Raw genomic sequence first — 57,671 nt, 5'->3', positions numbered from 1 at the left:
TGTCGGTGGTGCCGACGATCCAGTGCCGTCCCCACGGGATGACGAACAGGACGCTCTTCTCGGTACGCAGGATCAGCCCGGTGTCCAGGTCGATCTTCTCGCGCGGCACCACCAGGTGGATGCCCTTCGACGCGCGCACGGTGAACGGCGCGGGGATGCCCGCCGCTTCCGCCATGTCGTCGCTCCACACGCCGGTGGCCGCGACGACTGTCTTCGCCCGGACCTCGATCTCCGCTCCGCTCTCGCGGTCGACGACCTTGGCGCCGACGACGCGTTCGCCGTCCCGGATCAGGGACGTCACCCGGGCTCGGGTCAGGACCGAGGCGCCTTGCTCGGCCGCGGTCCTCGCGATGGTCATCGTGTGGCGGGCGTCGTCGACTTGGGCGTCGTAGTACTGGATGGCGCCGATCAGGGCGTCGTCGGCGAGGCCGGGGGCGACCTTGCCCGCGCCGCGCTTGGACAGATGCCGGTGCCGGGGCAGCGCGCGAGCCCCGCCGAGGGTGTCGTAAAGCGTGACACCCGCGCCGATGTACCCGCGCTCCCAGACCCGGTGCTTGAGCGGCACCAGGAACTTCACCGGCCGCACCAGATGCGGCGCGAGGGTCTGCAGCAGCAGGCCGCGTTCCTTCAGCGCCTCGCGCACCAGCTTGAAGTCCAGGTTCTCCAGGTAACGCAGGCCGCCGTGGATCAGCTTCGACGACCGGCTGGACGTCCCGGCGGCGAAATCGCGGGCCTCGACGAGCGCGACGGAGAGCCCGCGCGACGCCGCGTCGAGCGCGACGCCGGCACCGGTCACTCCCCCGCCGACGACCAGCACGTCGATCTCTTCGCGGGCGAGCTTGCGCAGGGTCTCGGCACGGTAGACCGGGGAAAGCGGTACGGGTGTCACTGTGTTCCTCCTGTTCATCGGGCTCACTCGACCTCGACCCAGTCGAGCGTGCGGCCGACGGCCTTCTGCCAGCCCGCGTAGCCCACGGCGCGCTGTTCGTCCGTCCAGGACGGCTCCCAGCGCTTGTCCTCGTTCCAGTTCTGTTCCAGCTCGTCGGTGGACTTCCAGAACCCGACGGCCAGGCCCGCCGCGTAGGCGGCGCCGAGCGCGGTGGTCTCGGCGACGACCGGCTTCGACACCGGTACGCCGAGGATGTCGGCCTGCAGCTGCATGCAGAGTTCGTTCGCGGTCACGCCACCGTCCACCCGCAACACGTCGAGCGTGACGCCCGAGTCGTTCTGCATGGCCTCGACGACGTCGCGGGTCTGGTAGCAGATCGCTTCGAGCGTCGCCCGCGCCAGATGCGCGTTGGTGGTGGCGCGGGTGAGGCCGACGATCGCGCCGCGCGCGTCCGAACGCCAGTACGGCGCGAAAAGCCCGGAGAACGCGGGGACGAAGTAGACGCCGCCGTTGTCCTCGACCTGGCGGGCGAGGCTTTCGCTCTGGGAGGCCCCGCTGATGATGCCGAGCTGGTCGCGCAGCCACTGCACGGCGGAACCGGTGACGGCGATGGAACCTTCCAGCGCGTAGACCGGCTTCTCGTCGCCGAACTGGTAGGCCAGCGTCGTGAGCAGCCCGTGCTTCGAGCGGACGACCTCGTGGCCGGTGTTGAGCAGCAGGAAGTTGCCGGTGCCGTAGGTGTTCTTGGCCTCGCCGGGGCGGAAGCACACCTGGCCGACGGTCGCCGCCTGCTGGTCGCCGAGCACGCCGGTGATGGCGACCTCGCCGCCGAGCGGGCCGTCCGCGCGGGTGACGCCGAAGTGGCCGTTGTTCGACGACGGCCGGATCGACGGCAGCATCTGCTTGGGGACGCCGAAGAACGACAGCAGTTCGTCGTCCCACTCCAGCGTTTCGAGATCCATGAGCATGGTGCGCGACGCGTTGGTCGGATCCGTCACGTGCACGCCGCCGTCGGGGCCGCCGGTGAGGTTCCAGATCAGCCAGGAATCCGTGGTGCCGAAGAGCGCGTCGCCCTTCTCGGCGTCTTCGCGGACGCCGTCGACGTTCTCCAGGATCCATTGCAGCTTGCCGCCGGAGAAGTAGGTGGCGGGCGGCAGACCGGCCTTGCGGCGGATGACGTCGCCCTTGCCCGCGCGTTCCAGCGCCGAGGCGATCCGATCGGTGCGAGTGTCCTGCCACACGATGGCGTTGCAGTACGGCCGCCCGGTCCGGCGGTTCCACACGACGGTGGTCTCACGCTGGTTGGTGATGCCGAGCGACGCGAGGTCCGCGGCGGTCAGCTTCGCCTTGTTGAGCGCGGTGGCGATGACCGAGCGGGTCCGCTCCCAGATCTCGGTCGCGTCGTGTTCGACCCAGCCCGGCTTCGGCAGGATCTGCTCGTGCTCCAGCTGGTGGCGGGCGATCTCGTTGCCGCCGTGGTCGAAGATCATGAACCGCGTGCTGGTGGTGCCCTGGTCGACGGCGCCGATGTAGTCAGGCATGGTTTCTCCTTAGGAAACGCGCTCGATGTCCTTGGCTGGCAAAGCTTCCGGTGCCGGGTCGGTGGGCAGGTAGCGCTCGATGAAGAACTTGTAGATCGCGCCGCCGATGACCGCGCCGACGATCGGGGCCACGATCGGGATCCACCAGTACGGATAGCCGTACTGGTCGGTGAACGCGGTGTCGTAGCCGGTGAGCCAGGACATCAGCCGCGGGCCGAAGTCGCGGGCGGGGTTGATCGCGTAGCCGGCGTTGGTGCCCCAGGCCATGCCGATCGCGACCACGAGGAAGCCGACGACGACCGGGGCGAGGTTCGCGGCGGGCGCGGTGTTGCGGAGGTCGGTGATGGCGAAGATCACCAAGGCGAGGATGGCGGTGCCGATGATCTGGTCGCGGAACGCGCCCCAGTCACCCACCGGAAGGGTTCCGTTACCCGGAAGGGTGGAGAAGACGCCCTGAGTCTTGATCGTCAGGCCGGGGTCGGCCGCGTTGAGCACCTCGGTGTAGTTCCAGCGCACCAGCAGCGCGCCGAGGAACGCGCCGGCGGTCTGCGCCAAGGCGTACGGCGCGACCTTGCGCCACGAGAAGCCCTTGAACACCGCGAGCGCCACGGTGATGGCCGGGTTCAGATGCGCGCCACTGATCCGTGAAGCCACGTAGATCCCCAGCGTGACGCCGATCCCCCACGCCCACGCGATGCTGTCGTGGTCGCCGATGCCCGCCGCGACGACCTGTGCCACCACCCCGCAGCCGAACAGGATGAGGATCATCGTCCCGACGAACTCCGCCGCCAGTTCGCCCGCGAGTCCGCGAGCCTTGAGGTTTCGCACCATTGCTTCCTCCACAAAGGACACCGTTGCCCTGTTGAGGCCGAAGTTAAGTTCGCGGAAACCCGGGGTCAACGGACGCCGGTCGGCATTGTCGAACGCCGGAAGACGATGTTCGACATTGTCGAATCAGGGCCGGTCGGGCTACGGTTGAGCCGTGCCCGGTCCGATCCAGTCCATCGAGCGCGCCGCCGCGATCCTGCGGTTGCTGGCGCGCGGTTCCGGCCGTCTCGGGGTCGGCGAGATCGCCGATTCCCTCGAACTCGCCAAGGGAACGGCGCACGGGATCCTGCGAACCCTGCAAGGGGTCGGCTTTGTCGAACAAGACCGTGACACCGGGAAATACCAACTGGGCGCGGCGCTGCTGCACCTCGGCACGAGCTACCTCGACGTCAACGAACTCCGGTCACGCGCGATCAACTGGGCCGACGCGCTGGCCGCGCGCAGCGGTGAAGCCGTCCGCATCGGAGCACCGCTGGAGGGCCGGGTCCTGGTGGTGCACCACGTTTTCCGGCCCGACGACAGCCTGCAGACGCTCGACGTCGGCACGCTTCTCCCGCTGCACGCGACGGCGCTCGGAAAAGTGCTTCTGGCCTACGACACCGGTCTCGTGGCATCGTTGCGCACCGGCGGGCCGGAGGCCTACACCCGCCGGACCCTGATCACCCAGACCGCGATCAAACGCGCCTGCGGCAAGGTGCGCGAGGCGGGCTGGGCGAGCGAGAACGGCGAAATGATCTCCGGCGAGGCCGGGATAGCGGCGCCGATCCGCGGGCACGGCGGCATCGTGGTCGGCGCGATCGGGGTGTCCGGCGCGGCGGACCGGATCTGTGAAGCCGACGGCAGCCCGATCCCCCGGCTGCTCGGCCACGTGCGCGACGCGGCACGGGCGGTCTCCCGCGATCTCGGCGCGTCCCGATGGTGATGGAGGTGCTCGCGTGGTCCAGCGCTACGTGATGTCGATCGACCAGGGCACCACTTCGACCCGGTGCATCCTGTTCGACGCGCGCGGCAGGCTGGTGTCGGTCGCCCAGCGCGAACACCAGCAGCACTTCCCCCGGCCGGGCTGGGTCGAACACGACGCGACGGAGATCTGGCGCAACGTCGGCCGGATCGTGCCGCAGGCGCTGGCCGACGCGGGAGCCGAACCGGCGCAGGTGGTCGGGCTCGGCATCGCGAACCAGCGCGAGACGACGGTGCTGTGGGACAGGCACACCGGCAACCCGGTCGGGCGCGCGATCGTCTGGCAGGACACTCGCACCGACGCGATGCTCGAACAGCTCGCCCGCGAGCCGGGCGCGGATCGCGTCCGCCGGCTGTGCGGGCTGCCGCTGGCCACGTACTTCTCCGCGCCCCGCATCCGCTGGATGCTCGAAAGGACCCCCGGCCTGCGGGAACGCGCCGAGCGCGGCGACGTCCTGTTCGGGACGGTCGAGAGCTGGCTGATCTGGAACCTGACCGGTGGCCCGGAGGGCGGCGTCCACGTCACCGACGTCACCAACGCCTCGCGCACCATGCTGATGAACCTGCGGACGCTGTCGTGGGACGACGAACTGCTGGAGTTCTTCGACATCCCGCGCGCGATGCTGCCCGAGATCCGGCCCTCGACCGAGGTGTACGGGACCACGTCGCGGGTGGTGCCGGGCATCCGGATCGCGGCGGCGCTCGGCGATCAGCAGGCGGCGTTGTTCGGCCAGACCTGCTTCGCGCCCGGTGAGGCGAAGTGCACGTACGGGACGGGCAGTTTCCTGCTCCTCAACACCGGCCCGACACCGGTGCATTCCACGCACGGCATGCTGACCACCGTCGGGTTCAAGATCGGCGACGAGCCCGCCGTGTACGCGCTCGAAGGGTCGATCGCGGTGACCGGATCGCTCGTACAGTGGTTCCGGGACGGGCTGGAGCTGATCGGCTCCGCGCCCGAGATCGAGACGCTGGCCCGGACCGTCGAGGACAACGGCGGCTGCTACATCGTGCCCGCCTTCTCCGGCTTGTTCGCGCCGCACTGGCACAGCGAGGCCCGCGGCGTGATCGCCGGGCTGACGTCGTACATCACCAAGGGGCACCTGGCCAGGGCCGTACTGGAGGCGACGGGCTGGCAGACTCGCGAGGTCGTCGACGCGATGAACGCCGATTCGGGGCTGGCGCTGTCGACACTCAAGGTGGACGGCGGGATGACCGCGGACAACCTGTTGATGCAGTTCGTCGCCGACGTCCTCGACGTGCCGGTGGTCCGTCCGATGGTCGCCGAGACGGTGTCGCTGGGCGCGGCGTACGCGGCCGGGCTGTCGGTCGGGTACTGGCCGGATCTGGAGGGGCTGCGCCGGAACTGGCACCGGGCCGGGCAGTGGCTGCCGTCGATGGATCCCGCCCGCCGCGACAGCGAGTACGCCCACTGGCGTCAGGCCGTGGAACTGACGTTCGGCTGGATGCGACCGGGACCGGCGGCCGCTCCCCCCGGCTCCGACCTGGTCGAGGTCGTGCTGGCCGATCACCGCCGGATCGAACAGCTCTTCCGGGATCTTCGCAACGACGAGGCCGACCGGCCGGCGCTGGTCGCGGAGCTGTCGGCGTCTCTGGTCGCCCATGTCACCGCGACGGAACGGATCATCCGTCCTGACCCGACGGAGAGCGGTTTCGCCGCCGAGTTGCTCGCGGTACTGGAATCGGACGACTTCGAAAAGGCGTTGGAAGCACTGGAGAATTCGGTGGACACGCATATCCGCGCGGAGGAACGCGGGCTGCTGAACACACTCCGGCGCACACTGTCCACTTCGGACCGAACCGGCCTCGGCCGGGCGTTCGTCGCGGAACGGCAGCGGCAGCTGGACCTCGACTGCGGGTCGGTCGCACACGTCCGGGAGCAAGGCGCGCGGCTGAGGCTTTCGTGACGTGCTAGCCTTTCGCCGTGCGCCGCTTCACTCGACTCGTAGTCAAGCGCGCCGGCTGAACCAGGTCGCCGGCGCGCAATCCGGCGACCCCTCGACACGGGGCATCTCCCGGGACCTGGCCCTCCATGGCCTGTTCGCTTCCCGCCTTTGGAGACCCACGATGTCGCTCACCACTTTCCAGGTTCCCGCCCCTCGCACCTCCATGCTGGTCCGCCGCCGGATCGCCACCTACTTCGTCGGCGGCGTCGACCAGATCCCCGGCCTCGTCGACTCGCTCGGCTGCCTGGTCCACGACCTGTCGCTCGACGTGCGCGACGGGGTCCGCGAAAGCACCATGACCTGCGCCGTCCTGATCGCGGAAGACGAGGTCGAGCCGCTGCTGGACCGGCTGCGCGGCCTGGACGCCGTCATGTCCTCCGAACTGGTGTGACTCGCGCCGGCTCGAGCGGGTGACCAGGCACCGTACTCGCGTGCTCGAACCCGGATCTCGCGTGCTTGGAGACGTGACTCGCGTGATCAGCGGCGGATCTCGCGTGCTCAGACGCCGCACACCGAGATCGCCGTCTGAGCACGCGAGTTCCGCCTTCAATCACGCGAGTTCCGCCTTCAAGCACGCGAGATCCGGGGTTGAGCACGTGAGTCACGCCCGCTTGCACGGTTCCATGCAGGCCGCACCAGCCTCTTGACTTAGTTAGGAAGCCTTCTTAACTTCAATTTTATGGCCGAAACTCCCCGGAACAGCAGGTCCCAAGCCTATCGTCGGCTCAGCTTGGCCGAGAAACACGACAAGTTCGTCAATCAGTACTCGCGGCGGACACTGTTCCGGGTGGGTGCGGTCGGCGGCGCGGCGCTCGCCGCCGGAGGCGTCCTCCTGCCCGGCGTCGCCGCGGCCTCCCCCGGACCGACAGGACCGGCAGTGCCGGCAGGACCGACGGTGCTGCTCAACGCGGACAAGGTCGCGGGTTCGGCGCTGCGGCCGTTCGGGCGGCACATCGCCTACGGGGCCGACCCGTCCCAGCAGGTCGTGGTCTCCTGGCAGGTGCCCGCGGCGGTGACCGCGCCGTTCGTCCGGATCGGCACGGTCCCCGGCGACTTCAGCTCGCCCATCCAGGCCGAGGTCCGGGCCCTGACCAGCCAAATGTCCTGGCAGCACCCGGTCGAGGAGTACCCGCCGAACAGCCCGAAGTCGATCACGCAGTACTACCTCCACGCCCGGATCGACCGCCTCCTGCCCAACACCACCTACTACTACGTCGTCGGCCACCAGGGTTACGACCCCGCCACCAGGCTCGGCGAGATGGCGACCTTCCGCACCGCCCCGGCAGCGGGCGGCGACGGCACGTTCTCGTTCACCGCGTTCGGCGATCAGGGCGTCGGCTACAACGCCGTCGCGACCAGCAGCCTGATCGCGGGCCTCGACCCGGCCTTCCACCTCGCCATGGGCGACCTGAGCTACGCGCTCGAAGGCGAGGGCGGGCACCCGGAGGAAGACCAGTACGACGCCCGGCTGTGGGACTCCTTCTTCGTGCAGAACGAACCGGTCACCGCCGGGATCCCGTGGATGATGGCGCTCGGCAACCACGAGATGGAGGGCTGGTACTCCGAGGACGGTTACGGCGGCGTGCGGGCGCGCTTCACCATGCCGGACAACGCCTGGGACGGCTCCACCTGCATCTACTCCTGGCGCTACCAGAACGTCGGCCTGATCAGCCTGGACGGCAACGACGTCTGTTACAACAGCCCGTCCAATCTGGACTACACCAAGGGCAAGCAGCTCAAGTGGCTCGGCAAGACACTCGCCGCCTTCCGCGCCGACCCCACGATCGACTTCATCGTCGTCTACTGCCACCAATGCACGTACTCCACCTGCCATTCCAACGGCGCCGAACTCGGCGCGCAGAAGGACTGGGCCCCGCTGTTCGACAAGTACCAGGTCGATCTGGTGCTCAACGGGCACAACCACATCTACGAGCGCACCGACCCGATCCGCGCCGGCAAGGCCGTCAAGAAGGTGCCCTCGCGCGGGACCACGAACCCGGTCAAGGACGGGACGACCTACATCACGGCGGGTGGCGGGGGCGGCAGCGTCTCCGAGTTCCCGGCGCCCGACACCTATCTGGGCCATGAGACCAGCAACGACTCGCCGGTCCCGATGAAGTACTCGGAACGGGACGGCCAGGACCGCACCAAGAAGGTCACCTGGTCCCGTGTCCGGTTCCGCGGCTACAGCCTGGTCGCGGTCGACGTCATCGCGGGCACGGGCACCACACCGCCCAAAATGGACGTTCGCGCGATCAGCGCCGACGGCACCCTGGTCGATCAGATCATCGTGCAGCGGTCCTGACCCGGCGGCGGCGCCCGGCACCGCCGAGCACGGGGGCCGCCGCCTTCCCCGCATCCACCGGGAAGTCGGTCCACATCGGCCGATCGGCCGGTATCCGGCCACCATTTCCGGCCCGGTTTCCGAAGCGCCGAAACGGTTTTCGTGCGGTCCACCGCTGTTACATCTTCATGACACGACCGAGACGGGACAACGATGATCGTCTCTGAACATCGACGTCATGTTCGACGACGAACGAACCAGGCCGATAGCCGTTCCCCGAGGGAACCGGCGGCTCCGCCTCCGCGTCACGGTCGTGACGGCTTTCCTGGCGGTCACCGGAATCCTCGGTTACGTGATCTTCCAGGCCGACGCGGCGGGCCGTCCCGCGCGGGACGAGCGGGTCGCCACCGTCGTCTTCGACCGTACGTCGGGCAAGCAGGTGGTCGGCGACCATGGCGGCGAGAGGTTTCGCACCGCGTCGGTGGTGAAATTGTTCATCGCGCTGGACGCCATCACCCATGGCCCTCGAAAGTCCGACGAGGCTCGGATCCACCGGATGCTGTCCCGAAGCGACGACGCGATCGCCAACACCCTGTGGACCCGGAACGGCGCGTCCGCGATCGTCACCAGGACGGCGGCCGCCATCGGCCTGAAGAACACCACTCCGCCAGCCGACGCGGGCCGCTGGGGCGACACGCTGTCCACCGCGGAGGACATCGCCGCGACCTATCGGCACATCCTCACACTGCCGAAAGCCAAGCGGAATCTGATCCTGAAGCCACTGCGCGAGGCGCCCAGGACCGCCGCCGACGGGTTCGACCAGCACTTCGGCATCCCGACGGCCTTCGAGGACCGGCCATGGGCGGTCAAGCAGGGCTGGGCGGCCGGACACGGAGCCGTGGACGCGCACACGACCGGTCTCGTCGGCGAGGGCGATCGCTACATCGTGGTCATCCTGACCAGTCACGCCGACGGCACGGACCTCGCGGTGGCGACCGCGTCGGCTACTTCGGCCGCCGAGTCCCTGTTTCCCCGTCTGGGAAAGTGACTTCGGCCGCGTTTTCCACCGTGGTTCTGAAAGCGCTTACCAGAAGCTCGGCGAAACAGGCCCGCGGAGCGGCCGGGACGCCTCCGGTCTGTGCCTTCAGCGCGGCCAGCTGCTCAGTCGCCAGCGGCGCGGCCCGGTCGAGGAACTGCCCGAGGAACCGCAGCGCGGCCAGGGGCGGGACCCCCGCTCCGGCGAGGTCCGTCACCGCCCGCGAGACGGACGGGCGCACGACCGAGGGCGCTCCCGCGTCGTCCTTGCCGAGTACACCGTGCCGCTCCAGACACCGGGCGACGGCGGGCTGGTCGCGGGCGATGTCGGCCATCGCCGAGTCCAGCCGCTCGGTGGCGTCCACTGTGGTCGTTCCGAGCATCGCGGCGATGGACACCAGGTTGAAGCCCTGTTTCTGCAGCATGGTGATGCGTCGCAAGCGCCGTAGATGTACCGGCCCGTAGTAGGCGGATCTGCCGTGGCGGACCGGCGGGGGCAGCAAACCCCTCGTCTGATGCGCCCGGATATTGCGCGCCGACATACCGACGATCGTCGACAGTTCTTCGATCGTGTATCCGGCCGGGCGCGACGAAAAGGGCTTCACACCGACCAGCTTAACCAATGGTCGGATGAGTGCCCAGTGAAGCCGGGCGTAATGACGCCACCACTGTCACCCGGCTGAATCAACGAGTTGCCATAAGTCCATCGGTTCCCGCCCAGGAACACAAGGTGAACGGGAGGTTTACATGGTTTCGTGCCAGTCGATGCCGGTTTTGGGGCGTTCTCCGCCCGTCGGCTACTCCGGTCAGGCGATCTTGGTGGGCCGGGGACTTCCCTGCCGTTTTAATGCTGCCAAGACATCTGATGTCTCGACTCTGTCGACGCCCGCGGAGCGCCGCTGAACCCGATGGTTGGTCGTCAAAGTTTCAACCTTTTCAGCAGGAGGTTTCACATGTTCTGGAAACGGATCGCGGTCGTCGCCGTGGCCGCGACCGGCTTGGCCGCGGCGCTGGTGGTGTCCCATCAGGACACTCCCGCCGCCGCGATCGAGCCCGTCGCGGCGAAGGTGCCCGCGTTCGACCACATCGTCCTCGTGATGTTCGAGAACAAGGACTACAAGGAGATCAACGGCAGCTCGAAGGCGCCGTACTTCAACAAGCTCGCCTCGCAGGGCGCGAAGTTCACCAAGGCGTACGGGACGACGCACCCGAGCCAGCCGAACTACATCGCCCAGTTCGCGGGTTCGACGCACGGCGTCGACAGCAACAAATGCCAGGATCTGGGGAACAAGGAGAACATCGCCTCCCAGCTGGCGGGGATCGGCAAGAAGTTCGTCGGCTACGCGGAAAGCATGCCGTCCGACGGCTACACGGGCTGCACGAAGGACAAATACGCCCGCAAGCACAACAGCTGGGTCAGCTTCGGCAATGTCCCGGCCTCGGCGAACAAACGGTTCTCCTCGTTCCCGACCGACTTCACCAAGCTGCCGCACGTCGCTTTCGTGACCCCGGACCTGTGCAGCGACATGCACGACTGCCCGGTCGACACGGGCGACAAATGGCTGAAGAAGAACCTCGACGCGTACGCGCAGTGGGCCAAGACGCACAACAGCCTGCTGATCGTCAATTTCGACGAGGACAGCGGGACGTCGGTGAACCAGATCTACACCACCTTCGTCGGCGCCCACGTGAAGCCGGGCAGCTACAGCGAATCCATCAACCACTATTCGATCCTCCGCACGATGGAGGCGGCGTTCGGCCTGCCGGGCATCGCCAACGCGGCGAACAAGTCGCCGATCACGAGCGTGTGGCAGTAAATCGGGTGAACCCGCGGGCGTGTCCACTGTGGACGCGCCCGCGGGCGGGGAAAGGCGGTTCGTCACGTGTACCTGTCCACGATCGGCCGCCGGGAGCATCCCGGCGGTGTGTCCAAGAAATCCTTCGCCCTGCTCGGCGGGAACGCCTTCGCCCGACGGCGTGGTGGACGGCCTCTACACCGGCGCGACCGCACTGTTACGCCTGGTCGGCGGCTATGTCGCGGACCGGATGGGCAAGGGTCAGCGAACCGCGCCCCGCGACGCGCTGATCACCCTGTCGGCGTCCGAGCACATGCTGGCCGCGCCTTCGGGGTTCAACGGGCGATTGACAGCGTCGGCGCGTTCCTGGGCCCGCTCGCTGCTGTCGGAGTGCTGGCCGTCGCCGGTTCGGCGGCCGGGCTCCTGCACTGCACCGGCGTGCGACGGATGCTGGTCGCCGTCGCCGCCACCTTCGTTCTCTTGGCTCCCCGCAGGAAGGCACGACCGTGAACACCCGCACCCGCGTCCTGATCGCCGTCACCGGAGTACTCGCGCTGGCCGCGGCCGCCGTGATCTACGTCGGGGTGGCGGGCGCGCGCAACCAGGACACCGCGTCGGCGGGCACCAGCGGCGCCGTCACGCTCGAAGGCGGACGGCTGCTGTTCCGCAGCACCGCCGACGCCGACCGCGGACACGTGTCCAGCGTCGCGGCGGCAGATCCGGGCGGCGCCCGGGCGGTCTCGACGGTGTCCTGCGCCCGGGTCTACGCGGCGGGCGGCACCGGGATCTGCCTGCGCCCGGAGACCGGCCTGACGACGTATCAGCTGGCCGTGCTCGACAGCAAGCTCGCGGTCACGCAGGAGATCCCGCTGGTCGGGCTGCCCAACCGGGCGCGTGTCTCCCCCGACGGGCGGCGGCTCGCGTGGACGGTGTTCGTCACCGGCGACTCCTACAACGGCGGCCGGTTCTCCACCCGCGCGGGCACTCTCGACCTCACCACCGACAGCGTCGAAGGCACGCTCGAGGACTTCGCCGTGACCGTGGAGGGCAAGCCGTACAAGGCGGCCGACTTCAACTTCTGGGGCGTCACCTTCACCAGGCAGCCGAACCGCTTCTACGCCACCATGTCGACCGGTTCCCACCGGTATCTCGTCGAAGGCGACTCGGCGGCCCGGACCGTGAAAACGCTGCGAGACAACGTCGAATGCCCGTCCCTCTCGCCCGACGAGACCCGCATCGCCTACAAATCCGCCATCGACGGCGATCCCGCCAAGGGGTGGCGGGTCTCGGTGCTCGACCTCGCGAGCGGCACCGTGACGCCGCTGGCCGAAACCCGGAACGTCGACGACCAGCCCGCGTGGCTCGACGATCGCACAGTCGCCTACGCCCTCCCCCGCACCCAAGGACATTCCGACGTCTGGGCCGTTCCCGCCGACGGCACCGGAGCGCCGCGCCTGCTCATCCCGGAGGCCGAGTCACCCGCCGCGCTCCCCTAGCGAGGGGTCGGCGGCACGCCAGGCCGACTTGACCTTCGGCTCGAGTAGGTCGCGTCCTAGGCTTCCGCACATGAGGGCCGCGCTGCTGATCGTCGACATGCAGGAAATGCTCGTTCCCCTGGTCTGGCGCGGCGAGGAACTCGCGGCCCGGATCGCCGCGCTGGCGCGGAAAGCCCGCGAACAGGGCGTTCCGGTGATCGCGCTGCGGCAGGTCGGCGCGCCCGGGACCGACTTCGATCCCGCGGCACCGGGCACCCGGCTCAGCCCACTGCTCGGCCTCGAACCGGTCGACGTGGTTGTCGACAAGACCGCGACGGATTCCTTCCACCGCACCGGTCTGGCGGGGCTGCTCGTCGACCGTGGGGTGGACACGGTGGTGCTCACCGGGCTGGCCACCGACTACTGCGTCGACGCGACCGCGCGGTCCGCGCAGAGCCACGGTCTGGACGTCGTGCTGGTCGCCGACGGCCACGCGCCCTCGTCCGACGGCGATCCCACCGTGGGACTGACCGCCGAACAGGTCATCGCCCGGCACAACCTGATCCTGGCCACCGCGATCCATCCCGGCGGGCGGCTGCGCGTGGTGCCGTCGGCGGAGGTCGAGTTCACCGGCCCGTAGGATCGGCCCGCCATGATCACGAACTTCCTGCTCGATCACTCCGCCCTGGTGCCGGTGGCGATCCTCCCGGTCGCGCTCGTCTGCGCCGTCCTCGGCCTGCTGTGCGCGGGCAGGCGCCGGATCCTGTGGGCCCTCGCCGGGGTGTCCCTGGCCCCGGTCTTCGCGTTGACGCTGGTGCCCACCGGTCGCACGATCGACGAGATCGGGTGCACGGTCCAGTTTTCGCTGCCCACGCTCGGCGCGGTGGAGCTCCTGGCCAACGTCGCGTTGTTCCTGCCGCCGGCCTGTTTCGCCGCGCTGGCGTCCCGGCGCCCGCTGACGACGCTCGCGGCGGGCTCGGTGCTGTCCGCGCTGGTGGAGGCCCTGCAAGCGGTCGTACCCGCGATCGGCCGGGCCTGTGACACCAACGACTGGCTGATGAACACCATCGGCGCCGTCCTCGGCGTACTCCTCGCGGCGGGCACGAGGTGGCTGGTGGACCGCCGCGCTCAGTCCGGCAGTTCGACGGGTGCGATGTCGTCGTAGACGTCGCCCGGCCCGGGGTTGGCCGGATCCGTCTCGCCGCCGAAGTGGTTCAGGACGCCCCACACCGCGTTCAGCGCCGTCTGGACCGCGCCTTCGGCCCAGCCCGCCGTCCACGAAACGTCGTCACCGGCGAGGAAGAGACCACGGTGGCGCTCCTCCAGCCCGTCCTGCTTGAAGTGCGTGAAAAGCCGGTGCTGATAGCGGTAGTGGCCGGGCAGGTTGGCCTTGAACGCGCCCATGAAATGCGGTTCGGCCTCCCAGGACACGGTCACCGGGTCGCCGATGATGTGCCGCCGGACGTCGACGCCCGGATAGATCTCCTTCAGCGACTGGAGCATCACCTCGACCCGCTCGGACACCGAGAGCGGCAGCCACTTCAGCGAATCGTCGGCCCAGGTGTAGGAGAGGCAGATCACCGCGGGCGCGTCCGGATCGTCGCCGAGCAGGTAGGTGCCGCGCGGCATCCGGTCGGTCAGCGTCATGCTCATCGTGTCGCGCCCGGTCTCCGGGTCCTTGTCCAGCCAGAACGGCCGGTCCACCGGGACGAAGACCTTTGAGGACTCCATGTAGTGAGTGCGCTCGATCGCCGTCCAGTGGTCGATCGGGAACAGCGCCTCGTCGCATTCGATCTTCGACAGCAGCATCCAGCTCTGCGCGGTGAACACCGCCGCCGGATAGGTGCGGATGCGTCCTTCGGTGTCGGTCACGGTGATGTTGTTCGGCGCGGTGCGGTGCAGCCGGGCGACGCCGGGGTTCGGGCCGCCGCCGTGCAGTGAGCTCAGGCTCGTTCCGGCGGGCCAGAAAGCGATGTCCTCGGGCGCGTGTTCCCACAGCCGCAACGGAAGCTGCCTGCTGCCGCCGACGATGCTGCGGTGCTCGTCGTCGGCGCCGGTGTAGACGACCCGCAGGATCTCCAGGATGGAGTTCGGGAAGTCGGTGTCCCAGCCGCCGGTGCCGAAGCCGACCTGCCCGAAGATCTCGCGGTCGCGGAAGGAGGCGAACGCCGGTGACTGGCAGAGGAAACCGTAGAAGGTCTGGTCGTCCAGCTTCGGCACCAGGTCGTTCCACAGCCGCTTGATCGTCTTCGTGTCGCGCTCGCGGATGGCCTTCTGCATCTCGGTGAACGCGGCCTGCTCGGACAGTGTGCTGTCCCAGGCGGCCGCGACCTTCCCGAAGACGGCGGGGAGCTCGTCCGCCGAACGCGCGTAGTGGCTCTCCCCCTTGAGGTCGACGACGGTGCTCGGCGTTCCGGGCGCGAGCGGGTTCGGGAACGGCGTGGTCTCCAGGCCGACCTTGTCGATGTAGTGGAAGAGCGCGGTCGACGCGGGCGGGAAGCGCATCGCGCCCATCTCCGCGACGACGTCGTCCGGGCAGCCCGGGAAGTTCACGGTGCGGAGGCGGCCGCCGATCTCGGCGATCTCGTACACGACCGGGCGCAGGCCGAGTTTCATCAGCTCGTACGCGGTGACGATGCCCGAGAGACCGCCGCCGATCACCGCCACCTCGGTGCCGTGCCGGTCGGCGGGGAGCGAGCCCAGACCGGCGGGGTGGGCGAGGAAATCGTCGTAGGCGAACGGGAAATCGGGGCCGAACATGGTGATCGGACGGCCGGCCGGTTCGTCGTGGTGGATCGCGGTCGGAAGAGCGGAGGTCATGCGGAAAGTCCTCGGTACAGATCGGGCCGTCGGTCGGCCAGGTGGGTGTTCTCCAGTCGCGAAGCGGCGAGGGCCTCGCGGGTGACGTCGGCGCTGATCAGCTCCGGACCGGCGCCCGCACGCGCGAGCACTTCACCGGTCGGGGCGACGACGCAGGACCGGCCGCAGTAGGTCAGCTCCTGCTCGGTGTCGCATCGGTTCGCGTAGGCGACGAAGAGCTGGCTTTCGTAGGCGCGGGCGGGTACCAGCGTGTCGGCGACCAGTTCGTACGGGCTCATGAGCGCCGTCGGCACCACGAGCAGCTCGGTCCCCGCGAGCGCGTGCGCCCGCACCAGCTCGGGGAACTCGACGTCGTAACAGATCAGCAGGCCGACGCGGAGACCGCCGAGTTCCGCCTGCACGACCGCTTCGGCCCCCGGCGCGAACCAGTCGCGGTCGATGTCGCCGAACAGATGGGTCTTGCGGTAGTTCGCCAGCCGGCGTCCGTCCGGACCGATCAGCTGGACGCTGTTGTGGACGTGGTCACCGTCGGACTCGGGGTAGCCGTAGGCCAGCGCGGCACCGGTTTCCCTTGCCAGCGCGGACATCCTGGCCGCGGTCGGACCGTCGGCCGGTTCGGCGAGCTCATGGGAGCGGGCACCGATGTGATAGCCGGTGGTGATCATCTCGGCGGCGATCACGAGATCGGCGCCCGACGTCGCGACGGCGGACGGCAGTTCGGCGTACGAGCCCTGATGGACGGCGATCTTCACGCAGACGACGATATCCGCCGTTTCGCATCGCCGAAAAGGGCTGATCGTTGCGCATGGAGTTGGCAGACCATCGAACTAGTGCGGTTCGGCGCAATTCTGCGGCGATTTGTTGTCTGGATCACCCGCCCGGCGGTGGCTCCTGCGTTTGCTCGTCCGCCCAGCCGAGCGCCTCGGTGATCGCCTTGTCCGCGATGGCCGACATGGTCGACATGTAGGTACCGCTGACGTGGTTGTCGTCGAGGTAGACGAGCACGTTGCCGATCACCGGCGGGCAGACCTCGGCCGTGCAGAAGTAGTCGCTGAAATCGAGGAACCGCACGTTCGACGGCAGGTCCGCCAAGGTCTCGTACGGCGGCTCCGCCGCGTAGAGGTCGTAGCGCGGGGTGGCGCACTCGGGCGCCTGCGTGCCGCGACTTTCGACGCAGGCCGACGGCGACTGGTCGAAGCGCGGGTTGTCCCGCACCGCCAGCACCGGGATGCCGGCCTCGTCGACCTTGCGCCACTGGGCGATGTAGCCGCCGGGAACCCGTTCCTCGACACCGGTCCGCACGTCCCTGGTGCCGATCGTCATCACCGCGTCGGGCCGGGCCGTGACGATCTCGTCCACCACGGCGGAGTTCCAGTCGATGCAGGCCTGGTCCCCCGGCACGGCGTCGGAGTCGGTGGAGAACGGGCAGCCGCCGCGGAGGATCGAGGTCACCTCCCAATTCCGCTGCTCGGCGACCGGCAGCAGGGCGCCGAGGAACTGCCCGGCGTGCGAGTCGCCGGTGACCACGATCCGGCGGGTGGGATGCCCGGACGTCTGCGAGGTGCAGAGCTCCAGATCGGCGTTGCGCGGCGACACCCCGCACCGGGCCGGGTCGATCCCCGCCCAGTCTTCGGACACCGCGACGAACGACGGGACGAGGGCGGCATCGGCGGCGCCCCAGTACTTGAAGCCCTCGGTGTGCGCGAGCGCGCCGGGGTGGTCGGGATCGTCGACCGCGATCGAATAGGTGTCCGCCTGGCTCACGCTCACCCATTGCCAGACGCCCGTCGCGGCGAGCACGGCCGCGAGCGTCGCGACGCCGAAGCGGTAGGCGCCCCAGCGGGTCCTGGCTCCGATCGCGGACGCGCGGACCGGTTTTTCGACCAGATGGTGGGTCAGCACGGCGAGGGCGAAGGCCAGCGCGATGATCACCGCGCCGCCGCGCAAGCCGACCTCTTCCCGGTCACGGGCGACGAGGTAGAACACCAGGACCGGCCAGTGCCAGAGATAGAGCGCGTAACTCAAGTCGCCCAGGTACTTCAGGGGGCGGCTGCTGAGGAAACGATCGGCGCCGGCTTTGAACGCGGTGTCACCCGCGAGGATCACCAGCGCGGCCGAAAGCGTCGGCCAGAGCGCGAGGTAGCCGGGGAAGACCGTCCCGACCTGGAGCACCAGCCCGCAGGAAACGAGCCCGGCGACGCCTGCCCAGCCGAACACGACCCGCGCGGACCGGGGCACCTCGACGCGGTCGAGGACCAGGGCGAGCAGGCCGCCGAGCGCGAACTCCCAGGCTCTGGTCAGCGAATCGAAGTACGCCAGCGGCTGGTCGACCGCGGTGAGCCACACCGAGTAGGCCAGCGAGGCCGCGAACACCGTGCCGAGGGTCGTGATCAGCAGCGGCAGGACCTTCCGCCCCGCCTTCTTGGCGATCAGCAGCACCAACCCGACCAGCAGCGGCCAGACCACGTAGAACTGGCCCTGGATCGACAGCGACCAGAAGTGCTGGACGACGCTCGCCGAGTTGTGCTGCGCGAAGTAGTCGGTGGAATCGGCCGCCAGCTGCCAGTTCTCCAGGTAGAGCGCGGAGGCGACGACCTCCTTGATCGTCTGGAACCAGCGGTTCTGCGGCAGCAGCACCGTGCTCGCCGCGATGACCAGCAGCAACACGGTGAGCGCGGCCGGGAACAGTCGTTTGATCATCCGGCCCCACATCGGCCGGAACTCGATCCTGCCGCGCGAGGCCGCGCGGAAGAGCTGGCCGGTGACGAGGAATCCGGAGATCAGGAAGAAGGCGTCGACGCCGCCCGAGATCCGGCCCAGCCACACGTGGTAGACGACCACCAGCACACACGCCAGCGCCCGCAATCCCTGGATCTCCGGGCGAAACCGCCGCTCCGTCTCCCGCACAAACCACCACCATGATCACCCGGTCGCCGACGGGCGGGGACCCTACGGCAGGAAGCTGTGAGCGAGCTTAGTTCGGATGATCGGATGGCTACCGCCTGGTAGGGGCAGCTGTTGCCACGGTCGGCGTCGGACCGGCCCCACAAGCCCCAGCAGTCACGCAGGCCGCGAGTGAAGACCCCCGGAAGGTGGCTTGGCGCCGAGACCGAGTGGGGGCGGGGTGGTCGTGAGTGGTAAGTGACGCTCTAACGACACTCACCACTCACGACCACCGGCACCACGGGTCAGGTCGACTTCTGGCCGTCGATGCTCTCGCGCAGGATGTCGGCGTGGCCGGCGTGCTGCGCGGTCTCGGCGATGACGTGCGACAGCACCCGCCGCACGCTCCGCACCGCGCCCGGCGGGTTCCACGGCGCCTCGGGCAGCGGATGCGTCGCGGACAGGTCGGGGATCGACGAGACGATCTCCTTCGTCCGCGCGGCCACCCGCTCGTACCGTTCGAGGATCGACGCGAGCGTGTCGCCGGGCAGCATCTTGAAGTTGTTCTGGTGGTCGATCGCCCACTGTGGGTACTCACGGGCGGTCCCGGCACCGAGGTCGGCCCAGGTGACGCCGTCGGGCAGGTCGTAGGTCATCGCGGACGGGCCCTCGACCGCGAAGCGCAGCCACATCTCTTCGATCGAGGCGACGTGCTTGATCAGGCCGCCGAGGCTCAGTTCACTGACCGTCGGGTGCTCGCCGAGCTGTTCGTCCGTGAGTCCTTCGACGGTGGTGGTCAGCGCGGCGCGGACGGTGTCGAGGGCTTCGAGCAGGTCGGCGCGTTCGGCGTCGAGGATCGTGGCGGTCATCGGGCCCTCCGTGTTGTCGTTTTCTGGCACGAGACCACTCTCGCAGGGGTAGAGGACAGGGTGTGGCCGCTACTGAAGGCATCATGGAAAACATGCCGAAGACCTCCGCGCGCCTGCTGTCGATGCTTTCGTTGTTGCAAGCGCGCCGCGACTGGCCGGGAGCGCTGCTGGCCGAGCGGCTGGACATCAGCCCGCGCACCGTGCGGCGCGACGTCGACAGGCTTCGCGAGCTCGGCTACCCGATCGCCACCGTCAAAGGTCCCGACGGCGGGTATCGGCTCGACGCCGGGTCCGAACTGCCGCCGTTGTTGTTCGACGACGATCAGGCGGTCGCGCTGGCCGTCGCGCTCCGGATCGCCACCACCAGCGGCGCGGGGATCGAAGAGGCGGCGATGCGGGCGCTGCACACCGTCCGGCAGGTGATGCCCTCGCGGCTGCGGCGCCGGATCGACACCCTCCAGGTGACCGCCGTCGAGTCGCCCGCGAGCCGGTCGGAACCCCGCGTCGACGGCGACGTCCTGCTGGCGCTCGGCGCGGCCGTGCACGCCCGCGAGGTCCTGCGGTTCGACTACGCGGGAACCGATCTCCCCCGGCGGGCGGAACCGCATCATCTGGTCACCTGGCACGGTCGCTGGTACCTCGTCGCCTGGGATCTGGACCGCCGGGACTGGCGCACGTTCCGGGCCGACCGGATCACCCCGCGTACGCCGGCCGGCCCGCGGTTCACCCGGCGCGAGCTGCCCACCTCCGACGTCGCCACCTTCGTCGCGAGCCGGTTCCGGGGCTCGGCCGACACCGGTGACTGGCCCTGCCGGGGCGAAGTGATCCTCGATCTTCCCGCCTCGGCCGTCGCCCACTACGTCCGCGACGGCGTCGTCGAGGAGGTGGGCTCGGATCGGTGCCGTTTGGTGCTGGGTTCGTGGTCGTGGGCCGGGCTCGCGGCGAGCATCGGGCGGTTCGACGCGGACATCGAAGTCGTCGGGCCCGCTGAGCTGAAGGAAGCCTTCGCCGTTCTGGCGCGCCGATACGCGAAAGCCGCGCCCTGCGCCGAGTGATCTTCTCGGCCAGACTGGAGCCATGCGACTGGATCTGAGCGGGAAAACGGCCCTGGTCACCGGATCGACGCAAGGCATCGGTTTCGCCATCGCCGCGGGACTCGCCAGGGCGGGCGCCAGGGTCGCGCTCAACGGCCGGGGTGAATCCGGCGTCGCGTCCGCGATCGACCGCCTGCGCGGCGAGGTACCGGACGCCGACGTCGTCGCGGCGGCCGGTGACGTCTCCACGGACGAGGGCACCGCCCGGGTGCTGGAGGCGGTGCCCGACGCCGACGTCCTGGTCAACAACCTCGGCATCTTCGGCACACAGTCCCCTTTGGACATCACCGACGACGAGTGGCGGCGGTACTTCGAGGTCAACGTCCTCGCCGCGGTGCGGCTGACCCGCGCGTACCTGCCGAGGATGACGAGTCGCGGCTGGGGCCGGATCCAGTACATCGCCAGCGATTCCGCGATCGTGATCCCCGCCGAGATGATCCACTATGGAGTGTCGAAGACCGCGTTGCTCGGCGTTTCCCGCAGCTTCGCCAAGGCCGCGGCGGGGTCGGGCGTCACGGTCAACTCGGTGATCGCGGGCCCGACCCACACCGGCGGTGTCGAGGACTTCGTCTACCAGCTGGTCGACAAGGATCTCCCGTGGGACGAGGCACAGCGCGAGTTCATGCGCCTGCACCGGCCGCAATCGCTGCTGCAGCGGCTCATCGAGCCCGAGGAGATCGCCAACCTGGTGGTGTACCTCGCTTCCCCGCTCGCCTCGGCCACCACCGGGGCCGCGGTCCGCGTCGACGGCGGCTACGTCGACTCGATCGTGCCGTGATCGGTCACGACTTGTGATGCACCTCCTGGAGGCCGAACACCGGCGTCGGCATGCCCTCGTAGCGCGCTTTCAGCTGTAGCGCGAGGTAAAGGGAGTAGTGCCGGGACTGGTGCAGGTTCCCGCCGTGGAACCACAGCCCTTCCTGCTGCGTGGGTTTCCACATGTTGCGCTGCTCCCCTTCCCACGGGCCGGGGTCCTTCGTCGTGTCCGAGCCGAGGCCCCAGCACTTGCCGACGCGGTCCGCGGTCTCCTGCCCGACCAGATCCGCGACCCAGCCGTTCATCGAGCCGTAGCCGGTGGCGTAGACGACGACGTCGGCTTCGAGTTCCGTGCCGTCGGAGAGCACCACCGCGTCCCGGGTCAGGTGGTCGACCTGGCCATGCGCCAGCTTGATCTTCCCGTCGGCCACCAGTTCCGAAGCGCCGACGTCGATGTAGTAGCCGGAACCGCGGCGCAGGTACTTGAGGAACAGGCCGGATCCGTCGTCGCCCCAGTCGTGCCGGAACCCTGCCGCCTCCAGCCGCGCGTAGAAGTCCTTGTCCCGCTCGCGGATAGCGTCGTACACCGGGATCTGGAACTGCGGCATGATCCGGTACGGGATCGACGCGAAGATCATGTCCGCCTTGTCGGTGGTGATCCCCGCCTTCACGGCGCGTTCCGAGTACAGGTCGCCGAGGCCGAGGTCCATCAGGGAATCGGACTTGACGATATGCGTCGAAGACCGCTGCACCATGGTGACGTCGGCGCCGTGTTCCCACAGCGCCGCGCAGATGTCGTGCGCGGAGTTGTTGGAGCCGACCACGACGGCCTTCTTGCCCGCGTAGGCGTCCGGGCCGGGGTGCTGTGACGAGTGGTGCTGGTCGCCGCCGAACTCGTCCATCCCGGGGAACGACGGGAGGTTCGGCTTGCCGGACATACCGGTCGCGAACACGACGTGCCGGGGCGTGAGCACCAGCTCCTCACCCTCGCGGACGACGGTCACCAGCCATTGCCGCTTTTCCTCGTCCCAGGACGCGGAAGTCACCTCGGTGCTGGTCCAGTACGGCACTTCCATGAGCCGCGTGTACATCTCCAGCCAGTCGGCGATCTTGTCCTTGGGCGCGAACACCGGCCAGTTCTCCGGGAACGGCAGATACGGCAGATGGTCGTACCAGACCGGGTCGTGCAGGCACAGGTTCTTGTACCGCTTGCGCCACGAGTCCCCCGGCCGTTCGTTGCGTTCCAGGACGAGCGTCGGCACATCGAGCTGCCGCAGCCGGGCACCGAGCGCGATACCACCCTGGCCACCGCCGATGACCACGACGTACGGCTGCTGGTCGTAGCCGAGCCGCGCCTGCTCTTCCTCGCGCTTCTCGGCCCAGGACTTCCGGCCCCGGACGACGCCGTGCTCGACGCCCTTCGACCGCTGTTCGTTGCGCCGCTCCTCGAAACCCTTCAGCTCACGCAGGCTCGTCAGTAGCGTCCAAGCGCCTTCGTCCTTGAGTCGCAAGTGGCCTTTCGCGCGGCCCGTCGCGGTCTCGAACTCCAGCCACGCTTCGGTCACGCCGTCGGCTTCGGTCGGCGTCTCGGTGGTACGGAATCCGGACGGTTCGATCCGGTCGAGACAGGCGCCGAGCAGGTCGGTGACCCCGTCGCGGCCTTCGACCGTCTTGATCGTCCAGGTGAAGGCGACCAGGTCGCGCCAGTAGCTGTCGACGGCGAAGAGCGCGGCGGCGGCTTCGGCGTCACGGGCGACCAGGGCCGCTTCGAACCGGCTCAGCCAGGCGTCGACCCGAGCCTGCGGCGAGCCCGTCGCCTCGATCCGGTCCACCGTCTGTGTCATGACCACTCCCCAACGTCGGCGTTTCGGCTGTTACCCCGATCACACGCCGGGGGCGCCTGGACCGGCAAGGGTTGCAGCGTGTTGCAGCGCGACTCCTTGGCGCGTCCGCTCCGGCCGACCTATGCTGGTCCGTCGACGCGATGGTGCGGAGGTGACCCGTGAGCGTGTTCAGCTCGGTCCCGCCCGGCGCCGACCTGCCGATGCACGCCCGTGACCTGGTCAGGATGCACGAAGCCGTGATCGGCGGCGGCCGTCCGCGCGTCAGCCCGCGGCCGCTGGTTTCGCGGTCGTGGTCTCGCGCGCTGAGTCTGGGGCTCGCCGCCGACGGCGTGAACACCCGCGGCTCCGTGCCGCTCGACGAGGTCGCCCGCCGTCGTCGCGCCTCGCCGTTGCGGCATGTCGTCGAAGACCTCGGACAGGTGCTCGGGACGACGTCCGACACCGCGAACATGCTGCTGGTGGTGACCGACGCCGAGGGCGTCATCCTCTGGCGGGCGGGCTCGCCCGCGGTCAAACGCCGTGCCGACACCCTGGGCTTCACCGAAGGCGCCGACTGGACCGAGACGCGGGTCGGTACCAACGCGATCGGCACCGCGCTCGCCGAAGCCGCGCCGGTCGAGCTGCTCGCCGGTGAGCATTTCGAACAGGGCCAGCATCCTTGGTACTGCACCGCGTCGCCGGTGCACGATCCACGCACCGGCGAACTGCTCGGGGTGATCGACGTCAGCGGTCCCGCGCTGACCCTGCACCCGGCGATCGGCGCGCTGGTGGAGACCGGACGGCGGCTGGTCGAATCCGAACTCTGGCGGCATCACCAGCAGGGCCTGGACAGGCTGCGCCGAACCGCCGAACCGGTGGTGGCGGGCACCGGCGGCCCGGCGCTGCTGGTGGACGACGACGGCTGGGTGGCCCACTCCGCCGGCATCGCGCCCGGGGCGAGGATCGCCGCTCCCGTGGAAGGCCAGATCCTCGCCGTTCCCGGGCTGGGCGCTTGCCTGCCCGAACGGCTGGCCGAAGGCTGGCTCGTCCGCCCGGCCGACACCGCGCGCCGGGTCCGGCTGGATCTCGAACTGGGGCACGCGCCGATGCTGCGGATGCGGTCGGGGGACGTCGGCTGGGTCCGCACCGTGACCCCCCGGCACGCCGGGATCCTGGTGCACCTCCGCACGGCGGGCCCGGCCGGGCTTTCGGCCGAGGCGCTCAGCCGGGCGCTCTACGGTGACGCCGAACACCTCGTCACCGTCCGTGCCGAGGTCTCCCGGCTCCGGCGGCTGCTTGGCGCCATCGTGGACACCCGGCCGTACCGGCTGGCCGCGGGCGTCGACCTTTCGGTCCACAAAGGACTCGAAGTCGGCCGCTGATTGCGGCCGGTCCGGACCGGGTACCCGGCGCGCATGGAGATACTGCTCGCCGGGGCAGGCGTTCTGGCGCTGTGCGCCGCGGTGCTGCCGAACCTGTTGCACGAACGCGCGCTGTCGATGCCCCTGATCCTGCTGCTGGGCGGGCTGCTCTTCGGACTGCTCCCCTTCGGACATCCCTACGGCGAGGGTGTCCTCGACCCGCGGTCGCATGTGGGCGCCGTCGAAGTGATCACCGAACTCGGCGTCCTGGTGTCACTGGTCGGCGCGGGACTGAAATCCGACCGCCTGATCGGCTGGCGGTCGTGGAGCTCGACCTGGCGGCTGCTGGCGATCACCTTGCCGTTGTCGGTGCTCGCGGTGGCCCTGCTCGGCTGGTGGGCGCTCGCCCTGTCCCCCGCCGCCGCACTGTTGCTGGGGGCCGTGCTGTCGCCGACCGACCCGGTGCTGGCGAGCGATGTCCAGGTGCCCGCGCCGCATACCGACGACGGGCGGGGCGCGGACAACGAGATCAGGTTCACGCTGACCTCGGAGGCCGGACTCAACGACGGCTTGGCGATGCCGTTCGTCCTGCTGGCCCTCGTCCTGGCCGGAACGGCGACGACGTCTCCCGTGCCGTGGCTGCTGACCGAGGTCCTCGCTCCCCTCGCGATCGCCGTCCTGGTCGGCCTCGTCTGCGGGCGCTTGCTGTCCTGGCTCATGTTCCGGGTGCGGCACGAGCGGCTGCGCCTCGGCGAGTACTCGGACGGACTGGTGGTGCTGGCCATCGCGTTCCTGCCCTTCGCGCTGTGCGAATGGCTGGGCGGCATCGGTTTCGTCGCGGTGTTCACGGCCGCCGCGACCATCCGCGCCAGCGAGCGGTCGCACGAGTACCACGGCGTGCTGCACGAATTCGGGGATCAGCTGGAACGGCTCTTCGTGGCGCTGGCCTTGCTCGGCCTCGGTGTCGCGCTGGGCGACGGGCTCCTCGACGGCCTGAAGCTCGTCGAGGTCCTGGTGGCGGTCGCGGCGGTCGTGATCGTGCGCCCGTTGTTCGGCGGGCTGGCGTTGATCGGCGGCGGTACCACCCGACCGGCGGCGACGGCGATCGCGTTCTTCGGCATCCGCGGGATCGGCAGCCTCTACTACCTGTCCTACGCGCTGGGGCACGGCGATTTCCCGATGGCCGACTCGCTCTGGCGCGTGACGGCGCTCACGATCGCGGTGTCGGTCCTCGTGCACGGTCTGCTGTCCGGTCCGGTCATGCGCAAACTCGAGCACCGGGGTTTGCAGAACGCCGACAACGGAACGCATTCAGAGGACTAAACGCAAGGATCGCGGCGCCACTCCCGGCCTTCGAGCCGGTCCTTCACCCGCCCCAGCGTGGTGGCGATGTTGGCGCGGTTGGTGGCGACGCGGTCGGACTCGCCGGTGATCATGATGGCGAACGGGATGAACCACCCCGGCACCCGCAGCCAGTTCGTCACGGTGACGCGGCTGCCGTCGCCGTCGGGGGTGATGTCGTACTCCCAGCGGGAAATCGGCACGAAGAAGGGGGTACGGACCCGGTAGGCGAACCGGCGGCCTGGCTCGGCCTCGGTGATCTCGGCGTGGGTCACCCAGCGCCGGCGGCCGTTGCGATTGCTGCCCGAGAACCAGTTCCCGACACGGGCCTCGGTCGCGCCGCGGATCCAGCGGGCCTTGCACAGTTCCTCGGCGCACTCCGCCATCGCGACGGGATCACTGACCAGCCGGTACACCTCGCCGGGCGCGGCCGAGATCACGATCTCGCCGATCGCGATCGGCTCGCTGTAAGTCAGCTTGTCTCTCGGCTTCGTCACCATCGCGCCCTCCCGGTCGGCCTCGCCAGCGCACCAGCACGAGGGCGGCCCGGTCAAGACCGGCCGGAAAAAGCGCGCACATTCGCATAAATCCCAGCGGGTCAGGTCGTCGGTTCGGCAGTGAAAGTGACCTGGAAGCCCAGCGCCTGCAACAGCCCGGTGAGCATCGCCTTCGTGTTGGCCCTGGCTCGTTCGAGCAGCCCGGAGTGCTGCGCGGCCTCACCGATCCGCTTCTCCGCGGCGAGGTGGAACTGCCGCTGGTCCGGCACCGACACCAGCGCCGAAAGCCTGTCGACCAGACCGCGCTCCTGGCCGAAGACGTAGCTGTGCTCGTTGTCCAAAGCGGGCTTCGCCAGCTTGGGTTCGGGCAACCGCACCTCGACCGACCGCCGGTCTTCCGAGACGGTGAGGGAATTCTCCACCAGCGGTCCGAAATCGACGTACGCGTCGACAGAGCCCGCGGCCACGAACAGGGTCCGTTCCCCCGCGATGACCGCCGGCACCCATTTGACGTCCTTCTCGATGTCGACGACCACCTGGTAGTCGCCGACCGCCGCGTGGTACTGGCTCAGATCGCGGACCGCCTTGAGCACCGCAGGCTGCGAACGGTCCACAGTGGACGTTCCGAACGGGTCGAGCTTCGGCAGCAGCCCGGCGATCTGCAGAGCCGCGCCGACGATCAGAATTCCGGCCAGGGCGAACGCCCCGAGGCGCACCCAGCGTTTCTTCACGCCCACCACCGCCTCTCCAGCGCGTGGAGTACCCGGCGGACGCCGTCTCGAAGCGTCGGAACCGGTTTCTCGGACGATCGGCGGAACCGGATTCCGCACTTGGAGTAGTTTGGCCGCATGCAGAACGTCTTGCCCGCGCCGGAGAAGACCGGGCTGACCATCTCGGCGTTGCACTGGGCGGGTTTCCTCGGAATCGCCGTGCTGGTGCTGGTCACCTCCGGCATCGGCCTGCCGTCGGTGCTGGTGGTGGCGCTGGGCGTCACCGGGATGGCCACCCTGGTGCTGTCGTGGCTGGGCATCGGACGGCTCGCCGCCGGGCTGCCCGAGCGGCGGCTGTACTGGATGGCGGTCTCGTGGTGCGTGCCGCTGCTGGTCGCGCGCCCGCTGTTCAGCGGCGACGTCAACAGCTATCTGGCGCAGGGCCTGATCGCGGCCAAGGGCTTCGACACCTACCTCGTGGGACCGGCGGAGGCGCTCGGCGCCGACTCGCCCGTGACGCTCGCCGTCAGCCACTACTGGCGGGACACGCCCGCGCCGTACGGTCCGGCGTTCGTCGCGCTGGCCCGCGCGATCGCCCACGTCGCCGGGGACTCCTTCGTCCCGACAGTGCTGCTGCACCGGCTGCTGGGGCTGGCGGGGATCGCGCTCCTGGCCTGGGCGCTCCCCCGGCTCGCCCGCCGCGTCGGAGTCTCACCGTCGATCGCGTTGTGGCTGGCGCTGCTCAACCCGCTGGTGCTGTGGCACATCGTGGCCGGCGTGCACAACGACGGCCTCATGGTCGGGCTGATGGTGGCCGGACTGGAACTGGTCCTCATGGGCGCGGCGAAGACCGGCGCGGCCCGGCCCGCGCTGATCGCGGCGGGTGTGATCGCGGTCAGCACGGGCGCGAACATCAAGATCGTGGCCGTCGCGGGCCTGCTGTTCGTCGGCGTCGACCTGTTCCGCCGCGCGACGCCCGCCGGCCGGGTGGCGGTGGCGCTCGGGCTGCCGGCCGGCTTCGCGGCGGTCACCGTGGCGATCTCGCTCGGCAGCGGGATCGGGTTCGGCTGGGTCCGCGTGCTCTCCGGGGTTTCCGGCCAGGTGCACAGCTGGATGGCGCCGACCAACGAACTCGGCTTCCTCGTCGGCGGGGTGGGCAAGCTCTTCGGAGCCGACCTGACCGACGGCGCGATCAAGGTGTTCTCGCTCATCGGCGCGATCCTCGGCCTCGCCGTCGGCGCCAGGCTGTTGTGGCTCACCTACCGCGAGAAGACGCACCCGCTTTACGGCGCGGGGCTGACCTTCGCCGCGATGCTGGTACTCGGCCCGGTCGTGCAGCCGTGGTATCTCCTGTGGACGGTCGCGCTGCTCGCGGTCAGCCTGACGACCGACCGCGGCCGGTGGATCCTCGCCGGGATCAGCGCGCTGTTCGGTGTCCTGCTGCCGCCCGCGAACGGCGGCGCCGTGTCGCTCGCGCTGGGCTACCTGATCGCGGTCGTGCTCATCGGCGGCACCTTGTTCTTCCTGAAGCGCCGGAACCTGTTGCCGGAGATCAGGTTCCGCAAGAGCCGGACGTAGAAGCCCCACCGCGCGGGTGTCCGGACCGTGCCGGTGAGCTCACGCTCGGCACGGTCCAGGCAGTCCTCCAGCAAGGCGTCGTGCAGCGGCCGCCACACCAGCGGGTAAGTGAGCCAGGCGGGATGCCGCAGCCGCAGCACCATGAGGTGCACGAGCTCGGTGTCCCCGGTTTCGGTCGCTCGCATCGTGAACTCGTGGAACCCGTCGAAGCCGCGGGGCGCGGTGAACCGGAACCTCACCGACCTGCCGGGTTCGTAGGACTCGACGCGGTACCGCACCGGACCGTGCCCGCCGTCGGCTCCCACGCCGAGCGGCCGGTCGAACCGCATCGGCGGCCACGCGTCCACCGGCCAGAGCCGGTCGCCGTCCTCGGACAGTGTGTCGATCAGCGCGCCGACCTGTTCTCGTGTCACGCCGACGATCCGGGAATGTCTGTTCCACACTCGCATCGTGCCTCCCAGTTCTAGAGAACTTCCCCTAAAACGATAGTAGAGGATAGTCTCTGAAAATGGGACGGCCACCGCGGCACACCGCCGACGACTTCCTCGACGCCGCCGTGCGGATCTTCGCCGCCGAAGGGGTCGCCGGGGTGACCATGTCGGCTGTCGCCCGCGAAGTCGGCGCGCCGAGCGGGTCGATCTACCATCGTTTCCCCGGACGTCCGGCCCTGCTCGCCGCCGTCTGGCTCCGCACCCTGACGAGCTTCCAGCAGGGCTATCTCGAAGCCCTCGAACGGGAACCGGTCACGGAGGCCGCCGTCGAAGCCGCCGCCCAGGTCGTCCGCTGGTGCCGTGCGCATCCCGCCGAGGGAAAACTGCTCTACGGCGGCGAACGCGCGCTCGGCGTCGACGACTGGAGCGCGGAAGACCGGGCCCGCAACGATGAGGCCGGCCACCGTCTCGACACGGCGATCACCAAGGTCGTCCGACAGCTGCGACCGCTGACCGGCCGGAGCACCGACGAGCTAATGCTCGCCCTCGTGGACCTCCCCTACGCGGCGGTGAGGAGACACCTCGATCGCGGCGAAGCACCGCCGCCACGCACCGTCGACCTGGTGGCCAGGACGACCCGCACGCTGCTGGCGGACTGAACTCAGGGCCGGACCGGGATCGCGATGGAGAACTCCTCGCCGTCGATCAGGTCGAGCAGGAGGCGGGCGGTCCGGCGGGGCGGCCGTTCTCCCCTGGTGGCGATGGTCAACGGCCAGGTGAGGCCGGGTTCGTCGAGCGGGATCGTCCGGACGCCGGCGAGCAACCGGAGATCGGGCACGACGGCGATCCCGAGTCCCGCTGTCACGTAGGCGGGCACCGCGCGCAGGTCGGCGACCTCGACGACGACCCGCCGCGGGGTCCCGATCGCCTCGAAAGCGCGGTCCAGGGCGACCCGGTTGCCGAAGCCGCGCGGGTTGTCCACGAACGACTCGCCCGAGAGGTCAGCCAGGGTCAGTGATCGCCGGTCGCCCAGCCGGTGCCCGTCGGGCAGCACGACGACGAACGGCGCCGATCCGATCAGCTTGGTGTCCAGCCCGGCGAGATCGGATTCCGGCAGGCCGAGCAGAGCGACGTCGAGCCTGCCCTGGCGCAGGTCTTCGGCGAGCCCTGTCGACCCGGTGATCGACACCGTGACGTGCAGCTCGACCAGCGGGTACCGCCGGTGGAAGGCGCCGAGCAGATCGGGCAGGTCGAGGTCGCCGACGCTGGTCAAGGTGCCGACGCGGAGGCTCCCGCGCAGGCCGGCGGAGGCGTCGGCGACCACCTCGCGGGCCCTGTCGACGGCCTCCAGCGCGGCCTTGGCCTCGGGAAGGAACACCGTGCCCGCCGGGGACAGCGCGACGCGCCTCGTCGACCGGTCGAACAGTTTGACGCCCAGCTCGGCTTCGAGTGCCTGGATCGTCGCCGAGACGGTGGACTGCACCGCGAACAGCCGTCGAGCGGCGCGGGTGAAACTGAGTTCCTCCGCGACGGCGACGAAACATTCCAGCTGACGGGTCTCCACAACGCGGAATTATCGCAGTTTCGGATAACTCTGACCAGTATTGTTCGTTGGACTTGGATGATCCGAGGACTCACAGTGGAGTCATGCTGAACAGCGCCACTCTCCCCCGTCCCGCGTTCCGGCGGATCAGCCACGGTCGCGGCTTCTGGGTCATCGCGGCCGCCTATGCCGCCTCGCTGGCCTTCTCCACCGTTCCCACCCCGCTCTACGTGCTCTACCAGCAACGTGACGGGTTCCCGACCTACGTCGTGACCATCGTGTTCGCGGCGTACGCGGTCGGCGTGATGGGCAGCCTGTATCTCGCCGGTCACGTCAGCGATTGGCTGGGACGACGGCGGGTGATCCTCGCCGCGACCCTGACCCAGGCGCTTTCCGCGACGCTTTTCCTGGCGTGGCCGGACGTTCCCGGGCTGATCCTGGCCAGGCTCGTCGGCGGTGCGGGGATCGGCGCCCTGACCGCGACCGCCACCGCGCATCTGTCCGAACTGCGCGCCGTCGCCCGGCCGCGTGAGGACCACGGCCGCGCGGGACTGATCGCGACCGTGGTCAACATGGGCGGGCTGGCGCTCGGCCCGTTGTTCGGCGGGATCTTCGCGAGCTACTCGGCCGAGCCACTCACGACGCCGTTCGTGTTCTTCCTGGTCTTGCTGCTCGCCTCGGCCATCGCGGTCGCGCTCGTGCCGGAAACGGTAGAGCGCGCCGAGGAACGCCCCGCCTACCGGCCACAGCGCGTCTCCCTGCCGTCGAGCGCGCGGCCCGCGTTCTTCGGCGCGGCGATCGGCGCCTTCGCGGCTTTCGCGATCACCGGACTGTTCATGGCGCTGACGCCGACGTTGCTGGCACAGGGAATGCACCAGAATTCGCGGCTGCTGGCCGGTTTCGCGTCGTTCTCCGTGTTTCTCGCGGCGGCCGCGGCGCAGGTGGTCTTCGCCGGTCTGGCCAGGCGGACCCAGCTGCGGCTCGGTCTCGCGCTGATGGTGACCGGGCTGGTGGCGTTGCCGGTCGCGGTGACCGCGTCCCAGCTGTGGCTGTTCCTCGCGGGCGGGGTCGTCGCGGGCGCCGGCGTCGGGCTGGGCTTCCGCGCCTCGGTGGCCACCGTCGCCGCCCTAGCCGAGCCGCCGGTGCGCGGCGAGGTGCTCGCGGCCCTGTTCCTGGCCGCCTACGCCGGACTGGTCCTGCCCATCCTGATCGTCGGCATCTCGCTGATCTGGCTGCCGAGCGCGTGGGCGCTGATCGGGTTCTCCTTACTGGAACTGGGTTTGCTCGCCTGGTCCGCCCCCAAGGTGCTGACCCGCTGACCGTCCACAGTGGCCTGCCGGGTGGTGATCCTCGTCAAACCCGCGGGCGCCCCGCGCGAGCGATGTGCGATCCTGGTCGTGGAACCTCGTGATCGAGGTCCCCGGACGAGTGGGTGCCGTACCCGGCCAGCGACAAGACGGCGCTCTGGGAGCGCGTCATGTCGTGGCTTGTCCTGATCGTTTCGGGTGTTCTGGAAGCCGTGTGGGCCACCGCCCTCGGCAAATCCGAAGGATTGTCCCGGCCCACGCCGTCGGTGATCTTCGGGGTGACCCTGGTGGCCAGCATGGTGGGTCTCGCTTACGCGATGAAGGATCTCCCCGTCGGCACCGCCTACGCCGTCTGGGTCGGGATCGGGGCGTCCCTCACCGTCGCCTACGGCATGTGGTCGGGCGCGGAAACCGTTTCGCTGGCCAGAATCCTGCTGATCGTGGGGATCGTGGCGTGCGTGGTAGGACTGAAAGTCCTGCACTGAGGCGCCAAGTGCGCCATGCGCGCTCGCCGGTGCGCCGACTGAGAGTGGCGTCGTATCTGAACCCAACGTGCGCGAAGACGTGACTCGCGTGATCGGGAACGGATCTCGCGTGATCAGACGGCGAACACGGTGAACGTCGTCCGATCACGCGAGTTCCGCCTCTGATCACGTGAGATCGCGATCTCCAAGGCCAGGAGTGGCTGGTGGGGCGAGTGAGGCGTTCGGTACGGGGACTTGAGTGCTATTGGGCCGAAGGGCAAATATGGCATGGTCGATCCTGCCCAGCAGGTTCTACGTGGGGTCGTGAGTGGTAAAGAGGGTTCTAACCCTCTTTACCACTCACGACCCCTTCGCAAAGCCACGCGAAGTGCCCAAAACGGGCGTTCCGGCCGGAAGGGGTGTCTCATGTGGACGGCCGCCGCCGCGATCTGCTCCCGCGGGCCAGTTCGCACCGGGCCCGGGCCGCGAAAGCCCTGCTCGGCAGGAGACTCCATCACGCCACCTTTGCCTTGCCCCACCGGAAATGGGGACCGCCCCCGACGCACGGACGACGTCGGGGGCGGTCGGTCCGGGCGCACCCCTGCGTGTGGCCCGGACGGCTAGGCGGTCAGGCGCGGGCCCAAAGCGCTGGGACGTTGGGCGGCTCCCATCCAGCCTGTGCGGTGTGGCCCTGGAGGGCCCGGTAGGAAACTCCGTTGTAGGTGACCGTCGCACCGGCGGCGTAGGTGGTGCCGGCCGCCCAGGTGCCGGTGGGCGGATTCGACGTCGTGTTGGTCGGCGTCGTGGTGGTGCTGCTCGGCGGGTTCGAACCCGAGGTCACCAGCTTCAGGCCGTAGACGCTCAGGATCACCGAGACCGGCTGGAAGTAGAACGTGCCGCCCGAGGTGCAGTTGCCGGAACCACCGGAGGTGACGCCCTGTGCCTGGTCACCCGCGAGCCACGAGCCGCCCGAGTCGCCCGGTTCGGCGCAGGCGTTGGTCCGGGTCAGGCCGGAAACGGTGCCCTGCGGGTAGTTCACCGAGGCGTTCTTCTGCTGGATGGTGCCGCAGTGCCAGCCCGTCGTGGAACCGGAACGGCAGACCGAGGCGCCGATCGCGGCCTCCTGCGAACCGGCCACCGGCACGGTGCCGGGGTAGCGGTTGACCAGCGCGCGCGGGGTGTTGCCCGCGTCGACGCGGACCCACGCGTAGTCGTTGCCGGGGAAGGTGGAGCCCGCGACGGTCCCGCTCGGGTTCGAGGTACGCGTGCCGGTGGTGCCGCAGTGCCCGGCGGTCACGAAGCCGCCCTCGACCGAGAAACCGATCGAGCACCGGCCCGAACCGAAGGTGTAGGCGTTGCCGCCGATGACGTCGATCAGCGGAACCGGGCTTTCGGTACTGGTCTCGACCCGCACCGCCTCGGCCCGTACACCGGACGCGGTCGCCCACGACTTCGCGGCGGCCTCACCGCCGGTGTGCGCCAGGACGACGATCGAGTTGGTGGCGACGTCGACGTACCAGCCAGGCACGTTCTTCGGCGCGCTGGTTCCCTTGGCGTCCAACGACTGCTTCGCCGCGTCGAGCTGGGCGGCGCTCCGCGCGACGGTCTTCGGGGTCGCGCCCGCCGCCCGGACGGCGCCTTCCAGAGCCGCATCGGTGACGGCGACGGTCAGCTTCGTGCCTGCCGCGTCCAGCCACGACCCGCCATAGGACGGGCCGAGCCGGGTCTTGAGAGCGCTGTCGGCGTAGGCGGCCTTCTGCTCGTCGGCGAGGCGGGTCCGGGCCTGATCCGGGCTGATCTTCAGATCGCGCGCCATGGCCGCGACGATCTCCGACTGCACCTGGTCGGACGCCGTGACGGTCTGGCCGGCACTGGCGCTCGGCGTCAGCGCGACGGCCGTGACCAGACCGGCTCCGGTTAGGGCCGCCGCGGCGGCCGCTACGATCTTTCGGTTCATTTCAGGCTTTCCTCACCGACGTTCCGGAAGAAGATCTCGTCCAGACCGTACGAGGCGCCTGCTGCAAAAGGTACATACCATTTAGGTCATATCCACCCAGTGGACTGGACCTTTCAACGACTTCGGCGCAGGTCAGCGCACTCCGGCGTCCGTGTAGTCCACGCCATAACCCGGGTTCAACTCGAGATACTTCGAGTAGGTCGGCCGCCGGTCGATCAGCTCGCCGTACACCGCGCGCGACAGGGCGATCATCTCGGCGGCGAAGGGCCCCATCTCCCCTCGTTCCGACCAGCCCACGAGATTCCGCCAGCTCAACGGATTCCCGGCGATCGGGACCGCGACGATACCCGGGATCTCGTGGAACAGCGGCTGGCACAGCACCACCGCGTGCCCCGACTCGACCATCTCGATACAGGTCAGCACATCGGTCTCGTACAGCGAACGCGGCGTGAACCCCGATCGCGCGCACGCGGACGCGAAACAGTCGCCGAAGCATCCGTCACCCGGCGTCGCGCACCACCGTTCTTCCGCCAGCTCACCGAGTTCGATCTCGTTCTGCTGCGCGCGCTCGTCCCGCGCCGACATCAGCACGAACACCGGATGATGCGCGAGCGTCCGCCAGCGAAGCCCGGGCTCCGGCGGTGGACCGGCGTCACCGCAGACGCCGACGAAGGCGAAGTCCAGCCCACCCTCCGCGGTCATGTCCGCGAGTTTGTTGGCCGACCACGACGTGTGCGTGGCGACATGGATGTCGGGATGGGTGGTGCCGAGGCGTTGCAGGAGCGCCCCGAGCATCGGCCCCGTCGCGGAACCGAGCCGCAAGGTCATCGGCTCGCCGGTGCCGGCGTGCTGGGCGAGACGCGCGGCCTCGTCGTGCAGCGACGACACCGCGGGAAGGACCATCTTGGCCCTGTCGAGTACCAGGAGGCCGAGCGCGGTCGGCCGGGTGCCCGTGTGATCGCGCAGGAAGAGCTTCCCGCCGAGTGTCCGTTCGATGCGCTTGAGTTGTGCTGTCAGTGCAGGCTGGGCCATTCCGAGCGTATTCGCCGCTTTGGTGATACTCCCGAGTTCGGCGATCGCGCACATGATGCGCAAGTGGCGCAGTTCCAGCTCCATCCCTCTACGTTAGTAGACATAACTGGACTGGACCAGACAAACGGTTGAGCCAAATGGCTTCGTATCGCTTGGTTCGCGGTATGCCATCGATGTCAGCAATCCCGGACATGTCAGGACGTCCTGCCGCTACTGTCACCACGCAACGGACGACGAGAGGGTTCGGTGGCGGACGAGCATGGATCCGGCGAGCGTGATCACCGACCTCGGTGCGACCGGGATTTGGGACTCGAACCGGGGCGGCCCCGCGTGACATCCGGTCGATCCTCGAAGCGGGCGGACGAATCCGGGTACTGGTCCTGGATCCGACCGACGAAGCGATCGTGGAAATCGCGGATCGCCGGATATCGCAAAGCCACGGGCAAGGCCGGACGCGGCAGCGAATACCGGCCACGTTGGACGAACGGCGCCGATGTTCACAGTGGAACCGAAGGAACGGTCGTGGGACTCCTTGGCCACTGTCCCCCGCGGGTGACTGATCAAGAACGGTCACGCAGGCGGATCGCGGTCTCCAGGTTCTCCCGGATCCGTCTGGTCACGCGATGGTCCGGCCCCAGCGCCCGCTCGGCGTCCGCCCGCGCCTCTTCGTACATCCGGATCGCGAGCGGCAGATCGCCCGCGACGCCGCGGGCGTAGGCCAGGTCGTTCCGGGTGTTCAGGGTGTCCTGGTGATCGTGCCCGAACACCCGCTCCCGCGCGGCCAGCGTGCTTTCGTACAACTCGATCGCCCGGGCCGGATCACCGGCGGATTCGTACGCCCCGGCGAGGTTGTTGCCCGATTTCAAGGTGTCGGGGTGATCGGGTCCCAGGACGCGTTCACGATCCGCCAGCGTCCGTTCTTGCAGTTCGACAGCGCGGGTGAGGTCACCGGCCGCCTCGCACGCTCCCGCGAGATTGGCCCGCGAGATCAGCGTGTTCGGATGGTCCGCTCCCAGCACGCGCTCGCGATCTTCCAGTGTCGTTTCGAACAGCGTGACCGCACGTTTCACGTCTCCTTTCGACCAATGGAGGTAGGCCAGGTTGTTCCGGTACAGCAAGGTCTCCGGGTGATCGGCTCCCAGCACCCGTGCACGATCGGCGAGCGTGACTTCGTGAAGCCCGATCGCCCGTTCCACCTCTCCCGCCGCCTCGTAGGCCATGGCCAGGTTGTTCCGGGAGAGCAGCGTGTCCGGGTGTTCCTTTCCCAGCAGCCGTTCACGCCCCGTCAGCGTCTCTTCCAGCAGCGAGATCGCTTGAGTCAGGTCGCCGGCGGCGTGACAGGCGGCCGCCAGGTTGTTCCGGTAACTCAAGGTGTCCGGATGGGCGGACCCCAGCGCCCGCTCGCAGTCCTCCAGCGTGGCCTCGAACAACGCGATCGCCCGCGTCAGGTCACCGGCCGCCTGGTACGCGGACGCCTCGTTGCTCCGGGCTTGCAGGGTGACGGGATCATCGATGCCGTAGAGGCGTTCACAACCGTTGCTCGCGCGGCCCGCGAGCGCGATCGCGGCCGCGGGATCGCCCTGTCCGAGGACGTAGAGGCCGAGGCTGTTCGCGAGGTGACAGAGCGGACCGGTGTCGATGTCGGTGTGTTCGAGCAGCGCCCGCCCGTGGGGCAGCACGGCTTGGAACACGGGCCAGTAGTCGGGCAAGCGGGGGTCGGCCGCGTCGAGCGCCTTGGCGAGCGCGGCGGCGGTCGCCTCCCGAGCGTGGTCGATGTCTTCGGGACGGCGGTAGGGATCGGCCGGGTCGGGCGTCCGGGTCACGGCCTGCACGAGACGGTGGACCTCGATCGTTTCGGCGTCGAGGGTGATCATGCTGTAGGCGGCCAGCCGCCCCAGCGCCTCGGACAACTCCGGTTCGTCGGCGGCGTCCGCCAGCAGTGCCCGCGGGATGCGTTCGGGAGCGTGCCAGGCGAGACGTCGCAACACTTTCGCGGCGAGCGGGGTGTCCGCGAGCCTGTCCAGGGTGACGTGCCAGACCCGGGCCACGGCACGCTCCGCGTCTTCGGCCTCCGCGGTCCACGCGAACATCCTCGCCGGAGACCTCGCGAGCAGGCCGAGGTAGCGGGCCGGGGTCATGCGGTTCTGCGCGAGATAGGCCGCGGCCTGTTCGACCGCCAGGGGCAGCCACCCGAGTTCCGCGCAGAGCTCGCCGGCGCCGGCCGGGACCACGTCCGGCCACTCGGCCCGGACCGTCCGTTCGAGCAGCTCGACGGCCTCGTCCGGTTCCAGCACGTCCAGTGACACGGTGCTGACGTCCCGCCAGCCGGTGCCGCGTCTGCTGGTGACGATGATGGTGCCGGTCCGCACTCGCTCCAGCAGCCCACTCGCGTGCGCGAGATCGGTCAGGTTGTCCAGGACGAGCAGCCAGCCGGAATGACCGGCCAGCCAGTTCACGGCCTGTTCGATCCGTTGTTCCCACGGCAGCTCCACGGCCTGCGGGGACAGCGCCACGGCCAGCTCCGCCAGCCCTTCGTCGATCGCCGGAGCCGAGTCCGCCGTCACCCACCACACGGCCGAGTAATCCGCCGAGCGCAGTTCGGCGAATCTGGCGGCCAGGCTGCTCTTGCCGATACCGCCCAGGCCGTGCACCGCCACCACCGCGACCCGGCCGGCGGCCTTCGCCGCCCTCTCCAAGCGGTCCAATTCGGCGGTGCGTCCGACGAATACCTTGCCGCGCAAAGGAAGTTTCCAGGCCGCGGGACGGGATGGCGAGATTTCGGTCTCCGACAGGATGTCGGCGATGAACCTCGAAACCTGGCCGTAGACAAGGGAATCGCGATCGGCCGGTTTGCAGATGCCGACGTGATCGGCGTCGACGGAGATCGGCCGGATCCGGGGCAGTCCGGGGTTGGCCGAACCCTCGTCGACCACTCGGACGCCTCTGGTCGGGTACGCCTCGAAGAACACCAGGTTCCGGATCCCGGATTTGTCGGCCCAATCGCGGTACCGGTCGTTGAGATGCCGCAGATGAGCGGAATTGCGTTCGAGGTCCTTCACCGCCGCGGTGGACCGGTAGACCAGTCCGAGCGCTTTGACGACCGCCGCCAGCCCGGAACCGGTATGCGGAGTCCCCAGGAAGACCACCCCGCGCGTGGCCTTCGCGAACTCCGCGAACCCGGCCCGGCCCTCGGCCGCGTGCAGCAGGATCTCCTTGGCCAGCAAACCGCCCATACTGTGCGTGACGAAGCACAGCGGCCGCTCGCCGATACCGTGGTTCTGCAGGCGCGCCATCAAGTTGATCGCCCGGTCCTGCATGGGCATCGCCCGGCCCCGCCACCCGGTCGACCAGGCCTCGTAGCCCACCGACCACACGGCCAGCCTGTCGAAGTCCTCCGCCAGCCACTCCGGCCAGAACGACGACGGTGAGCCGCCCGCCCACGTCTTCCGCGCGTCGCCGTCCAGCCCGTGCAGGAAGACCACGTCCAGTCCGGCCGGTTCGGGGACCCGGACCTTGATGATCTCCGGCAATCTCCTACCTCCGGTCGGGGCCGCCGCGTCGGGTGACCACCGGATGTCGGTGGTTCGCCGCTCGCCGTTACGAACCGGCGATCAGGTCCGCTTCCATGATCGAGGCGTCCGCGGCCGGTAACGGTTCGGGAACGGCGCTCGTCCGGTCGATTCCCCGGCCCATAGGGTGCCTTCTTCCGCACCCAGGGGAGGGTTCGTGCACATTCACGCCAGACGCCGGTCCATCAGCTTCAGCGGCCGGACGATCACGATCAAGGCGGCCGTGAAGGGGCTCGGCAACCGGAAGCACACGTTCGGTGTCGAGAAGATCAGCGGTATCAAGAACATCCCGCCGACGGCGTTCAAGCCGGGAAGGCTCGTCTTCGAAGTACCCGGCGCCTCCAAGACGATCGTCGAGGACGCGCCCTTGTACGCCGACAAGGTGGACATGAACACCTTCACCTACGGCGGCATGAATTCGAAGCATGTGAAAGAACTCGAAGCGGCGATCAGGAAGGCGATGGGCTCCTGATCGCTCGTGAGCGGTCAGGAGGACCAGTCCGCGGTGACGCTCATGTGTCCACATAGGACACGTAGCAGCAATCGGGAGTCCGGGGTATTGAGAGAACAGCGAAGGTGGCGTGTTGCGAAAGCCACGTTCGCAACCTTGAACGTTGCGAACGTGGCTTTCACAACACCGCCGACCTGCCAGACCCCGCCGAGCCAAGGTACGCGGTCTGGCCGGTCGCCTGTTCCCGGTCCTTGTTCCCAATGTCGCATTTGTGTCGCTGAGCGACACAGATGCGACATTGGGAACCCCGCCGAGGTTAAGAAGTCGCCACCTTGGCCCTCGACAGAATTCTCTTTCCCGCTCACGACACCCGCGAGCACACGCGACTGTCGGGGTTCAGGTGTCGGATTTTGGCGCCCCGCTGGATCCGGCAGTAGTTGCGCCAGCACCCTCCGGCAGGCCAGGTGGTTGCGCGATCCAAGCGATTCGGCAAGCGCAGGGAAGAAACCGGACGTTCAACGTCGGAACCTCCCCCGTCACACCCTCACCCCAGCGGCACCGCCGGCCTCGCTCGGGACAGGCTCACCCACCGCCTCAGGAGGTCTTGGATTTGCGGTTCAGGAACGCCGACGCCCCGACACCGTGCGCGGCGACGCTCGCCAGCACGGTCACCGCCATGACGCTCAACGCGACGTCCGCCGCGTCGCCGTCGAGCGAGTTGTAGGCCAGCAGACCGAACACGATCGACGCCGCGCCGCGCGGCGCCAGCAGGCCGATGGTCATCCGGTCCCGCCACCGGAAGTCCGTGCGCAGCAAGGTGAGCAGCACCGGGATCAGCCGGGCGACGGTCAGCGCGACGACGCTGACGATCACCACGCCCCAGGTGAGGCCGAAGGACAGCACCAGCACCGCGGTGCTGCCGAAGACGAACCACATCAGCAGCCCGCACAGCGAACTGACGTCCTCGGCGAGCCCGAGTTCGTCTTCGCCGGGGTGCCGGGCGGTCTTGTAGGCGATGCCGCAGATGAACGCGGCGACGAAACCGTTGCCGCCGATCGCGACGGCGGCGGTGTAGGTCAGCAGCGGCAAAGCGACGGCCGCGACCCGCGCGGAGTGCCGTGTCGACCAGCCGTGTTTGGCCGTCACGTTCATCGCCACGGCGGCCACCGCGCCGATGACGGAGCCCGCCAGCACGGCCAGCAACGCCGCCGGGATCGCGGCCTGGAGCGCCTCGCCCGGTGTGTTCGCCTGATGATTGCTCCCCGCGAGGGTGAGCGCGAAGATGAACACCGGGGCGACGACGCCGTCGTTGTACCCGCTTTCGACGTTCAGCAGGTGCCGCACGCGTTCGGGCACCCGGACGTCGTGCACCACCGAGGTCGCCGGCGCGAAGTCCGTCGGCGCGATGATGCAGGCGATCAGCAGGATCACCGTCCAGCCGAGGCCCGGCAGCACCAGCAGGCCGACGCCCATGACGATCAGGATCGTCAGCGGCAGCGCGATCAGCAGCAGCCGCACCGCGGTCTTGGCGTCATGACCGAGATAGCCGCCCTTGACCGCGGTGGCGTCGACGAACAGCAGCAGCGCGAGGATCAGTTCCGCCGCGTTGAGCGCGATCTCGGTGTTGAGCCCGTTGCCGAGATCGTTGCGGGTGCTGAACCCGATCGCCAGCCCCGCCGCGACCATCGCCATCGGCGCGGTGATCTGCCACCGTTCCAGCCGTGCCGCCGTCATCGTCCAAGCCAGCACGACGACAGCGCCGACGAGCACGCTCTGGATCATCTACCCCGCCCCTCGTTCCCGGTGGACTCCCCTGCCACCGGGAACGAGCATAGAGGCCGTCCACAAAGGAACGCCGGTCACACCACCGCGCCGTTGTCGTCGCGCTTCTGTGTCCGCGACGCCCCGCGGGCGGGACGCCCGGCCCCCGGCCACCGCCTGTCGAGCAGGATCGCGACCGGCCCCGCGGTGGCCACAGTGGACACTGTGCCCGCGACAAGCCCCAGCAGGAGCGCGAGGGCGAAGTCGGCCAGCGAACCGTCCCCGAGGAACAGCAGCGCCCCGAGCACGAACAGCACGCCGATCCCGGTGTTGATCGTCCGGGGCAGCGTCTGCAGCACGGCCGTGCCGACGACGCGGGCGAACGGTTCCTTGCGCCGCTGCCCCCGCACTTCGCGGACCCGGTCGAAGACCACCACCGAGTCGTTGACCGAGTAGCCGATCACCGTCAGCAGCGCGGCGAGGAAGACGCCGTCCATGGACTTGCCCAGCCAGGCGAAGATCCCGAGGATGATCAGCACGTCCTGGGCGAGCGCGGCCACCGTGGCCAGCCCGAGCCGCCAGTCGAACCGCACCGCCAGGTAGATCAGCTGCGCCAGCACCGCGAGACACAGCGCGATCACCGCCTTGGTGCGCAGTTCGGCGCCGAGGCTCGGGCCGATCTGCTCGTCGCGGATCTCGGTCGCTTCGCCGGTGACTCCGGCGACCGCGGTCCGGATCCGCTCGGTGGCGTCGTCGTCGATCGGCTCGGTACGGACCGCGATGTCCTTGTCACCGGACATCTGCACGACGGCGCGGGGGAAGCCGGCGTCGGAGACCGCGTCACGGACCTGCTCGACGTCGGCGGGCGATGAAGTGCTGTACTCGATCACCCTGCCGCCGGTGAACTCGACGCCGAGATTCGGCCCCGCCACGAACAGTCCCGCGATCGCGGCGATGACGACGGCGCCCGCGACCATCAGCCAGCGTTTCGGCTTGCCGAGGAACTCCGGATCACGCCGGTTCACCCATTGGCGGACTTTGCCCTCGTGGGTGAGCCCGGACAGCCGCGGTTTGCGCGCGACGAAGCCCCGCATGGTGAGGTGCAGCAGCAAGCGCGTGAGCACGAGCGAGATGAACAGGGCGACGACGACACCGATCGACAGCGTCACCCCGAATCCGCGCACCGGGCCGGACGCCAGCCAGAACAGCAGCCCCGCCGCGAGCAGGGTGGTCACGTTCGAATCGACGATCGCCGACAACGCGCCGCTGAACCCGCGGCTGACCGAGCGCGGCAGCGAACCACCGCGTTTGACCGAGTGTTCCTCTCTCGCCCGTTCGAAGACGAGCACCGTGGCGTCGACGGCCATGCCGATGGCCAGGACGAACCCGGCCAGTCCCGGCAAGGTGAGTGTCGCGCCGACGGCGAGCAGGGCGGCGTAGGACACGGCGGCATAGGCCACCAGCGTGCCCACGGCGACCAGTCCGGCCAGGCGGTACACCGCGACCAGGAACAGCGCGGTCAGCGCCAGGCCGATCACGGCGGCGCGGGCGCTGGCGTCGATCGCGGCGGCACCGAGCGTGGGACCGACGGTCCGCTGTTCGATGATCTCGACCGGCGTCGGCAGCGCGCCGGCGTTGATCAGCAACGCCAGGTCCTTCGCCTCGGCCGGGGAGAACTGCCCGGTGATCTGCGTGCTCCCGCCGACGATCCCGACCCCGCAGGCGACCTGCGGGCTCACCTGGGGTGACGAGATCACCTTGTCGTCGAGTGCGATCGCGACCCGGCGGGCCGGGTCACCGGGCGGCGAGCAGGCCGCCTGCCCGGTCAGTCTTTCCCAGGCACGACCGGAGTCCCCTTTGAAGTCGACGGAAACGAGCCAGCCGCCGCCACCCTGCGAATCGATCGACGAACGTGCCTCGTCGACGCCTTCGCCGGTCAGCGCGGCTGGTCCCAGCGTGATCGGCTGCCCGCTCTCGTCGGGCAGGACGCGGGTGTCCGGCTTTTCGCCGGGGACGGACCCGACACCCACCACCGGATGGAAGGACAGCTGCGCGGTCCGGCCGATCACCTCGACGGCCTCGCGCGGATCCCGCACGCCGGGCAGTTCGACGATGATCCGGTTGTCCCCGGAGCGGGCCAGCATGGGCTCCGCGACGCCCAGCGCGTCGACCCGGCGGCGCAGCACCTCGAGTGTCCGGTCGGTGGTCTCCGCGTCGGCGGTGACGGTGGGCGAATCCTTGGTCTCCAGCACGATCTGCGTGCCACCACGCAGATCGAGCCCCAGGCGCGGGGCGGTGGTCAGCAACAGATACACGGTCGCGGCGAGGATGACCAGCGAGACGACGGCTCGCCCGGTCATGCCCCGCCGCGCGGTTTCGCGCGGCAAGAAGGTTTCTCCTCGATGAGTTCACCCGCGCGCGGCAGCGAAAGGCGGGCGCGCGGATTCCCGGTCCGGGCACGCGGAAGACGTGCCCGGGAGCTTCAGACGGCTACCGGGGAAGGAGGAGCGCGATCACCCAGCGCCAGGCGGTTCGCCGTGAGCCGGGGAGGAGTGACGTCGTCGTGGAGCTCGCTGAGGCGCAGCAGGGTCGTGGACGCGGGCCCGTGCGGGACGGTCCCGAAGAGAGGCAGGTCACCGTGACCGTGCACACCCAGCAGCGAGGGTTCGGCGGCGAGCCTGCCCATGGCGCGCACCGGCGCGACGGCCTTGGAGACCGAGGAGTCGACCGTCGCGTTCGCCCCGCGGGACTCGTCCGCCGAGGCGGAATCACCCGAGTGCAGCGCGAGGAACAGGCCGAGCGCGGTCAGCACGGCGGCGAGCAGGACGAGCACGGCCTGCCTCGCAGACCGGTACCTCCGGCTCTCCACCATCGACACACTCCCGGGTTCTCGCCGACACCCTACTTGGCTCCGGCCTCCCGCCACAGGCGCGTGATCCCCGCGCGGACGCGGTCCTCCCCCAGTTCCGGCAGCAAAGCGGTCACGTGTTCGGCCGCCAGCGGCGCGAGCAGGGCGTGCGCGGCGTGCTCGGGATCGGCGACACCGTCGAGCAGGATCGCCACGTGCCGGTGCCAGAACCGGTAGGCCCCGATGCGGTAGCGCGCGCCCGGCGCGGCGGTCTCCGACATGCGCACCAGCGGCAGATGCTTGAGGACGTAGTCGAGGTACTCGTCGGCGAAAGCCACGAGCCGTTCGACCGGCGGCGCGCCGGGGCCCAGCGGCGGCGGGCCGTGCAGGATCCCTTCCTGGAGCACGCGTTCCCGGGCGTCCAGCAGCGCCGCGGCCAGCCCCGCCTTGTCACCGAAGCGGCGGAACAACGTCCCCTTCCCCACGCCCGCGGCCGCCGCGACCTGGTCCATCGACACCGCTTCGACGCCGTGCTCGGCGAACAGCGACGCGGCCGCGTCCAGGATGGCGGCCCGGTTGCGGGCGGCGTCGGCGCGCTCTTTGGGCGGCGGCGTACGCAGCAGTTCCAGCGGCGTTGCGAAAGCGGACTGCGGTCCGTTATGGTCGTGAGGCACATGCGGACTATAGTCCGATTCAACTGGAGGTAGCGACATGACCGCACTCATCACCCGTGACGAGCTGAAGGCCGCGATCGACGCGAAGACCGTGACGGTGGTCGACGCGCTGGGTGGCGAGTACCACGCCGAGCGGCATCTGCCCGGCGCCGTTCCCCTGGTCCTCGCCGACGTCGACGCGCACGCCGCGACCGTGCTCCCCGATCGCGGCGCCGCCATCGTCACCTACTGCTCGAACCCCGCGTGTCCCAACAGCGGGCAGGTCGCCGACCGCCTCACCGCCCTCGGCTACACCGACGTCCGCAAGTACCGGGAGGGCATCGAAGACTGGGCCGGCGCGGGCCTGCCCCTCGAACGGGGCTGAGTCTCAGTCCCGCGAGGGGACGCGCTCTCGCAGGATCGAAACCCCGTCGCCGTCGAGTTCGGCCAGGTAGGCCGCCCGTCCGGTCATGGCCATGATCAGTGCCACGGTCGTGCCCGAGACGAGCGGCCCGGACCCGACGGTGAAGGGACCGTCGGTCGCTTCCAGCCGCAGCCCGCCGATACGCCCTTTCGCCTCCACCACCATGTCCGAGCCCTGGTAGTACTCGGCCAGCGCGGTGAGCACGGGGATCGGGTGGTCGCGGCGGATGCCGAGCGGACGGCGGATGTCCTCGCCGTGCACGATCGTTTCACCGAGCATCGCCAGCTTCGGCAGGGGCGGTTTCGTCGTGCTGGTGACGACGCCACGGAATCGCTCCAGCGTCTCGGCGCCGTCCTCGCCCAGCTGCTCGGCCAGCCGCATGGCGACCTGTTCGTCGAAGTCCCACCCGCAGCGGATGACCCCCGCCATCCACCTCAGCGGTGTCAGGGTCGCGGCTGAGGTGAGATGCGCGAGCACCTCGCGCACCGTCAGCCCGGCGCACAGCGACGGCGTCGCCCACTGCTCTTCGGTCAATCCCGCGAGATCGTTCGCCAGCGCCTCCCGCTCGGTGTGGATCAGCGGCCAGACGTCGGTCTTCGTTCCTGCACCAGTCATCCGGAGTCCCTTTCAGTCATCGTCCGTCGAAGGGGAGACTCCCGCCGGGGCGCGGAATCATCGGCCTTCATACTTTGGTGGTGAATTCCTTGCGTCGAGAAAACGGGGACCGATGATCCAGCGCTGGAGTCCGGAGACCGTGGCGGCCCCGATCGGCCCGTACAGCCATCTGGTCCGTGTTCCCGCCGACCACGAACTCGTCGTCGTGTCCGGTCAGATCGGCGTACTGCCCGACGGTGACCTGGCGGGCCCCGACGCCGGGTCCCAGACCCGCGCGGTGCTCGCCAACCTCGAACGGCTGCTCGAAGCCGCGGGCGCCGGCCCGGAGCACCTGGTCAAGATCTTCAGCATGCTGTCCGGCACCGAGCACCTCGACGGCTTCCGCGCGGCGATGCGCGAGACCTTCACCCGCTGGTACCCGGAAGCCGGCTGGCCCGCCCAATCGCTGATCGTCGTGGCGGCGCTGGCGCGACCGGAACTCGTCGTCGAGGTCGAAGCGCTGGTCGCGGTACCCCGGCGCTGAGCCGGGCCGGGGCCACCGCGTCAGGTCAGGACTCCCGGCGCCTCCTCCCGGCGAGGAGCAGCAGCGCTCCGATGGCCAGCATGCCCAGCGCCAGGATCGACATGGTCTTCACCGGCGAACCGGTGACGGCCAGGCCCGGCGGGCGCGGGGTGGGCGGCGGCTGCGGGTTCGGCTTGTCCGGCGGCTGCGGTGTCGGCGGCACCCGGGTGTCGGTCCCGCAGTCGGGGTTGTCCGAGCCCGGCGGGCAGTTGCCGCCCGGGGTGTCGGACGTGACCACGTTGCGGAGGCGGTGGTCACCGGTCGCCGGCTTCCGCACGGTGACGGCGTAGGTGACGGTGGCCTTCTCCCCCGGCTTCAGTTCGCCCTTCCAGGTGAGCTTCGGCGCGGAATAGGTGACCGTTCCCGTACTGGCCTTCGCGGTGCCGTCGAAGGTGGCGTCGTCCAGCACCTGGCTCAGGTCGTCGGTGAACGTCGCGTCGTCCACCGCGGCCTGCCCGGTGTTCTCCACCGTGACGGTGTACGTGACGACCTCGCCCGGCTTGGCCTCCGTCCTGTCGGCCGTCTTCTTGATCTTCAGGCTGGACAACGGTGTCGTCGTTCCGCACTTCGGATCCGTGCTGCCCGGCGGGCAGTTTCCTCCCGGGGTGTCGGTGGTGATCACGTTGGTGAGCTTGCCGTCGCCATCGGTCTTGGTCACCTTGACGCTGTAGGTGACCGTCGCCGTCTGCCCGATTTCCAGATCACCGGTCCAGGTCAGCTTCGGTTCCTCGTAGGTCACCGAACCGGTCGTCGCCGCGCCGTCCTTCTGGAACACGGCGTCGTCGAGGACCTCGGTCAGGTCGTCGGTGAACGTCGCGCCGGCGAGCTTCGTCTTGCCGGTGTTGCGGACCGTCACCGTGTACTTGACGACGTCGCCCGGGTTCGCAGTGGCCTTGTCCGCCTTCTTCTCCAGCGAGATGCCGGGCACCGGGGTGACGGTCGAGCACGCCGGATCGCCGGACTGCGGCGGGCAGGTGCCCGGGGTGTTGGTGCTGACGGTGTTCCGCAGTTCGTGGTCGCCCGTGACGGGGTTCTTCACCTTCACCGAGTACTTCAGCGTGGTCGACGCCCCGACCGGGAGATCGCCGGTCCACACCAGGTTCGGCGCGGTGAAGGCGAACGTCCCGGCGACCGGCGCCGACACGGCGTCACCGGCGTAGTCGGCGTCGTCCAGCACCTCGGACAGGTCGTCCGTGACCCGGGCGGCGTCCTCGCCGACCAGGTCGACCTTGCCGGTGTTGGTGACGGTCACGGTGTAGGTGACGACGTCGCCCGGGTTCGCGGTCTGCTTGTCCGACGTCTTCTTGACCGTCAGCTCGCGGGACGGCACGTCGGCCACGCAGTTCGGGTCGGTCGAACCGGGCGGGCAGTTGTTGCCCGGTGTTTCCGAGGTGACCACATTGGACAGTTTCTTGTCGCCGGTGTCCGGGTTCTTGATCTTCACCGTGTAGGTGATGGTCGAGGTCTGCCCGATGCCGAGGTCACCGGTCCACGTCAGTTTCGGCGCCGTGTACGAGACGCCGCCGATGGTCGCCGCGCCGTCGTTCTGGTAATCGGCGTCGTCCAGGACCTCGGTCATGTCGTCGACGAAGGTCGCACCGCCCTGTTCGGTCTGCCCGGTGTTGGTGACGGTGATCGTGTACTTCACCGTGTCGCCGGGATCGACCGACTTCTTGTCGGCGGTCTTCTTGATGAGCAGACCGGAGACCGGCGTGGTGGTGCCGCATTTCGGATCCGTCGAACCCGGCGGGCAGTTGCCGCCGGGAGTCTCCGACGTCACCACGTTGACCATCTTGTCGTCGCCGGTGTTCGGGTTCTTCACCTTGACCGTGTAGGTCACCGTGGCCGTCGCGCCCACGTCGAGGTCACCGGTCCACGTCAGCTCGGGTTCCGCGTAGGACACCGCGCCGAGGGTCGCCGCGCCGTCGTTCTGGTAGTCGGCGTCATCCAGGACCTGAGTCAGGTCGTCGGTGAAGGTCGCACCGGCGATCTTCGTCTGCCCGGTGTTGGTCACGACGACCGTGTACTTCACGACGTCATCAGGGTTGGCCGACTTCTTGTCGACGGCCTTCTCGATCTTCAGGCCCGACACCGGGGTTTCGGTGCCACAAGCGGGATCCGTGGATCCTGGCGGGCAGTTGCCGCCCGGCGTCCCGGACGTCACCACGTTCTTCAGCCGGTTGTCGCCGGTGTTCGGGTTCTTGACCTTGACGGTGTAGGTCACCGTGGCCTTGTCACCGACACCGAGGTCACCGGTCCACGTCAGCTTCGGCGCCGCGAACGACACCGCACCGATCGTCGCCGCGCCATCGTTCTGATAGTCGGCGTCATCCAGGACCTGAGTGAGATCGTCGGTGAAGGTCGCACCGGCGATCTTCGTCTGCCCGGTGTTGGTCACGACGACCGTGTACTTCACGACGTCACCCGGGTTCGCCGACTTCTTGTCGACGGCCTTCTCGATCTTCAACCCGGACACCGGTGTCGTGGTGCCGCACTTCGGATCCGTCGAACCCGGAGGACAGTTGCCGCCCGGCGTTTCGGAGGTGATCGTGTTGATGAGCTTGTTGTCACCGGCGGTGGGGTTCTTGACCTTGACCGTGTAGGTCACCGTGGACACCGCGCCCACGTCGAGATCACCGGTCCAGGTCAGCTTCGGCGCCGCATACGACACCGCACCGATCGTCGCCGCTCCGTCGCCCTGATAGTCCGCGTCATCCAGGACCTGCGCCAGGTCGTCCGTGAAGGTCGCCCCGGTCAACTTGGTCTGGCCGGTGTTCGTGACCGTGACCGTGTACTTCACGACGTCACCCGGGTTCGCCGACGCTTTGTCGACGGCCTTTTCGATCTTGAACCCGGACACCGGCGTCGTCGTGCCGCACTTCGGATCCGTCGAACCCGGCGGACAGTTCCCGCCCGGAGTCTCCGACGTGACCACATTGGACAGCTTGTTGTCACCGGTGTTCGGGCTCTTCACCTTCACCGTGTACGTGACCGTGGAAGTCGACCCGACTTCGAGATCGCCGGTCCAGGTCAGCTTCGGTGAAGCGAACACGACCGCACCGATCGTCGCGGCTCCATCATTCTGATAGTCCGCGTCGTCGAGAACCTGCGTCAGATCATCGGTGAACGTGGCACCCACCAACTTGGTCTGGCCGGTGTTCGTGACCGTGACCGTGTACTTGACCACGTCACCGGGATTCGCCGACTGCTTGTCGACGGCCTTCTCGATCTTGAGCCCGGACACCGGCGTCATCGTGCCGCACTTCGGATCCGTCGAACCCGGCGGACAGTTCCCACCCGGAGTCTCAGACGTCACCACATTGGACAGCTTGTTGTCACCGGTGTTCGGACTCTTCACCTTCACCGTATAGGTCACCGTGGACACCGCGCCGATTTCGAGATCACCGGTCCAGGTCAGCTTCGGCGCCGCATACGACACCGCACCGATCGTCGCCGCACCGTCGCCCTGGTAATCCGCGTCGTCCAGCACCTGGGTCAGATCATCGGTGAACGTCGCACTCACCAGTTTCGTCTGACCGACGTTGGTGACCGTGACCGTGTACTTGACCACGTCACCCGGGTTCGCCGACTGCTTGTCGACGGCCTTCTCGATCAACAGGCCGGACACCGGCGTGGTCGTGCCGCACTTCGGGTCCGTCGAGCCCGGCGGGCAGTTCCCGCCAGGAGTCTCGGAGGTGACCACATTGGACAGTGTCTTGTCGCCGGGGTTGGGATTCTTGACCTTCACCGTGTAAGTGATCGTGGACACCGCGCCGATTTCGAGATCACCGGTCCACGTCAGCTTCGGCGACGCGAACGACACCGAACCGATCGTCGCCGCACCGTCGTCCTGGTAATCCGCGTCATCGAGGACCCGGGTCAAGTCGTCGGTGAACGTCGCCCCGGCCAACTTGGTCTGACCGGTGTTCGTGACGGTCACTGTGTACTTCACGACGTCACCGGGGTTCGCCGACTCCTTGTCGACAGTTTTCTCGATCTTGAAGCCTGAGACCGGCGTGGTCGTGCCGCACTTCGGATCCGTCGAACCCGGCGGACAGTTCCCACCCGGAGTCTCCGACGTCACCACGTTGATCAGCTTGTTGTCACCGGTGTTCGGACTCTTCACCTTCACCGTGTACGTCACCGTGGACGTCCCGCCGATTTCGAGGTCACCGGTCCACGTCAGCTTCGGCGCCGCATAGGACACCGCACCGACCGTTGCCGCACCGTCGTCCTGGTAATCGGCGTCATCGAGAACCTGCGTCAGATCATCCGTGAACGTCGCGCCGGCGATCTTCGTCTGGCCGGTGTTGGTCACGGTGACGGTGTATTTGACGACATCGCCTGGATTCGCCGACTGCTTGTCGACGGCTTTTTCGATCTTGAAACCCGAGACCGGCGTCGTCGTGCCGCACTTCGGGTCCGTCGAGCCCGGCGGACAATTCCCACCAGGAGTCTCCGAGGTGACCACATTGGACAACTTGTTGTCACCAGTGTTGGGGCTCTTCACCTTGACCGTATAGGTCACCGTGGAGGTGGCGCCGATCTCCAGGTCGCCGGTCCACGTCAGCTTCGGCGACGCGAACGACACCGAACCGATCGTCGCCGCACCATCATTCTGGTAGTCGGCGTCATCGAGAACCTGCGTCAGATCATCGGTGAAGGTCGCCCCGGTCAACTTCGTCTGGCCGGTGTTGGCGACGGTCACCGTGTACTTGACGACGTCACCGGGATTCGCCGAGGATTTGTCGACCGACTTCTCGATTTTGAAGCCCGAGACCGGCGTCGTCGTGCCGCACTTCGGATCCGTCGAACCCGGCGGACAGTTCCCACCCGGAGTCTCCGACGTCACCACGTTGATCAGCTTGTTGTCACCGGTGTTCGGACTCTTCACCTTCACCGTGTACGTCACCGTGGACGTCCCGCCGATTTCGAGATCACCGGTCCACGTCAGCTTCGGCGCCGCATACGACACCGCACCGATAGTCGCCGCGCCATCGTTCTGATAGTCGGCGTCATCGAGAACCTGCGTCAGATCATCGGTGAACGTCGCACCCGCCAACTTCGTCTGGCCGGAGTTGGTGACCGTGACCGTGTACTTGACGACGTCGCCGGGGTTCGCCGACTGCTTGTCGACAGTTTTCTCGAACGTCAGGCCCGAAACCGGTGTGGTGGTCCCGCACTTCGGGTCCGTCGAACCCGGCGGACAGTTCCCACCCGGAGTCTCCGACGTGACCACATTGGACAACTTGTTGTCGCCAGTGTTCGGGTTCTTCACCTTCACCGTGTAGGTCACCGTGGAGGTCGCGCCGATTTCGAGATCGCCGGTCCACGTCAATTTCGGTGAAGCGAACGACACCGCGCCGATCGTCGCCGCGCCATCGTTCTGATAGTCCGCGTCGTCCAGTACCCGCGTCAGATCATCCGTGAAGGTCGCACCGGAGATCTTGGTCTGCCCGGTGTTCCGCACGGTCACCGTGTACTTCACGACGTCACCGGGGTTCGCCGACGCTTTGTCGACAGCCTTCTCGATAACCAAGCCGGACACCGGCGTCGTGGTACCGCACTTCGGATCCGTCGAACCCGGCGGGCAGTTCCCACCCGGGGTCTCCGAGGACACCGTGTTCTTCAGCCGGTTGTCGCCCGTGTTCGGCTTCTTGACCTTGACCGTGTACGTCACGGTGGACGTCGCACCGACGTCGAGGTCACCGGTCCACGTCAGTTTCGGCGAGGCGAACGACACCGCGCCGATCGTCGCCGCGCCGTCGTTCTGGTAGTCGGCGTCGTCGAGCACCTGCGTCAGGTCGTCGGTGAACGTCGCACCGGAAACCTTGGTCTGACCGGTGTTCCGCACGGTCACCGTGTACTTCACGACGTCACCCGGATTCGCCGACTGCCGGTCGGCGGTCTTTTCGATCAGCAGGCCGGAAACCGGTGTCGTGGTACCGCACTTCGGATCCGTCGAGCCCGGCGGACAGTTACCGCCAGGAGTTTCCGACGTCACGACGTTCTTCAGCCGGTTGTCGCCGCTGTTGGGGTTCTTCACCTTGACGGTGTAGGTGAACTCCGCGCTCGCCCCCGCCGCGAGCGTGCCGGTCCAGGTCAGTTTCGGCGACGCGTAGGACACCGAACCGGGCGACGCGGTGGCGTCGTTCTGGTAGACCGCGTCGTCGAGCACCCCGGTCAGATCGTCGACCACCTTGAGATCCGCCGCGGTCACCTTCCCGGTGTTGGCGACCTTGACCGTGTACCGCACGGTGTCGCCCGGGTTCGCGGATTGCTTGTCCGCGGTCTTCGTCACCGTGTACGACGGTGGGGGCACCTTGGTCTTCGCGCACGCCGCGGCGGGATCGTCCGGGCAGCGGTTGTCGGGCGGGACGACCGGCGGCGGCCCGGTCGGCACGTTCGCTCGGTTCACCAGCTCCTTGCCGATGGCGGCTTCGCCGACCTTCACGCGCACGGTCAGCGTGGCCGTCTCCCCGACGGCGAGACCGTTGACAGCCCAGTCGATCGGCCCGGTACCGGACGCCGTGCCCTTCGAAGGCGTGGACGACACGTGGGTCGTGCCTGGCGGCAAGGTGTCGCGCACCGTGAGCGCGGGTACCGGGATCACGCCGGTGTTCCGCAGGGTCACCTGGTAGGTCAGGGTGTCCCCCGGGATCGCCTCGGCGAGGTCGACCGACTTCGTCAGCTGGTACCCGGGCGAGGCGACGGTGTTCCGCACCGTGTTCGAGGTGCGGTCCTGCGGACGGCCGGTGTCCTCGCCGCGGAAGGCCAGCTTGCCGGTGTTGTCGAGTTTGGTGCCGTCCGGCACCGAGGCGCCGACCTTGACCTTGAAGGCGACCTTCTGCGACTGGCCCGGTGCCAGGTTCCGCAGTCTGCACGTGACCACCTGCCCGGCGGCCGAACAGTCCGGATTGGACCCGGCCACGAAGGTGACGCCGTCCGGCAGCGTGTCGGTGAGCACCACGTTCGTCGCGGTGTCGAGGTCGGTGGTGCTGCCGTCGGCGTGCTTGTTGGTGACGTCGAAGGTGTAGGTGACGTCGCCGCCCTTGGTCACGTAACCCGGTGGGCTGTCGTTCGTGTTGCCGACCGGATCGTTGGCCTTGGTGATCTGCAAGTCCGGTTCGAGCGCGTCGGTGACGAGCCAGACGACCTGCGGGTACAGCGCATCGCCGGTGGTGCCGATCTTCACCTGCAGCGCGCTGGTGCCCGCGGGGACCTTGCCGGTGATGTCGATGCTTCGGGCGTCGTACCCGACGTTGTTCACCGGATTGGGGTTTCGCGTGGTGACGTTCGAGCCCGACCCGTTGGCCGCGACCTTGTCGATCCGGCTGCTGAACGCGTTGTTCGTCACCGTGCCCGCGGGTCCCGGCAGGGAGATGTACTGGAGGCTGCTCGCGTTCGGCCCCACCTGGAGGTAGTCACCGCTGATGGGCGCGTCGCCGTCACCCGCGACGATGCCCAGTTCGACGTTCGGCTGGCGTGACGTCGGAGCCTTGATGCCGCTCAGCGCGATGGTCGACGAGGTCGGCGCGCCGCCGCCCGCGACCCGTTGCAGACCGTCCCACACCTGGAGGTAACGCAGCGGTTCGCTGGGCAGCTCGTAGGCCACGACCAGCGACCAGCCGCCCCAGCAGCCGAGGTTCGTCCCGCTGATCGACTGGCCCTGGCAGGCCTGGATGTCGGCGACCGTGTACTGCCCGGTCCCGGCGTTCGTGACGAGGTTCGTGACATCGGCCGCGCCGCCGTAGGTGTACGGGACCGGGAAGCCGGAGGTCGCCAGCGCGGGGAACCAGTCGTAGGTGTCGGCGGTGATCCGCTGGTAAGCGCCTGAGCCCGGGGTCTTCATGGAGACCTGGTTGCCCCTGCTCCCGTCGCCGGAGGTCCCGGCGGAAGCGACCGGGTTGAACTGCCAGTACAACCGGGCGTTGAGCACCTTCGCACCGGCCGGGACGGTCAGGTTCGCCGCGGAGGCGGTGTTCCCGGGCGCGGCCGGGTCGGTCTTGATCCACGACACCGGGCTCGCGTTGCTCGCGGACTCGTTGCAGACCACGCCGATGCCGCACTGCACGACGGAGTTCGCGGCCATCGTGATGCCGCCGTGCGCCAGGCCGGAGTACACCGGCTCCGGCCCGATCGGCCGCTCGGTGCCTGCTCCGCGCGGCTGCGTCTGGGCACTCGCGGGCAGCGGGGCACCCATCAGCAGCGCCACGACGATCACCGTGAGCAGCGCCAGGCCCCGGCGCCACCGATTCCGCCCACGACGTTCCGCCATGCCGCCTCCGCCTCACCCCTCGCTCCCGTCGGCCGAGGTCGGGACGGCGGGGACAGCGAGTCCGATAGACGGTCATCCTGTGTCGGCGAGATCGCCGACGGCAACCGGTACCGGCGGTGTCCCCTGGATAGAACCCGTTGAGTGGCCCCGAAACCCCCGGACGGGTGATGAACCGTCCACAACGGACGGAAAGAAAGGGGGTGGCGTTTGAGCGCGAAAACTGCCATCGTCGAACGCGTGATCGAAATTCCTTACCACGGCTCCGGTCCCTATTGTTATGCCCATTCACTCGCGATGATGCTGGGCTCCGGAGCACCGGGGATCGGTGTACTCGAAACCGTGACCGGCAGCCCTTTCGGCATGCAGCTGGTCGGCGGGTCGCTGCCGTTTTTCGACGCCTTCGGCTGGGATCCCGATCTCGGCGTCGAGGAGGCGCTCGACGTCCTCGGCTGGACCGCGGAAACCATGAGCGAACCGGATCCGGACGCCGCGTTCGCCCGGCTCACCGAATGCCTGGCCGACGGCCCGGTCCTGATCGGCCCGGTCGAAATGGGGCATCTGCGGCACCAACCGGGAATGACCGGGCCGATCGGGGCCGACCATTTCCTGGTCGCGCTCGCGGCCGACGCCGAGTCCGTCCTGGCCCACGACCCGCAGGGCTACCCGTACGCGCGGATCCCGAGGGCGGATTTCGCCGCCGCCTGGCGTGCCGAAACCGTCGCCTACGGAAAGCCGCACACGCTGCGCACGAATTTCGTCCGGCACACCGTCGTCACCGACGAAGCCGCGATCAGCGCGTCGCTCCCCCGCGCGATCAGGCGGCTGGGCGGTGAGACCGGCGCGGGACTCCCGCCCGGCAGCCTCGGCAACGGCGCCGCGGCGCTCGCGCTGGCCACCCGGATCGAGGCAGGCTGCGACCCGGACCTGCGCGGCATGCTCATCCACTTCGCGATCCGCGTCGGCGCCCGCCGGCTGTCCGACGCGGCGGTGTGCCTGCGCCGGGTCGGCCACGAGGCGGCGGCGGAAATCGCCACCGGACAGGCCCGGCTGGTCGGTTCGCTGCAGTACGACCTCGTCGTCGAGGACGACGCGCGTGCCGCGGAGACGCTCCGGACACTGGCCCCGACCTACGAAGAACTCCGGCGGGCGCTCACGTCATCCTGACGATCTCGCGCGCGATCACCTCGGGCTCGGTCTTCGGTACGTAGTGGCCGGACCGCTCCGCGATCACGTGCCTGCCGCCGGGCGAGAGTGCCACCCGGTGCGCGTGGGACGCGTTCGCCCGCGCCCGCATCCCGCCGGACAGCCCGCCCCCGCCGAGCCCGCCGGACACCACCGTGACCGGGATGTCCCCGAGCACCGGCGGATCGTTCCGCCAGACGGCCAGTTCGTCGAGGAAGGTGCGGGCTTGCTCCCGGTGGGTCCGCATCGTGCCGACGGTGAACGCCTCGCGTTCGAGGTCGCGGCGGACGTCGTCCGGAATGCCCCTCAGCAAGCCGCGGAAGACGACCTTGAGCAGGCCGAGCCGCGCGAGCACGGCCCCGGCCTTGAGCATGACGCGTTCACCGGTGCGGAAGGCGCGGCCGAAGAGGACGTCCGCCGCCTCGTCGGTCGGGTCGACCAGGACCAGTCCGGCGATCCGCTCGGGGCGGCGGGCGGCGGCCTGGCGCGCGATCGGCCCGCCCGCGCTGTGCGCGACGAGGATGTAGGGCCCCGGGCCGAAGTGGTCGAGGACGTCGTTGAGGTCGTCGGCCATCCGGCGCAGTGTCCGGCCACCGGGGTCCGGGGCGCTGCGGCCGAGCCCGGACCGGTCGTAGGCGATCGCGCGGACGTGCCTGCCGACCTCCGGCGGGACCGCCGCCCAGGACGACCGGGTGGCGGCGGCCCCGGCTTCGAACACCACCGTCGGCCCGGTGAAACCTTTGGGTCCGGGGAGCACCATCGCGTGAAGCCGTCTGCCGTCGCGGGTGACGACCCACTCCCGCTCCCCCTGTGTATGGGTCATCGTGCGCCGATCCTCCAGCCGGTGGCGTCGATCTGCCGCCGCCAGAACTCGGCGAAACGTCCTTGCCGCGCGAGGAGTTCTTCGACGGTGCCGTCTTCGGTGATCCGCCCGTCCTCCAGGAAGAGGACCCGGTCCGCGTGCCGGATGCCGGCGATCCGATGGGTGACGATCACCCGCGTCCGCGACGGGGAATCGGCGCTGAGGGACCGGACGACGGCGTCCTCGTTCTCAGTGTCCAGCGCACTGGTGGCCTCGTCGACCAGCAGCACCGGCGCCGGTTTGAGCAGCGCGCGGGCGATCGACACGCGCTGGCGCTCGCCGCCGGACAGCGCGCCGCCCGCCTCTCCGACGGCCGTGTGCTCCAGCAGCTCGCCGACCCTGGCGAGCTTGACGACCTCGGCGATCCTTTCCTCACTCGCCGAGGGATCCCCGGCGAGGACGTTGTCGCGCACCGAACCTTCGAACAGGTACGGCTGCTGGAAAACGACCGTGACGAGCTCCCGCCGGGCGGCCGCGGACAGTTCCGCGAGATCCGTCCCGTCGGCCAGCACCCGCCCGCTCGTGGGCTGGTGCAGACCGGCGAGCAAGGCGAGGACGGTGCTCTTGCCGGAGCCGGACGGCCCGACGATCGCGGTCGTCGTCCCCGGTTCCAGGGTGAGGGAGAAGTTCTCCAGCACAGTTTCGGTGCCGGGCGCGTACCGGAAACCGACGTCCTCGAACCGGATCCGCGGCGCCTGCTCGCCCGATGAGCCCGCCTCACCCGCCGGGGCCACGGGCGCGGTGAGCACGGTCCGGATGCGGCCGAGGGTGGTGGTGGCGGTCTCGATACCGGGCGCGAGATCGCCGAGCGCGCCGAACGGTTCCAGGTACCGGGCGATCACGACGATCAGGGCGATCGCCTCGGGGACGTTCAGGCTTCCTCGCGTGGCGAGGAGAACGGCCGTCCCGGCGAGCAGGACCAGCGCGAGCTGACCGGCGATGCCGAACAGCACCTGACCCGGGATCTGCAGGCGCAGCAACCGGACGGTCGCGCCGTGGTGCGCGGCGAGCGCGGCACCGGCGTGACTGCGCGCGGGTTCCACGCGGCGGGAAGCGCGCAACGTCTGCTGGGTGCGGGCGAACTCGACGATCCGCTCGGTCAGCGTGGTGTTCGCTTCGGCCGCCGCGTGGTCGGCGCGCCGGGTGATGCGCCCGCTCGCCCACAGGGCGCCCAGCAGGACCGGGACCCCGGCCAGCCCGGCGAGCCCGAGCGGCCAGGCGATCG

45 protein-coding genes, 1 pseudogene and 1 riboswitch (1 of these 47 running past the window's edge) are annotated in these 57,671 nt (G+C 69.0%); of the genes and pseudogenes, 22 read left to right on the top strand and 24 right to left on the bottom strand.

Annotated elements, in window-relative coordinates:
• The 3 genes in view from glpD to CFP71_RS29405 are tightly spaced (at most 9 nt apart) and all read right to left on the bottom strand, a layout consistent with a single transcriptional unit that may run on beyond the window.
• Positions 1-907, bottom strand: partial view of a glycerol-3-phosphate dehydrogenase gene (gene glpD, locus CFP71_RS29415; protein WP_093937209.1) — the 5' portion only. Its footprint begins 806 nt before the window's first position; 907 of the gene's 1,713 nt are visible here — the first part of the coding sequence; the start codon lies at positions 905-907; its stop codon lies off the left edge, out of view.
• Between the two features lie 5 nt (positions 908-912).
• Positions 913-2,430 (bottom strand): glycerol kinase GlpK, encoded by a 1,518-nt coding sequence (gene glpK / locus CFP71_RS29410; RefSeq protein ID WP_093937208.1) that lies wholly within the window; start codon positions 2,428-2,430, stop codon positions 913-915.
• Positions 2,431-2,439: 9 nt separating this feature from the next.
• On the bottom strand, positions 2,440-3,261 hold the full coding sequence (locus tag CFP71_RS29405) for an MIP/aquaporin family protein (RefSeq protein WP_093937207.1): 822 nt from the start codon (positions 3,259-3,261) through the stop codon (positions 2,440-2,442).
• 151 nt (positions 3,262-3,412) lie between these two features.
• On the opposite strand from CFP71_RS29405, the gene CFP71_RS29400 reads away from it, so the two are divergent.
• From CFP71_RS29400 to CFP71_RS29380, 5 genes are all read left to right on the top strand, one after another.
• Positions 3,413-4,180, top strand: a complete 768-nt coding sequence (locus tag CFP71_RS29400; RefSeq protein WP_093937206.1) for an IclR family transcriptional regulator — start codon at positions 3,413-3,415, stop codon at positions 4,178-4,180.
• Between the two features lie 13 nt (positions 4,181-4,193).
• Complete coding sequence (gene glpK / locus CFP71_RS29395) at positions 4,194-6,146, top strand: glycerol kinase GlpK (RefSeq protein WP_093937205.1); 1,953 nt, start codon at positions 4,194-4,196, stop codon at positions 6,144-6,146.
• A 160-nt stretch (positions 6,147-6,306) separates the two neighbouring features.
• Positions 6,307-6,576, top strand: coding sequence for a hypothetical protein (locus CFP71_RS29390; protein WP_093937204.1), 270 nt, complete (start codon positions 6,307-6,309; stop codon positions 6,574-6,576).
• Between the two features lie 339 nt (positions 6,577-6,915).
• Positions 6,916-8,490 (top strand): purple acid phosphatase family protein, encoded by a 1,575-nt coding sequence (locus CFP71_RS29385; protein ID WP_244199877.1) that lies wholly within the window; start codon positions 6,916-6,918, stop codon positions 8,488-8,490.
• Positions 8,491-8,707: 217 nt separating this feature from the next.
• Complete coding sequence (locus CFP71_RS29380) at positions 8,708-9,517, top strand: serine hydrolase (protein ID WP_093937202.1); 810 nt, start codon at positions 8,708-8,710, stop codon at positions 9,515-9,517.
• Here the strand turns inward: CFP71_RS29380 and CFP71_RS29375 are convergent.
• A complete protein-coding gene (locus CFP71_RS29375) occupies positions 9,474-10,109 on the bottom strand; it encodes a MerR family transcriptional regulator (protein WP_093937201.1) in 636 nt (211 codons plus the stop codon). The genes CFP71_RS29380 and CFP71_RS29375 overlap by 44 nt on opposite strands.
• Before the next feature lie 348 nt (positions 10,110-10,457).
• On the opposite strand from CFP71_RS29375, the gene CFP71_RS29370 reads away from it, so the two are divergent.
• From CFP71_RS29370 to CFP71_RS29350, 5 genes and pseudogenes are all read left to right on the top strand, one after another.
• Entirely contained in the window at positions 10,458-11,321 is an 864-nt protein-coding gene (locus CFP71_RS29370) for an alkaline phosphatase family protein (protein ID WP_093937200.1), read from the top strand.
• A gap of 142 nt (positions 11,322-11,463) precedes the next feature.
• Positions 11,464-11,705 (top strand): annotated as a pseudogene (locus CFP71_RS45095) (MFS transporter); the annotation flags it as partial.
• Between the two features lie 101 nt (positions 11,706-11,806).
• On the top strand, positions 11,807-12,796 hold the full coding sequence (locus CFP71_RS29360; protein WP_093937199.1) for a TolB-like translocation protein: 990 nt from the start codon (positions 11,807-11,809) through the stop codon (positions 12,794-12,796).
• A gap of 70 nt (positions 12,797-12,866) precedes the next feature.
• The gene (locus tag CFP71_RS29355) at positions 12,867-13,415 is read left to right on the top strand and encodes a cysteine hydrolase family protein (RefSeq protein ID WP_093937198.1); all 549 of its coding nucleotides are present in this window, start codon (positions 12,867-12,869) and stop codon (positions 13,413-13,415) included.
• 12 nt (positions 13,416-13,427) lie between these two features.
• Positions 13,428-13,940, top strand: coding sequence for a VanZ family protein (locus CFP71_RS29350; RefSeq protein ID WP_093937197.1), 513 nt, complete (start codon positions 13,428-13,430; stop codon positions 13,938-13,940).
• Here the strand turns inward: CFP71_RS29350 and CFP71_RS29345 are convergent.
• The 4 genes from CFP71_RS29345 to CFP71_RS29330 form a co-directional block, all read right to left on the bottom strand.
• Entirely contained in the window at positions 13,904-15,595 is a 1,692-nt protein-coding gene (locus tag CFP71_RS29345; RefSeq protein ID WP_093937196.1) for a flavin monoamine oxidase family protein, read from the bottom strand. The genes CFP71_RS29350 and CFP71_RS29345 overlap by 37 nt on opposite strands.
• Positions 15,592-16,347: a carbon-nitrogen hydrolase family protein gene (locus tag CFP71_RS29340; RefSeq protein WP_093937195.1), complete on the bottom strand. Its 756-nt coding sequence runs from the start codon at positions 16,345-16,347 to the stop codon at positions 15,592-15,594. The genes CFP71_RS29345 and CFP71_RS29340 overlap by 4 nt, the downstream gene beginning before the upstream one ends.
• Positions 16,348-16,465: 118 nt before the next feature.
• Complete coding sequence (locus CFP71_RS29335) at positions 16,466-18,502, bottom strand: acyltransferase family protein (protein WP_093937194.1); 2,037 nt, start codon at positions 18,500-18,502, stop codon at positions 16,466-16,468.
• Positions 18,503-18,783: 281 nt separating this feature from the next.
• Positions 18,784-19,347 carry a DinB family protein gene (locus CFP71_RS29330; RefSeq protein WP_093937193.1) on the bottom strand — a complete coding sequence of 188 codons (564 nt, stop codon included), beginning with the start codon at positions 19,345-19,347 and terminating at the stop codon, positions 18,784-18,786.
• 92 nt (positions 19,348-19,439) lie between these two features.
• Between CFP71_RS29330 and CFP71_RS29325 the strand changes: the two genes are divergently transcribed.
• Together CFP71_RS29325 and CFP71_RS29320 are read left to right on the top strand one after the other, a co-directional pair.
• A complete protein-coding gene (locus CFP71_RS29325; protein ID WP_093937223.1) occupies positions 19,440-20,402 on the top strand; it encodes a helix-turn-helix transcriptional regulator in 963 nt (320 codons plus the stop codon).
• A 22-nt stretch (positions 20,403-20,424) separates the two neighbouring features.
• Entirely contained in the window at positions 20,425-21,219 is a 795-nt protein-coding gene (locus CFP71_RS29320; RefSeq protein WP_093937192.1) for an SDR family NAD(P)-dependent oxidoreductase, read from the top strand.
• 4 nt (positions 21,220-21,223) lie between these two features.
• Here the strand turns inward: CFP71_RS29320 and CFP71_RS29315 are convergent, their stop codons facing one another.
• Complete coding sequence (locus CFP71_RS29315; protein ID WP_093937222.1) at positions 21,224-23,041, bottom strand: flavin-containing monooxygenase; 1,818 nt, start codon at positions 23,039-23,041, stop codon at positions 21,224-21,226.
• A 158-nt stretch (positions 23,042-23,199) separates the two neighbouring features.
• Here CFP71_RS29315 and CFP71_RS29310 point away from each other — a divergent pair, with 158 nt between their 5' ends.
• Positions 23,200-24,402, top strand: a complete 1,203-nt coding sequence (locus CFP71_RS29310) for a sigma-54-dependent transcriptional regulator family protein (RefSeq protein WP_093937191.1) — start codon at positions 23,200-23,202, stop codon at positions 24,400-24,402.
• 33 nt (positions 24,403-24,435) lie between these two features.
• Entirely contained in the window at positions 24,436-25,704 is a 1,269-nt protein-coding gene (locus CFP71_RS29305; RefSeq protein ID WP_167406323.1) for a cation:proton antiporter, read from the top strand.
• On the opposite strand, the gene CFP71_RS29300 is transcribed toward CFP71_RS29305, so the two are convergent.
• On the bottom strand, positions 25,701-26,222 hold the full coding sequence (locus CFP71_RS29300; RefSeq protein ID WP_093937189.1) for an SRPBCC family protein: 522 nt from the start codon (positions 26,220-26,222) through the stop codon (positions 25,701-25,703). The two genes, CFP71_RS29305 and CFP71_RS29300, sit on opposite strands and share 4 nt — an antisense overlap.
• A gap of 98 nt (positions 26,223-26,320) precedes the next feature.
• Positions 26,321-26,956, bottom strand: coding sequence for a DUF4230 domain-containing protein (locus tag CFP71_RS29295; RefSeq protein WP_093937188.1), 636 nt, complete (start codon positions 26,954-26,956; stop codon positions 26,321-26,323).
• A gap of 111 nt (positions 26,957-27,067) precedes the next feature.
• Here CFP71_RS29295 and mptB point away from each other — a divergent pair, with 111 nt between their 5' ends.
• Positions 27,068-28,507: a polyprenol phosphomannose-dependent alpha 1,6 mannosyltransferase MptB gene (mptB, locus tag CFP71_RS29290; RefSeq protein ID WP_093937187.1), complete on the top strand. Its 1,440-nt coding sequence runs from the start codon at positions 27,068-27,070 to the stop codon at positions 28,505-28,507.
• Here mptB and CFP71_RS44330 read toward each other — a convergent pair.
• The gene (locus CFP71_RS44330) at positions 28,411-28,920 is read right to left on the bottom strand and encodes an SRPBCC family protein (RefSeq protein WP_208636061.1); all 510 of its coding nucleotides are present in this window, start codon (positions 28,918-28,920) and stop codon (positions 28,411-28,413) included. The genes mptB and CFP71_RS44330 overlap by 97 nt on opposite strands.
• Before the next feature lie 95 nt (positions 28,921-29,015).
• On the opposite strand from CFP71_RS44330, the gene CFP71_RS29280 reads away from it, so the two are divergent.
• Positions 29,016-29,597, top strand: a complete 582-nt coding sequence (locus CFP71_RS29280) for a TetR/AcrR family transcriptional regulator (protein ID WP_093937185.1) — start codon at positions 29,016-29,018, stop codon at positions 29,595-29,597.
• A 2-nt stretch (positions 29,598-29,599) separates the two neighbouring features.
• Here the strand turns inward: CFP71_RS29280 and CFP71_RS29275 are convergent, their stop codons facing one another.
• Positions 29,600-30,502, bottom strand: coding sequence for a LysR family transcriptional regulator (locus CFP71_RS29275; RefSeq protein WP_093937184.1), 903 nt, complete (start codon positions 30,500-30,502; stop codon positions 29,600-29,602).
• An 83-nt stretch (positions 30,503-30,585) separates the two neighbouring features.
• Here CFP71_RS29275 and CFP71_RS29270 point away from each other — a divergent pair, with 83 nt between their 5' ends.
• On the top strand, positions 30,586-31,800 hold the full coding sequence (locus CFP71_RS29270; protein ID WP_093937183.1) for an MFS transporter: 1,215 nt from the start codon (positions 30,586-30,588) through the stop codon (positions 31,798-31,800).
• Positions 31,801-31,878: 78 nt separating this feature from the next.
• Positions 31,879-31,947, top strand: a riboswitch (guanidine-III (ykkC-III) riboswitch).
• An 11-nt stretch (positions 31,948-31,958) separates the two neighbouring features.
• Complete coding sequence (locus CFP71_RS29265; RefSeq protein ID WP_093937221.1) at positions 31,959-32,273, top strand: DMT family transporter; 315 nt, start codon at positions 31,959-31,961, stop codon at positions 32,271-32,273.
• A gap of 607 nt (positions 32,274-32,880) precedes the next feature.
• Here CFP71_RS29265 and CFP71_RS29260 read toward each other — a convergent pair.
• The 3 genes from CFP71_RS29260 to fxsT all read right to left on the bottom strand — a co-directional run bounded on the left by CFP71_RS29260 (position 32,881) and on the right by fxsT (position 38,771).
• The gene (locus CFP71_RS29260; RefSeq protein ID WP_093937182.1) at positions 32,881-34,209 is read right to left on the bottom strand and encodes an alpha-lytic protease prodomain-containing protein; all 1,329 of its coding nucleotides are present in this window, start codon (positions 34,207-34,209) and stop codon (positions 32,881-32,883) included.
• 132 nt (positions 34,210-34,341) lie between these two features.
• Positions 34,342-35,325 carry a LysR family transcriptional regulator gene (locus CFP71_RS29255; protein WP_093937181.1) on the bottom strand — a complete coding sequence of 328 codons (984 nt, stop codon included), beginning with the start codon at positions 35,323-35,325 and terminating at the stop codon, positions 34,342-34,344.
• A gap of 476 nt (positions 35,326-35,801) precedes the next feature.
• Positions 35,802-38,771, bottom strand: coding sequence for an FxSxx-COOH system tetratricopeptide repeat protein (gene fxsT, locus CFP71_RS29245; RefSeq protein ID WP_093937179.1), 2,970 nt, complete (start codon positions 38,769-38,771; stop codon positions 35,802-35,804).
• A 196-nt stretch (positions 38,772-38,967) separates the two neighbouring features.
• On the opposite strand from fxsT, the gene CFP71_RS29240 reads away from it, so the two are divergent.
• Positions 38,968-39,282 carry a hypothetical protein gene (locus CFP71_RS29240; RefSeq protein WP_093937178.1) on the top strand — a complete coding sequence of 105 codons (315 nt, stop codon included), beginning with the start codon at positions 38,968-38,970 and terminating at the stop codon, positions 39,280-39,282.
• A gap of 573 nt (positions 39,283-39,855) precedes the next feature.
• On the opposite strand, the gene CFP71_RS29235 is transcribed toward CFP71_RS29240, so the two are convergent.
• The 4 genes from CFP71_RS29235 to CFP71_RS29220 form a co-directional block, all read right to left on the bottom strand.
• Entirely contained in the window at positions 39,856-41,043 is a 1,188-nt protein-coding gene (locus CFP71_RS29235) for a cation:proton antiporter (protein ID WP_093937177.1), read from the bottom strand.
• A 77-nt stretch (positions 41,044-41,120) separates the two neighbouring features.
• Positions 41,121-43,409 carry a protein translocase subunit SecD gene (secD, locus tag CFP71_RS29230; RefSeq protein ID WP_093937176.1) on the bottom strand — a complete coding sequence of 763 codons (2,289 nt, stop codon included), beginning with the start codon at positions 43,407-43,409 and terminating at the stop codon, positions 41,121-41,123.
• Between the two features lie 95 nt (positions 43,410-43,504).
• On the bottom strand, positions 43,505-43,894 hold the full coding sequence (locus tag CFP71_RS29225) for a hypothetical protein (RefSeq protein ID WP_244199876.1): 390 nt from the start codon (positions 43,892-43,894) through the stop codon (positions 43,505-43,507).
• 29 nt (positions 43,895-43,923) lie between these two features.
• A complete protein-coding gene (locus CFP71_RS29220) occupies positions 43,924-44,499 on the bottom strand; it encodes a TetR/AcrR family transcriptional regulator (RefSeq protein WP_093937220.1) in 576 nt (191 codons plus the stop codon).
• Positions 44,500-44,581: 82 nt separating this feature from the next.
• Here CFP71_RS29220 and CFP71_RS29215 point away from each other — a divergent pair, with 82 nt between their 5' ends.
• The gene (locus CFP71_RS29215; RefSeq protein WP_093937174.1) at positions 44,582-44,908 is read left to right on the top strand and encodes a rhodanese-like domain-containing protein; all 327 of its coding nucleotides are present in this window, start codon (positions 44,582-44,584) and stop codon (positions 44,906-44,908) included.
• 3 nt (positions 44,909-44,911) lie between these two features.
• On the opposite strand, the gene CFP71_RS29210 is transcribed toward CFP71_RS29215, so the two are convergent.
• On the bottom strand, positions 44,912-45,562 hold the full coding sequence (locus tag CFP71_RS29210) for a maleylpyruvate isomerase family mycothiol-dependent enzyme (protein WP_093937173.1): 651 nt from the start codon (positions 45,560-45,562) through the stop codon (positions 44,912-44,914).
• A gap of 112 nt (positions 45,563-45,674) precedes the next feature.
• Between CFP71_RS29210 and CFP71_RS29205 the strand changes: the two genes are divergently transcribed.
• The gene (locus tag CFP71_RS29205) at positions 45,675-46,085 is read left to right on the top strand and encodes a RidA family protein (RefSeq protein WP_093937172.1); all 411 of its coding nucleotides are present in this window, start codon (positions 45,675-45,677) and stop codon (positions 46,083-46,085) included.
• A gap of 25 nt (positions 46,086-46,110) precedes the next feature.
• Here the strand turns inward: CFP71_RS29205 and CFP71_RS29200 are convergent, their stop codons facing one another.
• Positions 46,111-54,402, bottom strand: coding sequence for a DUF7927 domain-containing protein (locus CFP71_RS29200; protein WP_093937171.1), 8,292 nt, complete (start codon positions 54,400-54,402; stop codon positions 46,111-46,113).
• 207 nt (positions 54,403-54,609) lie between these two features.
• Here CFP71_RS29200 and CFP71_RS29195 point away from each other — a divergent pair, with 207 nt between their 5' ends.
• Positions 54,610-55,566, top strand: a complete 957-nt coding sequence (locus tag CFP71_RS29195) for a hypothetical protein (protein ID WP_244199875.1) — start codon at positions 54,610-54,612, stop codon at positions 55,564-55,566.
• Here CFP71_RS29195 and CFP71_RS29190 read toward each other — a convergent pair.
• Positions 55,553-56,407: an alpha/beta fold hydrolase gene (locus CFP71_RS29190; RefSeq protein ID WP_093937170.1), complete on the bottom strand. Its 855-nt coding sequence runs from the start codon at positions 56,405-56,407 to the stop codon at positions 55,553-55,555. The genes CFP71_RS29195 and CFP71_RS29190 overlap by 14 nt on opposite strands.
• A partial coding sequence (locus tag CFP71_RS29185; protein WP_143267206.1) for an ABC transporter ATP-binding protein occupies positions 56,404-57,671 on the bottom strand: 1,268 nt, incomplete at its 5' end. The genes CFP71_RS29190 and CFP71_RS29185, both read right to left, overlap by 4 nt.

Source organism: Amycolatopsis thailandensis (assembly GCF_002234405.1).
Classification (GTDB): domain Bacteria; phylum Actinomycetota; class Actinomycetes; order Mycobacteriales; family Pseudonocardiaceae; genus Amycolatopsis; species Amycolatopsis thailandensis.
The sequence above is the reverse complement of the archived record's forward strand: the minus strand, read 5'-3'. Positions and strand labels throughout refer to the sequence as shown.

What these genes read in the sequence shown, in the direction of transcription:
- glpK (WP_093937208.1), bottom strand. Translation starts at nt 2,430, where the DNA reads ATGCCTGACTACATCGGCGCCGTCGACCAGGGCACCACCAGCACGCGG.
- CFP71_RS29405 (WP_093937207.1), bottom strand. Translation starts at nt 3,261, where the DNA reads ATGGTGCGAAACCTCAAGGCTCGCGGACTCGCGGGCGAACTGGCGGCG.
- CFP71_RS29390 (WP_093937204.1), top strand. Translation starts at nt 6,307, where the DNA reads ATGTCGCTCACCACTTTCCAGGTTCCCGCCCCTCGCACCTCCATGCTG.
- CFP71_RS29380 (WP_093937202.1), top strand. Translation starts at nt 8,708, where the DNA reads ATGTTCGACGACGAACGAACCAGGCCGATAGCCGTTCCCCGAGGGAAC.
- CFP71_RS29370 (WP_093937200.1), top strand. Translation starts at nt 10,458, where the DNA reads ATGTTCTGGAAACGGATCGCGGTCGTCGCCGTGGCCGCGACCGGCTTG.
- CFP71_RS29355 (WP_093937198.1), top strand. Translation starts at nt 12,867, where the DNA reads ATGAGGGCCGCGCTGCTGATCGTCGACATGCAGGAAATGCTCGTTCCC.
- CFP71_RS29350 (WP_093937197.1), top strand. Translation starts at nt 13,428, where the DNA reads ATGATCACGAACTTCCTGCTCGATCACTCCGCCCTGGTGCCGGTGGCG.
- CFP71_RS29345 (WP_093937196.1), bottom strand. Translation starts at nt 15,595, where the DNA reads ATGACCTCCGCTCTTCCGACCGCGATCCACCACGACGAACCGGCCGGC.
- CFP71_RS29330 (WP_093937193.1), bottom strand. Translation starts at nt 19,347, where the DNA reads ATGACCGCCACGATCCTCGACGCCGAACGCGCCGACCTGCTCGAAGCC.
- CFP71_RS29325 (WP_093937223.1), top strand. Translation starts at nt 19,440, where the DNA reads ATGCCGAAGACCTCCGCGCGCCTGCTGTCGATGCTTTCGTTGTTGCAA.
- CFP71_RS29320 (WP_093937192.1), top strand. Translation starts at nt 20,425, where the DNA reads ATGCGACTGGATCTGAGCGGGAAAACGGCCCTGGTCACCGGATCGACG.
- CFP71_RS29315 (WP_093937222.1), bottom strand. Translation starts at nt 23,041, where the DNA reads ATGACACAGACGGTGGACCGGATCGAGGCGACGGGCTCGCCGCAGGCT.
- CFP71_RS29305 (WP_167406323.1), top strand. Translation starts at nt 24,436, where the DNA reads ATGGAGATACTGCTCGCCGGGGCAGGCGTTCTGGCGCTGTGCGCCGCG.
- CFP71_RS29300 (WP_093937189.1), bottom strand. Translation starts at nt 26,222, where the DNA reads ATGGTGACGAAGCCGAGAGACAAGCTGACTTACAGCGAGCCGATCGCG.
- mptB (WP_093937187.1), top strand. Translation starts at nt 27,068, where the DNA reads ATGCAGAACGTCTTGCCCGCGCCGGAGAAGACCGGGCTGACCATCTCG.
- CFP71_RS29280 (WP_093937185.1), top strand. Translation starts at nt 29,016, where the DNA reads ATGGGACGGCCACCGCGGCACACCGCCGACGACTTCCTCGACGCCGCC.
- CFP71_RS29270 (WP_093937183.1), top strand. Translation starts at nt 30,586, where the DNA reads ATGCTGAACAGCGCCACTCTCCCCCGTCCCGCGTTCCGGCGGATCAGC.
- CFP71_RS29265 (WP_093937221.1), top strand. Translation starts at nt 31,959, where the DNA reads ATGTCGTGGCTTGTCCTGATCGTTTCGGGTGTTCTGGAAGCCGTGTGG.
- CFP71_RS29260 (WP_093937182.1), bottom strand. Translation starts at nt 34,209, where the DNA reads ATGAACCGAAAGATCGTAGCGGCCGCCGCGGCGGCCCTAACCGGAGCC.
- CFP71_RS29255 (WP_093937181.1), bottom strand. Translation starts at nt 35,325, where the DNA reads ATGGAGCTGGAACTGCGCCACTTGCGCATCATGTGCGCGATCGCCGAA.
- CFP71_RS29235 (WP_093937177.1), bottom strand. Translation starts at nt 41,043, where the DNA reads ATGATCCAGAGCGTGCTCGTCGGCGCTGTCGTCGTGCTGGCTTGGACG.
- CFP71_RS29225 (WP_244199876.1), bottom strand. Translation starts at nt 43,894, where the DNA reads ATGGTGGAGAGCCGGAGGTACCGGTCTGCGAGGCAGGCCGTGCTCGTC.
- CFP71_RS29215 (WP_093937174.1), top strand. Translation starts at nt 44,582, where the DNA reads ATGACCGCACTCATCACCCGTGACGAGCTGAAGGCCGCGATCGACGCG.
- CFP71_RS29210 (WP_093937173.1), bottom strand. Translation starts at nt 45,562, where the DNA reads ATGACTGGTGCAGGAACGAAGACCGACGTCTGGCCGCTGATCCACACC.
- CFP71_RS29205 (WP_093937172.1), top strand. Translation starts at nt 45,675, where the DNA reads ATGATCCAGCGCTGGAGTCCGGAGACCGTGGCGGCCCCGATCGGCCCG.
- CFP71_RS29200 (WP_093937171.1), bottom strand. Translation starts at nt 54,402, where the DNA reads ATGGCGGAACGTCGTGGGCGGAATCGGTGGCGCCGGGGCCTGGCGCTG.
- CFP71_RS29190 (WP_093937170.1), bottom strand. Translation starts at nt 56,407, where the DNA reads ATGACCCATACACAGGGGGAGCGGGAGTGGGTCGTCACCCGCGACGGC.